This window comes from Mycobacterium arosiense ATCC BAA-1401 = DSM 45069, assembly GCF_002086125.1.
GTDB classification, from domain to species: domain Bacteria; phylum Actinomycetota; class Actinomycetes; order Mycobacteriales; family Mycobacteriaceae; genus Mycobacterium; species Mycobacterium arosiense.
The window spans coordinates 1-48,053 of sequence record NZ_MVHG01000031.1 but is presented as its reverse complement, the minus strand read 5'-3'; the positions used below and the strand labels follow the sequence as shown (position 1 = coordinate 48,053).

The window sequence follows — 48,053 nt, the reverse complement described above, 5'->3', positions numbered from 1 at the left end:
ACCCGGCGGGGCGATCTCTTTTCTGTCGACCCGAGGGTCTGACTCCAACACGCCGCGAGACGGCTCGAGACGCCCCGCCCCACAAACCCCTAATTCAGCAAGCTCCTAGAGGTCCAGCCGGTCTAGCCCGCTAGCTTGGCGCTGATGAAGATGATCTCGCCGAGCGGATCGTCGTTCTCCGGCGCGGGCGGCTCGATGCCGTTGCGCCCGAAGAGTTCCGTTCGGGTGACGCCCTCGGCCTTCCATCCGATGCCGGATAGATAGTCGATGACGTGGTTGCGTTCGCCGGCGTAAACCAGCGACGCCATGTCGATATCGACGCCGTGCTCGCGGAATGAACCCGACATCCCCCGCACCCGTTCGGCATCGAAATCCACAATGCCGGGCACGAATTCGGTGGCAATGGTGCTGCCGGGCGCGCTGAGCGCGGTGATGTTGTCGAACAGCCGGTCCTGGGCGTCGGGCGGCAGATAGATCAGCAGACCCTCGGCCAGCCAGGCCGTCGGCGCGGTGGTGTCGAATTCCGCCGCCTTCAGCGCGCGGGGCCAGTCCGCGCGCAGATCGATGGGAACGGTTCGCCGCGGCGCGGTCGGCTCGGCGCCGACATCGGCCAGGGTGCTACTCTTGAAGTCGATCACCCGCGGCTGGTCGATCTCGTAGACCACCGTGCCGGCCGGCCAGGGCAACCGGTAGGCGCGCGAGTCCAGCCCGGAGGCCAGGATCACCACCTGACGCACCCCGCCGCGTGTGGCGTCGACGAAGTAGTCGTCAAAGTACTTGGTACGCACGGCCATTCCGTCTACCATCGATTGGATGCGCACGGGCGTGGCGTTCTCGATCGCATCCAGATCGAGGTCGCCGTCCATCATCTTGGTGAAGAAATCCACCCCGACCGCGCGCACCAACGGTTCGGCGAACGGATCGTTGATCAGACCGCGGGGATCCTTGGACGCCATGGCGCGCCCGGCCGCGACCATGGTCGCGGTCGCGCCGACGCTGGAGGCCAGGTCCCACTCATCGTCGTGAGTGCGTGACATGGCGCAACCCTAACCGGTCCGTTGCACGAGGGTGGCGGCGACGTAGCTCATGTCACCGAAGGTCGCCGTCATCTCGTCCTCGGGGAACTGGAAACCGTTGCGGTCGTACAGGTCCCGGACGGGAAACGGCGTCACCTGCCAACCCTTGCCGGTCAGGTAGTCGACGACGACGCTGCGCTCGCCCCGGTAGAACAGGTCCGCCGCATTGAGGTTGAAGCTTAAGCGCTGCCAGCGCTCGGAGATGCGTGCCAGGCGTTCGTCGGAGAAGGCGTTGGCTTCGGGAACGTGTTCGGTCGCCAGCCGGCTGCCCGGCGCGCTGAGCTCGGTGATGTTGTCGAACAGTCGGTCCTGCGCCTGCGGCGGCAGGTAGGGCAGCAGCCCTTCGGCGCTCCAGGCGGTCGGTTGAGTGACGTCGAAGCCGCCGTCGCGCAAGGCCGCCGGCCAGTCGTCGCGCAGGTCGATGCTGATGGCTCGGCGCTCGGCGGTAGGCGCCGCACCAAAGTTGGCCAGCGTGTCGGTCTTGAAGGCGATGACTTCCGGCTGGTCGATCTCGTAGACGACGGTGCCCGCCGGCCAGGGCAGGCGGTAGGCCCGGGTATCCAGGCCGGAAGCCAGGATCACCGCTTGGCGCACACCGTCTTTGGTGGCGCCTTTGAAGAAGTCGTCGAAAAACCTGGTGCGCACCGTGATCTGCTCGGCGCGCGCCTTGCGGTTGAACAGCGGGTCGTCCTCGAAGTCGGTCTCGCCGTCGATGATGCGAATGAACGGATCCAGGCCGACGGCCCGCACCAGCGGGTCGGCCAGCGGATCGTCAAGCAGGGCATCGGGTCCCTTGGACGCCACGGCGCGAGAGGCGGCGACCATGGTGGCCGTCGCTCCCACGCTGTGTGCCGGACCCCAGCTGTCGCCGTCGGTGCGTCCCTCGATGGTCATCGCCGGTCGGCCCTATTTCTCGCCGAGCGTGCCGCTGGTGTACAGCATCTCGCCCATCCGCATGTCGTCGTCGGTGAGCGGGGCAAGTCCGTTGGCCGCGAACAGTTCTGCAATGCTGGCGCTGTTCAGCCGCCAGCCGCGGTCGGCCAGGTAGCCGGCCGCCTCGTGGCGGTCACCGAAGTAGACCAGTCCGGCCATGTCCAGCTCGAAACCGTGCGCACGCCAGCGCTCGGAGATCGTCTGCATGCGCTCCTTCATCTTCTCCTCGTCGCCGGGTTCGGGGTTGGGTGCGCTCTCGGTGGCGAGCCGGCTGCCCGGCGCGCTGAGCTCGGTGATGGTGTCCAGCAGGCGATCCTGCGCCTCGGGCGGCAGGTAGCCGAGCAGGCCCTCGGCGCTCCACGCGGTCGGCTGGGCCGGGTCGAACCCGGCGTTGCGCAGCGCGGTTGGCCAGTCGTCGCGCAGATCGACGGCCACCACCCGCCGCTCGGCGGTGGGCTTCGCGCCCAGCCCGGCCAGCGAGCGGGTTTTGAAGTCGATCACCTGCGGCTGGTCCACCTCGTAAACCACCGTACCGGCCGGCCACGCCAGCCGGTACGGGCGGGCGTCCAGCCCGGAGGCGAGGATCACCGCCTGCTTGATGCCGGCGTTCGTCGCGTCCAGGAAGAACTCGTCGAAGAACTTGGTGCGCACGGCCATGTTGTCGGCCATCCGCGACATCGCCCCGGCGGACCCCGCGGCGCCGTCGTGGACGTCGTTGAGCTCGGCGGGGTCCAGCTCGCCGTTGGCCAGTCGGGAGAGCAGGTCCACGCCGACCAGCTTGACCAGCGGCTCGGCGAAGGGATCGTCGATCAGCGGTCGCTCGGCACGGGTGGCCATGGCGCGGGCGGCCGCGACCATGGTCGCGGTCACGCCGACGCTGGACGCCAGGTCCCAGGTGTCGCCTTCGTACCTGGTGGAAGTCATGTTGTTTGCCCCTATCGGAGGTAGTGAATCTAATATTTAGCCGATATAACAAGCTGCACCCACTGTACGCTTCCCCGATTTCGCGGCAATCTTTACTGATGGCGGGCGCGACGGCTGGTAACCGGGTGCTCATCACGGGTGCCTCGTCGGGATTGGGCGCGGCCCTGGCTCGACGGCTGGCCGGGCGCGGCGCGGTGGTGGGGCTGATCGCGCGCCGCCGGGACCGGCTGGACGAGGTGCTGGCCGACTGCCCGCGGAGCTCGCCGGAATCGGCGATGTGGGTGGCCGACCTGGGCGACACGTCGGCGCTCGGTGACGTGGCGGCGCGGGCCTGGGATGCGCTCGGCGGCATCGACGTCCTCGTCAACAACGCCGCGGTGCCGAAGCGGCGCAGCGTCACCGCGCTGGACCCCGACGAGGCCGAAGCCGTCATGCGGGTCAACTTCTTCGCCCCCATGCGCCTGACGCTGGCGCTGTTGCCGCGGATGCTGGCACGCGGATCGGGGCTGATCGTCAACGTGTCCAGCGTCGGCGGACGGCTCGGAATAATCCACGAATCAGCCTACTGCGCAAGCAAATTCGCGCTGTGCGGCTGGAGCGAGGCGATGGCCGTAGACCTGTACGCCACACCGATTTCGGTGAAGCTGATCGAGCCGGGCCCGGTCGACACCGAGATCTGGGACCACCCGGACAGCGAGGAACCCCTCTACCGGGGGCCCAAGGTGCCCGCGGAGGTGGTGGCCGACGGCATCATCGCCGCGTTGAGCGATGAGCGCTTCGAGCACTACCTGCCAGGACAGCTGGCCTTGGACAAGATAGTCGACGCCAAAAACGCCGACGTGGATGCGTTCATCGCCGGGGCGGCGGGAATGGCGTCCCGGTGAAGGCGCTCGTCTACGGCGTGCCACCGGAGCCCTTCGAGGTTCCTGACGACGCCAATCCGCTGACCCAGAACTTCGCCCGCACGCCGACCGGCCTGCGCGACGTGCCGGATCCGGTACCGCCACACGAGGACTGGGTGATCACCCGACCGCGGCTCACGGGGATCTGCGGATCGGATTCCAAACAGATCCTGATGGACTTCGGCGAGGGCGACGCCGACAACGCCATGGCCGCGTTCTGCTCGTTCCCCCAAGTCATGGGTCACGAGGTGGTCGCCGACGTGGTGGCGCTGGGCCCACGGGCCCGCGGACTGCAGATGGGGCAGCGGGTGGTGCTCAACCCCTGGTTGTCCTGCGGGCCGCGCGGCATCCAACCACCCTGTCCCGCATGCGAAGCCGGCGACTACAGCCTGTGCTGGAGCTTCGCCGACGGCGACATCAAGCCCGGCATCCACACCGGGGTCTCGGCCGACGTGACCGGCGGCTACGCCGAACTGATGCCCGCCCACGACAGCATGCTGTTCGCCGTGCCGGACTCGATTCCCGACGAAATGGCCGTGTTCGCCGACCCGTTCTCGGTGTCGCTGCACGCGATCACCCGCCACCCGCCGCCGCGCTCGGGGTGCGCACTGGTCTACGGGGCCAGCTCGCTGGGGTTGTGTGCGGTCGCGATCCTGCGGGCGCTGTACCCCGACGTGGCCGTGGTGGCCCGCTTCACCGCGCAGGCCTCACTGGCCCGCCGGTTCGGCGCCGCGAAAATCCTTCCGCACGAGCCGCGTTCGGCCCTCATCGAGGAGCTCGTCGTTTGGGGCGGTGGCCGGCTGCGCCAGCCGCTGCGGGGCCTGCCGATGGTGCACTACCTCGACCTGGCCGCCGCCGGGCTGGTGGACCTGCGTCCCATGCTCACCCACACGTTCGGGCTGCGGCAGTGGCGCGACGCCTTTTACGCGCTGGCCAATCAGGGCGACAGCGGCGCTGTCAAGGTGGGGATCGACCAGCGCTAGCCGTTGGCGCGCAGATAGCCGTACACGGACGCGAAGTTGCGGTTGACGTCCTCGGGGATGGGCACCGGACCGCCGAGAGCCCTTGCACCCCAGACGATTTGAGCGGTCCGCTCGACCAGGGCGGTGATATGCAATACCTTGTCGGGGCGGGGTCCCACCGCCACCAGGCCATGGTTGGCGATCAGCGCGGCGCCGCGGCCGTCGAGCGCCTTCACCGCGTTGGCGCCCACGTCGGGCGTACCGGACGCCGCGTAGTCGGTGCACCGGACGTCGCCGCCGCAATACACCGCGAATTCGTCGATACAGGCCGGGATCGATTCGTGGGCGATGGCGAACATGGTGGCCCACACCGGATGGCTGTGGATGACGCTGCCGATGTCGTCGAAGGCCCGATAGCATGCCAGGTGCAGCTGCATCTCCGACGACGGCGCGCGGCCCTGCACCGCCTGCAGTACCGAGCCGTCCGCGTCGACGAGCACCAGGTCGTCGAGCTGCATGTCGCGGTAGTCCACCGAGGACGGGGTGATGACGATGTGGCCGTCGGCGCGGCGCGCGGAGATGTTGCCCGCAGTGCCCTCGACCAGGCCGCGCCGCAACATGTCCTTGGCGGCGTCCAGCACCGCGGTTTCCGGGTTGTCGACGAACTTCATGGCCCTAGCACCTCCGGGTTGACGATATGCGCGGGTGCGTTGCCGGCCAGCAGCGCGTCCAGGTCGTCGGCCACCATCTGCGCCTGCCGCGCCTCGGTGTCGAAGGTGGCGCCCCCGATGTGCGGGGTCAGCACGACGTTTCCCATGCCCACCAGCGGGTGATCGGCCGGCAGCCATTCGCCGGCGAAGTGGTCGAGCCCCGCGGCGCCCACCTTGCCCGCCATCAGGGCGTCGACCAGCGCATCGGTGTCGTGCAGCTGGGCTCGGGCGGTGTTGAGGAAGACCACACCGTCACGCATGGCCGCGAACTCGCGCGCGCCGATCATGCCGGCCGTGTCGTCGGTGACCGGGGCGTGCAGCGAGACCACATCGGCCTCGGCCAGCAACTCGTCGAGGCTGTGCCGGGCGTCGGGGTTGTAGGGGTCGTGGGCGATGACGCGCAGGCCGAGCCCGGACAGCCGCCACCGCGTCGCGCGGCCGACGGCGCCGAGGCCCACCAGGCCGGCGGTGCGCCCGGCGATCTCGGTGGCGCGGAAGCGTTGATACGGGATGCTGCCGTCGCGAAAGATGTTGCCGCTGCGCACATCCGCGTCCGCGGTCAGCACGTGCCGGGTCGCGGCCAGCAACAGCGCCACCGTCATCTCGGCGACGGCGTCGGCGTTGCGGGCCGGGGTATTGAGCACCGGGATGCCGGCCGCGGTGGCCCCGGCGATGTCGACGTTGTTGGGGTCGCCACGGGTGGACGCGATCACTCGCACGCCGAGGTCGAATACCGGACCGCTCACCGAATCGCCTTCCACCACCACGATTTCGGCACCTTCGCCGGTGATCCGCTCGGCCAGTTGCTCGGCGCTGTAGATGCGCAGCGGGGTCTGCTCGATCCAGGGGTCATAGACGACGTCGGCCAGCTCCCGCAGTTTGGCGAAGCCCGGCCCCCGCATCGGGGCGGTCACCAAGGCGCGCGGTTTAGACGTCACGAGTGCCAATGCTGGCGTACGGTGACGCCCGTGTCACGCAAAGACGTCACAATCGGCATCGACGTCGGCAGCACCGCGGTCAAGGCGATAGCCGCCGACGCCGACGGCAACGTGACGGCGCGGGTGCGTATCCCGCACGAGCTACGGGTGCCGGCAGCCGACCGATTGGAGCACGACGCCGAGGCGGCATGGCGGCGTGGGCCGTCGGCGGCCCTGGACGAACTGGTCGGGCAGCCCGGACTCGCGGCGGTGGCCGTCTCGGCGATGGTGCCGTCGATGACCGCCGTCGACGACACCGGCACGCCGATCACGCCGGGACTGCTCTACGGCGACGCGCGGGGCCGCACGCCCGGCAATGACGCGCAGCCGCTGCCCGCGCTGGGCGAGGCCGCCGAGTTCTTGCGCTGGACGGCCGCCCACGCGCCCGGCGTCGCCGGCTACTGGCCCGCCCCGGCGGTGGCCAACCACGCGCTGTCCGGCGAGGCGGTCATCGACATCGCCACCGCCGCCACGGCGTATCCCTTGTTCGACGGGACCGACTGGAATCCGCAGGCATGCGCCGAGCGGGGCGCGGACGTCGGGCAGCTGCCCCGGGTGGAAAGCATGGGCGCCGTCGTCGGGCGGGTGCACGGCAGCGAGGCCGCGCTGGCCACCGGCGCCATCGACGCGCTGTGCGAACAGATCGTCGCCGGTGCCGACCACGACGGCGACGTGCTGGTGATGTGCGGCACCACGCTGATCGTCTGGACGACGATCGCCGAGGCCCGCCAGATGCCCGGCCTGTGGACCATTCCGCACACCACGCCCGGCAAGAGCCAGATCGGCGGGGCCAGCAACGCCGGCGGGTTGTTCCTGGGTTGGGTGAATCGCGTTCTGGCACCGGCGGACCCGACGGCCGTCGAGCCCGGGCGCGTGCCGGTGTGGTCGCCGTATTTGCGGGGCGAGCGCACCCCGTTCCACGACCCGGACCGCCGGGGCGTGCTCGACGCCCTCGATCTGACCCACGACGCCGCCGCGCTACGGCGGGCCGCCTATGAGGCGTCCGGCTTCGTGGTCCGCCAGCTCATCGAGCTGTCCGGGGCGCCGGTGTCGCGCGTCGTGGCCACCGGCGGCGGCACCCGGGTGGGGCCGTGGCTGCAAGCCATCGCCGACGCCACCGGGCGCCCGGTCGAGGTGTCCGGAGTGGCGGAAGGGGCCGCGCTGGGGGCGGCCTTTTTGGCGCGCATGGCGGCGGGCCTGGAGACGACGATCGCCGACGCCGCCCGATGGGTGCGGACCGAGCGCATCGTCGAGCCTGACCCCGCCTGGGCGGACGCGGTCGGGGATCGCTACCAGCGCTTCCTCGAGTTGGGAAAGCGCAGATGTAGCGCGGTGGTAGCACCGGCGTTCTAGGCTGGGGCAATGACCGACCAGGACCGCAAAGCCGCCCGCCGCGAAATCGCCGACGCACTGTTGAAAGCCCTCGAACGACGGCACGAGATTGCCGACGCCGTGGTGGAATCGGAGAACAAGGCGGCCGCGGTGAAGGCGATCGTCCGGCTGCTCGACACCTCACAGGTCGCGGCCGAGGCGGTGATGGGCATGTCGTTCGACCAGCTCACCATCGACTCGCGCCGCAAGATCCTGGCCGAACTCGAGGACCTGAACAAGCAGCTGAGCTTCACCCTGGGCGAGCGTCCGGCGAGCCTGGGGGAGACGCTGGAGCTGCGGCCCTTCTCCGCCGCGACCGACCGGGACATCTTCGCCGTGCGCACCGAGGACATCGGCTTCGCCGGCGACGGTTCCGGTGGACCGGCCGGGAACGTGGACGACGAGATCAGCGCGGCGCTGGCCCGGGTCGACGACGAAGAGGCCGCCTGGTTCGTGGCCATCGACCACGGCGAGAAGGTCGGCATGGTGTTCGGTGAGCTGGTCCGCGGCGAGGTCGACGTGCGGATCTGGATTCACCCCGATCACCGCAAGCGGGGTTATGGCACTGCCGCGCTGCGCAAGTCGCGCTCGGAGATGGCGTGGTGTTTCCCGGCGGTGCCGATGGTCGTGCGGGCACCGGCGGCCAACCCCCACTGAGCCCTAGGGCGCAACGGCGTCGACCGCGATGCTGTGCCGCAGCGACTCCAGGCTGTCACCCGGTGGGAGGGGCAGCCCCGCCTCGGCGAACATGTCGGCGCGGGTGCGCGTCGACACCTGCCAGCCAAGGGCGCTCAGGTACTGCGCCGCGGGCGTGCGCTCGCCGTGGTAGACCAGCGTCGACACGTCGACATCGAAGCCGAATCTCCCCCATCGCCTGGCCATCGCCTTGGCGCGTCGTTCCAGCAGGTCCGGTGTGCCGCCGTCGTGGTATTCGGTTGCCAGCCGGCTGCCCGGCGCGCTGAGCGCGGTGATCGCGTCGAACAGGCTGTCCTGCGCCTGCGGTGGCAGATACATCAGCAGGCCCTCGGCGCTCCAGGCGCTGGGCCGCGATTCGTCGAATCCCTTGTCCCGCAACGCGCTGCTCCAGTCCTCGCGCAGGTCGACCGACACGGTGCGCCGCTGCGCGCTGGGCTGAGCACCCAACCTGGCCAGCGTCGTGGACTTGAACTCGATCACGGCGGGCTGGTCGACCTCGTACACCACGGTGCCCGCAGGCCAGGCCAGGCGATAGGGGCGTGAGTCTAGGCCGGAGGCCAGGATGACGGCCTGGCGGATGCCGGAAGCGGTTGCGTCAGTGAAGAAGTCGTCGAAATAGCGGGTGCGCACGGCCATCATGCTGACCATGCGCTGCAGGTTGAATTCCGCGTCCAGGTCGGCGTCGGCATCGAGACCGCCGGTCTCGTCGGTGATTTCGCCGTCAAGCACCCGGATGAAGAACTCGGCACCCACCGCGCGGACCAGCGGGTCGGCGAACGGATCGTCGATCAGCGCGTCGGCCCACTTTCCGGCCAGCGCCCGGCAGGCGGCGACCCAGGTCGCCGTGGCGCCCACGCTCGAGGCCAGGTCCCAGGTGTCTCGATCGGTGCGGGTCACAAATCCTCCTCTGCGGCCGCGCTCGGTACTAGCGCAGGGTGGCGGTCACGGCGACGATGTTGCGGAACTGCGCCATGGCCTCGTCGTCGCGAAATTCCAGGCCGTATTCGCCGAACAGTTCGCGGCGCGGCCGGGCGGTGACCTCCCAGCCCTTGGCGGTGAGGTAGTCGACGACGTTGCTGCGCTCGCCGTCGAAGAACAGCCCCGACAGGTCGATGTCACACCCGACTCTGGCCCACCTGTCGTTGAACTCCTGGGCGCGTTGCGACATCGTCGTGCCGGCGGTGTCGGGGTGGTATTCGGTGGCCAGCTTGCTGCCGGGGGCGCTGAGCTCGGTGATGTTGTCGAAAAGCCGGTCTTGGGCGTCGGGCGGCAGGTACATCAGCAGCCCCTCGGCGCTCCACGACGTCGGCTGCGTCACGTCAAATCCCCTGTCGCGCAACGCGGCCGGCCAGTCCTCGCGCAGATCGATGCTGACCGTGCGCCGCTGGGCGGCGGGCGCGGCACCCAGGTTGGCCATGGTCGTGCTCTTGAACTCGACGACGGCGGGCTGATCGACCTCGTAGACCACGCTCCCCGACGGCCAACTCAGCCGGTAAGCGCGGGAGTCCAGGCCGGCGGCCAGGATCACCGCCTGGCGGACCCCGTCCCGGGCGGCGTCGAGGAAGAAGTCGTCGAAGAAGCGGGTGCGTACCGCGATCGAGTCGGTCTCCAGCCCCAGGTCCTTGCCGCTGCCCTCGTAGCCCTCGGATTCGGTGACCTCACCGTCGACCAGGCGCCGGAAGAAATCCAGGCCGACCGCGCGCACCAGGGGCGCGGCGAAGCGGTCGTTGATGATCGGGTTGGAACCCTCGCTGGCCAGTGCGCGGGCCGCGGCGACCATGGTGGCCGTGGCGCCGACGCTCGAGGCCAAGTCCCAGCTGTCTTGGTCAGTGCGTGTCATGCTGCTCTCCCAAGTTACTTAGCAAATGCAACGAGTCAGGGGAACTCTACGCCTCACGGCTTACGGCTTCCTGTGATTTGTCTCCCGCGTGGCGGCGGGGCGCAAACGCCCGGTGAACCGCGTCGCGGGTGGTCTTCGAGAGGGGCGCAGTAAAGGCCCTGACCAGACCTGCCCGTACCAGCTGTTAGTCTCGTACACGGTTTGACGCGCGACGCCGTACGTCCTGGCCTGCGGGTGTTGGGCGCGTGATGCGAGAAACCCCCGGCTGCGCAGGAGGAAGAGTTGCTTTCCGCTTTCATCTCATCGCTGCGGACAGTCGACCTGAGACGGAAGATCCTCTTCACGCTTGGCATCGTCGTCTTGTATCGGGTCGGCGCCGCGCTACCGTCCCCTGGCGTCAACTACCCGAACGTCCAGCAGTGCATCAAAGAGGCCAGCGGTGGCGCGGCCGGGCAGATCTACTCGCTGATCAACCTGTTCTCCGGTGGTGCGCTGCTCAAACTCACCGTGTTCGCGGTGGGGGTGATGCCCTACATCACGGCCAGCATCATCGTGCAGCTGCTCACGGTCGTCATTCCACGGTTCGAGGAACTGCGCAAGGAGGGCCAATCCGGCCAGGCCAAGATGACGCAGTACACGCGTTACCTGGCCATCGCGCTGGCCATCCTGCAGGCCACCAGCATCGTGGCCCTGGCCGCCAACGGCGGGCTGCTGCAGGGCTGCTCGCTGGACATCATCGCCGATCAGAGCATCTTCACGCTGGTCGTCATCGTGCTGGTGATGACGGCCGGCGCGGCGCTGGTGATGTGGATGGGCGAGCTGATCACCGAGCGCGGCATCGGCAACGGCATGTCGCTGCTGATCTTCGTCGGCATCGCGGCGCGCATCCCCGCCGAGGGCAAGACCATCCTGGACAGCCGCGGCGCGATGATCTTCGCCGCCGTCCTGGTGGCGGCGCTGGTCATCATCGTCGGCGTGGTGTTCGTCGAGCAGGGCCAGCGCCGAATTCCGGTGCAATACGCCAAGCGCATGGTCGGTCGGCGCATGTACGGCGGAACCTCGACATATCTGCCTCTCAAGGTCAACCAGGCCGGTGTTATCCCGGTGATCTTCGCGTCCTCGCTGATCTACATCCCGCACCTGATCACCCAGCTGATCCGCAGCGGCAGCGGCGGCGTGGGCAACAGTTGGTGGGACAAGTTCGTCGGCAGCTACCTGTCCGACCCCAGCGATCCGGTGTACATCGCCATCTACTTCGGCCTCATCATCTTCTTCACGTACTTCTACGTGTCGATCACCTTCAATCCCGACGAACGTGCCGACGAGATGAAGAAGTTCGGCGGGTTCATCCCCGGCATCCGGCCGGGCAAGCCGACCGCCGACTACCTGCGATTCGTGCTGAGCCGGATCACCCTGCCGGGTTCGATCTATCTGGGCGCGATCTCGGTGCTGCCCAACTTGTTCTTGCAGATCGGCAATGGCGGAGCGGTGCAGAATCTGCCGTTCGGCGGTACCGCGGTGTTGATCATGATCGGCGTGGGCTTGGATACGGTCAAGCAGATCGAGAGTCAGCTCATGCAGCGCAACTATGAAGGGTTCCTCAAGTGAGAGTCGTTTTGCTCGGACCGCCGGGGGCGGGCAAGGGAACGCAGGCCCAGAAGCTCTCCGAAAAGCTGGGAATCCCGCACATCTCCACCGGTGAGCTGTTCCGCAGCAACATCGAGAACGGAACCAAACTGGGGCTGGAGGCCAAGCGCTACCTGGATGCCGGCGACCTGGTGCCCTCCGAATTGACCAACCAGCTCGTCGACGACCGCCTGAGCGATCCCGACGCGGCCAAGGGGTTCATCCTGGATGGTTTCCCGCGGTCGACCGAGCAGGCCAAAGCGCTGCACGACATGCTGGGACGTCGGGGCACCGACATCGACGCGGTGCTGGAATTCCGGGTCTCTCAGGAGGAGTTGCTGGAACGGCTGAAAGCGCGTGGCCGCGCCGACGACACCGACGACGTCATCCTGAACCGGATGAAGGTCTACCGCGACGAGACCGCACCGCTGCTGGAGTACTACAGCGAGCAGCTCAAGACGGTCGACGCCGTCGGCACCATGGACGAAGTGTTCGCCCGCGCGCTGCAGGCGCTGGGCAAGTAGGGATGAACCCGCTGGCGCGGCTGCGGAGCCGCAAGGTGGTGCCGCCGCGCAGCGCCGGTGAGCTCGACGCCATGGCCGCGGCGGGCGCGGTTGTCGCGGCGGCGCTGCAGGCAGTGCGGGCGGCCGCGGTTGCCGGTGTGTCGACGCTGAGCCTGGACGAGATCGCCGAATCGGTGATCCGGGACGCCGGCGCGGTGCCGTCGTTCCTGGGCTATCACGGCTATCCCGCGTCGATCTGTTCCTCGGTCAACGAGCGGGTCGTCCACGGTATACCCTCCGCCGCCGAGATCCTGGCGTCCGGTGACCTGGTGTCCATCGACTGCGGCGCGGTGCTCGACGGCTGGCACGGCGACGCCGCGATGACCTTCGGCATCGGGACGCTGGACACCGCCGACGTAGCGCTGTCGGAGGCGACCAGGGAATCGCTGGAGGCCGGGATCGCGGCGATGGTGCCCGGTAACCGCCTGACCGACGTATCGCATGCCATCGAGATGGGCACGCGCGACGCCGAGGTCCGCCATTCGCGCGCCTTCGGGATCGTCGAGGGCTACGGCGGCCACGGCATCGGCCGTCAGATGCACATGGACCCCTTTTTGCCCAACGAGGGTTCTCCGGCACGCGGGCCCCTGCTGGCCGCCGGGTCGGTCCTGGCCATCGAACCGATGCTGACGCTGGGAACCGGCAAGACGGTGGTGCTCGACGACCAGTGGACGGTCATCACCACCGACGGCTCGCGCGCGGCACACTGGGAACACACCGTCGCGGTCACCGACGCGGGGCCGCGCATCCTGACCCTCGGGTGAACTTGCCGCGATCGCAAGCGCGGCGAAGCCGGGCGCAGCGGGTCGGGGCCATTGAACCGAGCGCCTGCTCCGCTCGTTTCCCCGGCAGGAGGTGATCGAGTGGCTCGTGCGGCTGGCACCTGGCGGGCTTCCGGGGCTGGCGAAGCCGCTATGATGAGGGCGCTGTACGACGAACACGCCGCGGTGCTGTGGCGTTATGCGCTGCGCCTGACGGGGGACGCGAGCCAGTCCGAGGATGTGGTCCAGGAGACGTTGCTGCGGGCATGGCAGCACCCCGAGGTCGTCGGGGACACCGAGCGCTCGGCGCGGGCGTGGTTGTTCACCGTGGCCCGCAACATGATCATCGACGACCGGCGCAGCGCGCGGTTCCGCAACGTCGTCGGTTCCACCGACGTATCGGGTGCGCCCGAACAGTCCACGCCGGATGAGGTCAATGCGGCGCTGGACCGGTTGCTGATAGCGGACGGCATGGCCCAGCTGTCCGCGGAGCACCGAGCAGTAATCGAACGGTCCTACTACCGGGGATGGACCACCACGCAGATCGCTGCGGACCTCGGCATCGCCGAGGGAACAGTGAAGTCGCGACTACACTATGCGGTGCGGGCGTTGCGACTCACTCTGCAGGAACTTGGGGTTACCCGATGAGGGGCTCCGAAAGCTTGAGGGGTGACGGAGATGGATGAAATGAGGACGCCGGTGCGAGACGTCGGCCCTCCCGAAGACCGCTACGCGATGTGGGATGCCGCATACGTGTTGGGATCTTTGTCGGCCGCGGAACGCCGCGAATTCGAGACACACATGGCGCGCTGCCCGGCTTGCCGGGAGGCCGTCGCCGATCTCAGTGGCGTGCCGGCCCTGCTGTCCCAGCTTGACCGCGCCGAGGTGGCCGCGATCGACCAATCCGGTCCGGCCCCGGAGATGTCCGCACACTTGCTGCCGTCCCTGCTGGCGACGGTTCGCCGGCGCCGGCGCCGCACCCGGGTGGTGACCTGGGTGGCGTCGGCGGCCGCGGCCGCGGTGCTGGCGATCGGGGTGTTCGTCGGTGTCGAGGGGTGGTCGTCGACTCCGCCGGTGCAGGTGACCGCTTCGTCGGAGCCGATGGCGCAGGTGGGCACCACGCTGCTCACGTCGACGGTCGCGGTCAGCAGCCAGCATTGGGGGACCTCCATCAACCTGCGTTGCGTGTGCCTGGCGCCGCTTAACGCGCACCACGACACGCTCGCCATGGTCGTGGTGGGTCGCGACGGCAGCCGGGCCCGGTTGGCGACGTGGGTGGCCGTGCCCGGCCACACCGCGACACCCGCGGGCGCCATCTCGACCCCGGTCGACCAGATCGCCGCCGTGCAGGTGGTTGCCGCCGACAGCGGCCAAGTGCTCCTGCAACGCTCGCTATAAAGGTTGCAGCGGCTCGCGGCCTAAGTGCGGTAAGAAGGGGCGTGGCGCAATCACAACCGGACAAGCGTGATCCGATCGCCGCGGCGCGGGCCAACTGGGAGCGCGCCGGGTGGGGTGACGTCGCACCGGGCATGGTGGCGGTGACCTCGGTGATGCGCGCGCACCAGATCCTGCTGGCGCGGGTCGAAACAGCGCTGCGTCCGTACGACCTGAGCTTCTCCCGGTACGAACTGCTGCGGCTGTTGGCGTTCAGCCGGACCGGGGCGCTGCCCATCACCAAGGCTTCCGACCGGTTGCAGGTCCACGTCACCAGCGTGACCCACGCGATCCGGCGGCTGGAGGCCGACGGGCTGGTGCAGCGGGTGCCGCACCCCACCGACGGGCGCACCACGCTGGTACAGATCACCGACCTGGGCCGCTCGACGGTCGAGGACGCCACCGTCACCCTCAACAAGCAGGTGTTTGCCGACATCGGGATGAGCGACAGCGAATCGCAGGACCTGGCGGCGTGCATCGAGACGTTGCGGCGCAGCGCCGGCGACTTCTGAGCCCGGCGTGGAATTCTCAGCTGCCGCGCAGCATCTCGATGACCGCGCTGAAGTCCTTATCGGCGTGATCCGCGGCGAATTTCGCGTAGATCTCGGCGGCGTGGGTACCCAGCGGCGCCGCCGAACCGGTGGAGGACACCGCGTCCATCGCCAGGCCCAGGTCCTTGTTCATCAGCGCGGTGGCGAAGCCCGGCTTGAAGTCGTTGTTGGCCGGCGACGTCGGAACCGGGCCCGGCACAGGGCAATTGGTGTGCACTGCCCAGCAGTTGCCGGTCGCTCCGGTGATGACGTCGAACAGGGACTGCGCGGACAATCCGAGCTTCTCGGCCAGGACGAACGCCTCGCCGATGGCGATCTGCTGCACCGCCAGCACCATGTTGTTGCACACCTTGGCGGCCTGGCCGGCGCCGGCCGCGCCGCAGTGGATGATCTTGCCCGCCATGGGTTCCAGCACCGGCCGAGCGCGCTGCAGCGCGGCCGAGTCGCCGCCGACCATGAACGCGAGCGTCCCGGCGACGGCACCCTTCACCCCGCCCGACACGGGCGCGTCCAGCTGCGCGATGCCGTTGGATTCCGCCAGCGCGTGCACCTCGCGGGCATCGTTGACCGAGATCGTCGAGCTGTCAATGAACAGGGCGCCGGGACGCGCGGCCGGCAGGATCTCCGCGTAGCAGCGCTTGACCAGCTCCCCATTGGGCAGCATGGTGATGACCACGTCCGCCCCGGCCACCGCGTGGGCGGCGCTGCCGAACCCGGTGACGCCGGCCTCCGTCGCCGCGGACAGCGCCGCGGGCACCGGATCGAAGCCGCGCACGGCGTGTTTGGCCGCAACAAGATTCGTCGCCATCGGCCCACCCATGTGGCCCAGGCCCAAAAAGGCCACCGTCAGGTGCTCGGTCATTCAGAAAGACCCTTCTATGCGGTTGCGCGGACCCGTGCGGCTTCGGCCCGGCCGATGACCACCCGCATGATCTCGTTGGTCCCTTCCAGGATTCGGTGCACCCGCAGGTCGCGCACGATCTTTTCCAGACCATACTCGCGCAGGTAGCCGTAACCACCGTGCAGCTGCAGGGCTTTGTCGGCGACGTCGAAGCAGGTGTCGGTGACGTAGCGCTTGGCCATCGCGCACAATTCGACCTTGTCGGGATCGTCGTCGTCCAGCGCGTTGGCCGCCCGCCACAACATCATTCGCGATGTCTGAAGGCCGGTGGCCATGTCGGCCAGGGTGAACCGGATGGTCGGCTCGTCGAGGAGAGACGAGCCGAACGCCCGACGGTCGCGGACATAGGCGCCGGCCTTGTCGGCGGCGGCCTGGGCCCCGCCGAGCGAACACGCGGCGATGTTGAGCCGACCGCCATTCAGTCCGTTCATCGCGATGCCGAACCCGGCCCCCTCGCCGTCGGCGCCGCCCAGCATCGCGTCGGCCGGCACCCGGACCCCCTCCAGGACCACCTGGGCGGTGGGTTGGGCGTGCCAGCCCATCTTCTCCTCCGGCGAGCCGAAACTCAGCCCGGCAGCGCCTCTTTCGATGACGAACGCCGATATGCCACGCGGCCCCTCGCTGCCGGTGCGGGCCATCACCACGTAGACGTCCGAGGCGCCCGCGCCGGAGATGAACTGCTTGACGCCGTCCAGCACGTAGTCGCCGCCCTGCTTGACGGCCCGGGTGCTCAGCGCGCTGGCGTCGGAGCCCGCGCCGGGCTCGGTGAGGCAGTAGCTGGCGATGACGTCCATCGACGCCAGCCGCGGCACCCAATCCTTGCGCTGTTCGGCGGTGCCGAAGGTGTCGATCATCCACGCGCACATGTTGTGAATGGACAGGAACGCGGCGGTGGTCGGGTCGGCGGTGGCCAGCTGCTCGAAAATGCGGACCCCGTCGAGGCGGCGCAGCCCGCTGCCGCCGACGTCATCCCGACAGTAGATCGCCGCCATGCCCAGTTCGGCGGATTCTCGCAGCACGTCGACCGGAAAGTGTTTGGCCGCATCCCATTCCAGTGCGTGCGGGGCGAGGCGCTTGGCGGCGAACGCGGCGGCCGTCTCGGTGATCACCCGCTCGTCGTCGTTGAGGGTAAAGGAAGCCATGAGACAGCCCGGCCCTAATCCATTGTGGGAATGACGAATTCGGCGCCGTCCTTGATGCCGGACGGCCACCGCGACGTCACGGTCTTGGTCTTGGTGTAGAACATGATCGACGAGGGGCCGTGCTGGTTGAGGTCTCCGAAGCCGGAACGCTTCCAGCCGCCGAAGGTGTGGTAGGCCACCGGCACCGGGATCGGCACGTTGACACCGACCATGCCGACCTGCACGCGGGAGACAAAGTCGCGCGCGGCGTCGCCGTCGCGGGTGAAAATCGCCACGCCGTTGCCGTATTCGTGCTCGGACGGCAGCCGCAGCGCCTCCTCGTAGTCGTGCGCGCGCACGATGCACAGCACGGGCCCGAAGATCTCGTCGGTGTAGATCGACATGTCGGGGGTGACGTGGTCGAACAGGGTGGGGCCGATGAAGAAGCCGCCTTCGAGGTTGGCGTCATCGAAGGTCAGGTCGTCGCTGGCGCGTTCGCGGCCGTCGATCACCAGCTCGGCCCCCGCGTCGACGCCCTGGCCGATGTAGTCGCGGACCCGAGCCACGGCGGCTTCGGTCACCAGCGGGCCGTAGTCGGCCTTCGGGTCCAGGCTGTGCCCCACGCGCAGGTTGTTGATCCGCTCGATGAGCCTGGCGCGCAACCGGTCCGCGGTCTGCTCACCGACCGGCACCGCGACGCTGATGGCCATGCAGCGTTCGCCGGCGCTGCCGTACCCGGCGCCGATCAGCGCGTCGACGGCCTGGTCCAGGTCGGCATCGGGCATCACGATCATGTGGTTCTTGGCGCCACCGAAGCACTGCGAGCGCTTGCCGGTGGCCGCCGCCCCGGCGTAGATGTACTGGGCGATGTCGGAGCTGCCGACGAACCCGACGGCCTGGATGTCGGGGTGGTTCAGGATGGCGTCAACGGCCTCCTTGTCGCCGTGCACGACCTGGAACACGCCGGGCGGCAGGCCCGCCTCCACGAACAGCTCGGCGAGCCGCACCGGCACCGACGGGTCACGCTCGCTGGGCTTGAGCACGAAGGCGTTGCCGCACGCCAGCGCGGGGCCGGCCTTCCACAGCGGGATCATGGCCGGGAAGTTGAACGGGGTGATGCCGGCGACCACGCCCAGCGGCTGGCGCAGCGAGTAAACGTCGATGCCGGGTCCGGCGCCCTCGCTGTATTCACCCTTGAGCAGGTGGGGGATGCCGACGCAGAACTCGATGACCTCGATGCCGCGCTGGATGTCGCCCTTGGCGTCGGGCAGGGTCTTGCCGTGCTCGCGCGAGAGCAGCTCGGCCAGCTCGTCGTTGCGCTCGTTGACCAGCTCGATGAAGCGCATCAGCACCCGCGCGCGGCGCTGCGGATTAGTTGCGGCCCAACCCTTTTGAGCCTCGACGGCCGAAGCCACCGCGGCGTCGATGTCGGCCTGGCCGGCCAGCGGCACCGTCGCCTGGACGCTCCCGGTGCTCGGGTCGAAGACGTCAGCGCTGCGGACGGATTCGCCGGCGGTGCGCTGCCCATCGATGAAGTGCGGAATCTGCGTGGTCATGGGGCCCTCGGGTGTGGTTGACGGGCGTATAGGGATACTTGGATATCCTAGTAACTCCGTTCGGGTGTTGGCAAGCCGGCTACCTGGTGTCGGGGCGGGCGCCGAATACACCGTCCGCGTGGCGCGCCGTGTCGTCGACGCCACCGACGTCGCGGGTCGCCGTTCCGGCGATGCGCCCCCGTGTAATCCGAGGCAATATTCATCGGGTGAAGGAGGCATGTGGCGGCACGAAACGAACCCGTCGGCCCGCGACCCCTGCGCGCGGTGCCCGGGGACGCCCATGACGCCGGCTACCCGAGCAGGGAAGCCTTGTACTCGCACACGCGACCTGGGTGTACCGCACGCTGTTCGCGCGCGTGGCGAATCAGCCCGACGCCGAGGATCTCACCGCCGAGGTGCGTGCGTATGCGGGCGACGGCCAGGCTAAACAGGATCCGGGACGCCACGGGGCCCTTCAGCGATCACTTTGGGCTGGGCGGGTCCGACCTCATCGGGTACGCAAGTCGACCGTTTCCCAAGAACCGAAACTTGAGCGACATCGCCGGCTTCTCGATCAGGACCAGCTCAGCCCGGGCTTATCCGGCCCCGCTCGTCGTCCCCCACGCGCCCTTGCCGCGCCATAGTAACGCCACGTGTGCAGATGGGCGCGCTGTCCTCGAGCACCGATTCCCACTGTGCGTTTGCTGCAAGTGGACGGCGGTCTGGTCGGGGTGCGGCTGGCGCTAAGCGGTACCGGAGAGATTCGAGGGAAGCGCGGTATGCCGGATCTCCTGGGGCAGGGTGATGGCCTTTTGCTCTTGACGTGCGGGTGATTTCCGCTTGAGGCGACGCTTGAGAGACCGCGCCGGCTTTTCGACCAAAAACCAGCTTGCGGCGGCCAGCGGCAACGTGGCGGTCATCGAAAGGGCGGCGAAGGCAAAGGGATTCAGCCAGATAAGCCCGGAAATAGCCAACAACTGCTGGATTGGGCATGCATAGATGTAGACGCCGTAGGACAGATCCGTATGTAGTCTCAAGCGCCTATTCTGAACCAGCGCCCCCGAAACGATGACGGCATAGGCCAGCGGTATGGCGGCGACCACCCGGTAGTCAGGCAGCAGGCTTGACGCCGCGACGATGACTAGGCTGACCGCGACGAGCGACCACCGAGCGGGAATCACGTCACGCCACTGATACAAGAAGGCGCCCGCCGAAAACATGATGGCGGTGCGTGCGGCCAGAAACAGCAGGGGGATAAGAGTGCCGCTCTGCTGGTGGGCAGCCGTTACCTCGGGGAGCATGATTGGCGGTAATAACATCGCCCCAATTAGCGCGACGACGAATATCGCAGGGGAAATCCAACGGCGGTTGGCCAGTCCGATAACTCCGATAACGGCCACGGCGATATAGCACATCAGTTCCCATATGAGGGACCACAGAGAACCGTTCCAGGCGCCGTCGGCTGGGATCCCGCGCGGTGTTCCTCCGATATCAAATTTGACCAGCGCGACGGCACTGTTTTTCAGCACAAATTCAAGCGGCGCACCGGAAGTTATGAGCTTCATGGCCGAGCCGCCCTGTATCGCCACGCCGATCGGGGCGATGACGAAGGCCGTAACCACTAGGCAGACATAGAAACCGGGCAGGATACGAAGCGCCCGAGCGGCCACATACTCGCGAAGTTGTGGGTTGCTAAGCCAACTGGCGGTAATGAGAAATCCTGAGATCGCAAAGAACCCGTCGACGCCCACACAAAGAAGTAGCTGGTTAACCGGGCGTAACGACGGAACGCGCCCGGTAATCCCCCACGAGTGACATACGATCACCGAGGCCGCCAGCATCAGCCGCCATGCGTTTAGTGCATTGCTGTGCGGATCGAATGCGCGCCCTAGCTTCATTTGCCCCCGTCCGTAGCCCCCTGCCCGCACTATGGTATCGCCACGGAAGCCTAAATAGAGGAAAAATTGCAACCTCGGGAACCACTCGGCGAACAGTCCGGCGCCCAGGGCGTCGACTCAGAAGGCCTTGACCGGGCGGCGAGCCGGAAGTGCTGTTGCCAGCGGAGCCGGCCTACCAACACAGCTATTTGCCGCGCAGACCGTCGATGAACGCCTTCGTCTCTTCCCAGGTGGGTAGCAGGCCGGAGGCGCGCGCCTCTTCGAAGCTGGGCGCCGCGGCGTCGCGATCGGACAGATTGGGCGCCGCCCCGTCCACCAGCGGCCAGTCGATGGCCAACGCCGGATCGGTCGCGCAAATGGTGTGTTCGCGCTGCGGGTTGTATTCCGCCGAGCACAGGTACATCACCGTCGAATCGTCTTGCAGCGCAAGAAAGCCGTGGCCGAGGCCTTCGGAAATGTAGATGGTCCGGTGATCGGAGTCGCCGAGCAGAACGGAGTCCCATTGCCCGAAAGTCGGCGAGCCCTCCCGGATGTCGACGACCACGTCGAACACCGAACCACGAACGCAGGTCACGTACTTGGCCTGGCTCGGTGGTACCTGGGCGTAGTGCAAACCGCGCAACACGCCCGCCGAGGACACCGAGCAGTTGGCCTGCCGGACGTCCAGCCGATGACCGGCGAAGGAGCTGAATCCCTTGTCGGTGAGCCATTCGAAGAAATGACCGCGCGAATCGCCATGCACGGTGGGGGTGATCTCCCAGGCGCCGGGGACCTTCAGTTCGCGAACTTGCACGCTACTGACCACGTCCTTCGTAGCGGGCTTCCGAGGCGTCCTTCAACGGACGCCACCAGGATTCATTCGTGCGGTACCAGTCAATGGTGGCGCGCAGGCCCTCCTCGAAGTCGGTATGCTTTGGCGCCCAACATAATTCGTCGTACAGCGTGGACGGGTCGATGGCGTAACGCAGATCGTGGCCGGCGCGGTCGGTGACGTGGTCGAAGTCGTCGGGCTCGCGGCCCATCATCGCCAGCAGCGTGCGCAGCACGGTCAGGTTGTCGCGCTCGCCTTCGGAACTGATCAGGTAGGTGCGCCCGATCTCGCCGGAGTCCAGGATGCGGCGGACCGCGCTGTTGTGGTCGTCGACGTGGATCCAGTCGCGGACGTTGGCTCCGGCGCCGTACAGCTTGGGCCGCCGGCCGGTCAGCACGTTGGTGATCTGGCGTGGGATGAACTTCTCCACATGCTGATACGGGCCGTAATTGTTGGAACAGTTCGAGATCGTCGCGCGCACCCCGTAGGAGCGCACCCACGCGCGCACCAGCATGTCGGCGGCGGCTTTGGTCGCCGAATACGGGCTGGACGGGTTGTAGGGCGTCGCCTCGGTGAATCGCTGGGGGTCGTCGAGCTCCAAATCGCCGTAGACCTCGTCGGTCGAGATGTGGTGGAGCCGAACGCCGTAACGCCGTACGGCCTCGAGGATGGTGAAGGTGCCCACGACGTTGGTGTGCAGAAACGGCTCGGGGCCCGCCAGCGCGTTGTCGACGTGGCTCTCCGCGGCGAAGTGCACCACCGCATCGGATTCGGCGACCAACCGCGACACCAGCTCGGCGTCGGTGATGTCGCCGACCACCAGCTCGATGGAGTCCTCGACGTCGGCCAGTGATTCGCGCCGACCCGCGTAGGTCAGGGCGTCGAGCACCGTAACGGAATCCTCGGGGTGTTCGCGGACGGTGCTGTGCACGAAGTTGGCGCCGATGAATCCAGCGCCGCCGGTGACCAGTAACCGCATGCCCAAACCCTAACCGAGCCGATCGGTCAGCTTGCGCCGGTTAGCCCCAGAGCTGCGGCCAATTCGCTTAGCGCAGGTAGCAGCGTTTGCTCGTCATGGGCGCCGAGCACCTGGATGGCCACGTGGTCGGCGCCGGCCTGCAGGTGTTCACCCAGTCGCCCGGCGATGTTCTCGGGGGTCCCATAGGCGACCACCGCGTCGATCAGCCGGTCGCTGCCGGGCTTGCGCACGTCGGCGTCGGTGAACCCCAGCCGCAGCCAGTTGTTCACGTAATTGCTCAGGCCCAGGTAAAACTCGACCGTCTGGCGGCCGATCGCGCGCGCCTGCTCCGCGTCGGTGGTGAGCACCACCTTGTGTTCGGGCGCCAAATACACTGCCCCGCCGAGCAAGTCGCGCGCCTTGGCGGTGTGTTCGGGCGTCGTCAGATAGGGATGCGCACCGGCACTGCGCTGCGCCGCGAGCCGCAGCACCCGCGGGCCCAGCGCGGCGAGCACCCGCCGGCTGGTCGGCACCAGGGCGGCATCGAGTTCGTCGAGGTAGGAGACCAGGGCGTCGTGAGGCTTGACGTAGTCCTCGGTGTGCTCGGGGTGGCCCACGCCGATGCCCAGCAAAAACCTTCCCGGGTGGGCGCTTTCGATCCGCCGGAAGGACTGCGCGACGGCCCCGGCGGGCGCCGACCAGATGTTGACGATCCCGGAGGCCAGTTGCAGCGACGTCGTGCGCGCCAGGGCCGGCTCGACCCACGACAGCTCGGCATCCGGGGATCCACCGATCCAGGCGGCGCCGTACCCCAGCGATTCGATGCCCGCGGCCAATACGGGGGAGATGGAGCGGGTGGGCAGCCACACACCGAACCGGCCGAGCTCGGGCTTGAGTGAAACTCCCTCGGTCATCTGGCTCCCCCTACGCTCGTCAGGACGGCTTCAACCCCAGTGGCCCCGCCAGTTCGGCCAGCGCCGAGACCAGGTTTTCATCCTTTGTCAGGACCTGCACGGGGACGTGATCGGCGCCGGCGTCGAGGTGTTCGTGCAGGCGCGCCGCGATCTGGTCCACGGTGCCATACGCCACCACCGCGTCCACCAGGCGGTCGCTGCCCGGCCGGGTGACCTCCTCCTCGGTGAAACCCAGCCGCTTCCAGTTGTTTCGGTAGTTCGCGAGGTTGAAATAGACGTCGAGCGCCTTGCGGCCGACCGCCCGGGCCTTCTCGGCGTCGGTGGTCAGGATCGCCTTGTGCTCGGGCGCCAGGAAGGCCGACGGCCCGATGAGCTCGCGGGCCCGCGCGGTGTGTTCCGGGGTGGTCAGGTAGGGGTGCGCGCCGGCGGAGCGCTCCGCGGACAGCTTGAGGACGCGCGGGCCGAGCGCCGCCACCACCCGCCGGTTGGCGGGCACGCCGTACTCGTCGAGCTGCTTGAGGTAGTCGGATAGCGCGTCGTAGGGCTTGCGGTACTCGGCGTGCGCCTCGGGATGCCCGACGCCGATGCCCAGCAGGAACCGGCCGGGGTAGGCCGCCTCGATGCGGTGGAAGGATTCGGCCACCGGCTTGGCGGGCGCGGTCCAGATGTTGACGATGCCGGTGCCCACCTGCAACGTCGTGGTCGCTTCCAGGAGGGGTTCGACCCAGGCCAGCTCGGCGGGCGGTGAACCGCCGACCCAGACGGCGCCGTAGCCCAGCGCCTCGATGTCCCTGGCCTGCTCGGGGGTGACGCCGCGTCCGAACGATCCGAACCGGCCGAGATTGGGTTTGCTCGCTGCATCGGTCATGGTCGTTCCCAACCCGCACCCCGCGAAAGCTATTCCGAAACGGCCAGATCCTCGTCGAGATCGGTGGCCGCGACGTCGGCGGCGGGCGCCGTGAGCGGCAGCAGCACGATGAACCGGGTGTCGCCGGGCACCGACTCCACCCGCAAGTCCCCGCGATGCTTCTTCACGACGATGTTGAACGCCAGGTCCAGGCCCAGCCCGGTGCCCTCGCCGAAGGGTTTGGTGGTGAAGAACGGCTCGAAGATGTGCTCTCGCACGTCCTCGGGTATGCCCGGCCCGGTGTCGCAGATTTCGACGCGGGCCAGGTTGTCGCCTTCCCGGCAGGTGCGGATGGTCAGGGTGCCGCCGGTATCGCGCATGGCGGCGATCGCATTGTCGATGATGTTGGTCCACACCTGATTGAGATCGCCGGGGTAGCAAGGAATTTCGGGAAGGGTTTGGTCGAAGTCCTTGACCATGTTGATCGCCTTGGCGTCCTTGCCGCCGTCCTTGGCCGGGTCCTTGGTCAACCGGTCGGCGAACATCACCAGCGTGCTGCGCAGCAGATCGTGCACGTTGGTCACCTGGAACGGGGCGCGATCCATCTGCGAATACTGTTTGGCGTCGGCGACCAGCGCCGAAATCCGTTTGCTGGCTTCCAGAATCTGATTCATCAGCAGCTCGCTCTCGATGGTGTAGTGGATCCATCGGATCGCCTGCTCCAGCGATGTCGACGCGAGCTCCTCGGTGACCGCGGAGATCCGCTCCAGCCAATCGGTGTCCACGCCGCCCTCGACGAACGTCGGCGCGATGTCCCACCCGCCGTCGATGCCGTGCTCCTGTAGCCAGTCGCCGACGGCGTCCTCGCGGTCGGCGGTCTCGAGCGCGCTCAAGTGCTGCGACGCGGACTTGGCGACCTGCTCGGCGACCCTCTCCTGCAGCCGCACCAGGGCGCTGAGCGCCTCGGGGGTGATGGTGCCGTCGGCCAGCATCGCCAGCTTGTGGCGCATGTTGGCCACCCGCTCGCGCAGGTCTGCCGCGGACCGCGAGATCGCCGCCGCGGGGTTGTTCAGCTGGTGCGTCAGCCCGGCCGACAACCGGCCCAGCGCCAGCAGCTTCTCCCGGTTGTCGATGATCCGGCGGGTCCGGTCGGTGCCGACGGCGATGCCGTCGAGCAGATGCACCGCCATCGGGAACTGGTCCCGCATGAACTGGGCGAACACCGGCGCGTCCATCACGAAGAAGCGCGACGGCTTGGTCACGTGCACCGAGGCGTCGTAGCTCTTCTGCTTGCCGCCGGTGAACGCCCGCCAGGCCCCGCAATACACGCCGCGCTGCGAGGTGCGGTTGGTCTCGATGTCCTGGCCCCCGGAGAGCTTGGTCATGGTCAGCTCCCCGTCGATCAGCACGTAGAAGCACGTCGCCGGCTCGCCCTCGACGCAGATCGGACCGGGCTCGTAGTGCTGGATATGCCCGTTGGCGCACAGCACCGCGAGCTGCTCGTCGGTCAGCGCCTCGAACAGGAACAGGCTGCGCAGCTCGTCGGGCTGGCAGGGCACCTTCGTCGCTTCGGGGCCGGTCATGCTTCTCCTAGTTCTCGGCCAGGTAGCGGTGGACCAGCATGACCGCCATCGACCCTTCACCCACGGCAGCGGCGACCCGCTTGGCGGAGGTGGAGCGGACGTCACCGGTGGCGAACACCCCGGGCACACTGGTTTCCAGTTGATGCGGCGGGCGTTCCAGCGTCCAGCCGCACACGTTGCGCAGGTCCGGGCCGGTCAGGATGAAGCCGTGGTCGTCGCGGGCCACCACCCCGTCGAGCCAGTCGGTGCGCGGGGCGGCGCCGATGAAGATGAACATCCGCCCGCAGGTGACGTCCTCGATCTCGCCGGTGCGGTTGTTGACCAACCTCAGCTGCTCCAGGTGCCCGTCGCCGGTGGCGCGCTGCACCTCGGTGCAGGTCAGCACGTTGATCTTGGGGTTCGCCTCGATCTGCTGGATGAGGTAGTAGGACATCGACGCCTCCAGCGACGGGGCGCGCACCACGATGTTGACCGACTTGGCCGTCCGCGACAGGTACATGGCCGCCTGACCGGCCGAGTTGGCCCCGCCGATCACGTAGACCTCTTCGCCCTCGCACTCCGAGGCGACGGAGACGGCCGCGCCGTAGTAGACGCCGCAGCCGGTCAGCTCGGTGCAGCCCTCGGCCTGCAGCTGGCGATAGGCGACACCGGTGGCCAGGATGACCGCGTGCGCGTCGATGGAGCCGCCGTCGGCGAACCGCACGGTGCGCTTGGAGCCGTTCACCTCGAGGGCGGTGGCCTTACGCGCGGTGATCAGCTCGGCGCCGAACTTCTCCGCCTGCCGCCGCGCCCGCTCGGCCAGCTGACTGCCTGAGACCCCGTCCGGGAAGCCCAGGTAGTTCTCGATGCGTGAGCTCTGCCCGGCCTGACCGCCGGTGGCGGTGTGCTCGATGAGCACGGTGCGCAGCCCCTCAGAGGCGCCGTACACGGCGGCGGCCAGGCCCGCGGGTCCGCCGCCGACCACGATCAGGTCGTAGAACTCCTGCGACGGCGTTGTGGTCAGGCCCAGCTTGTCGGCCAGCTCGGCGTCGGTGGGTTCGACGAGGGGGTCGCCGCGCTCGGTGATGACGACCGGCAACCGCAGGCCGTCCGCGCTGGCCGCGGCGAGCAACCGTTCGCCGGCGGGCTCGTCGGCCATGAACCAGGTGTAGTAGAGGCCGTTGCGGGCCAGAAAGTCGCGGACCTGCCACGACCGCGCCGACCAGCGATGGCCGATCACCTTGGTGTGCGGGATGGGGCGCTCGGGTGCGGCCCGCCAGGCGTCCAGCAACCCGTCGATGACGGGGTAGAACTTCTCCTCGGGGGGGTCCCACGGCTTGAGCAGGTAATGGTCCAGGTCGACGACGTTGATCGCGTCGATGGCGGCGTGGGTGTCGGCGTAGGCGGTCAGCAGCACCCGGCGGGCCGCGGGATAAAGGTCCATCGCCTGCTCGAGGAACTCGATGCCGCTCATCTGCGGCATCCGGTAGTCGGCGATGAGCAGCGCGACGGTGTCGCCACGCAGTTTGAGCTCCTTGAGAGTGCCCAGGGCGTCGGGCCCGGATTCCGCCCGCACGATCCGGTGTTCCTCGCCATAGTGGCGGCGCAGGTCGCGGGCGACGGCCCGGGACACCGAGGGATCGTCATCGACGGTGAGCATGACGGGCTTGCGCTGTTGTGCGGCGTCTGCGGGGCTTGTCATTGGCGTTAAGTATGCGCTTGTCAGCGTGCAGGTGGGAGGTCGAGCGAGCGGCCCCGCGTTGGGACGACAGCGATTTTGGTGCAGCGGATTTACCAGGTATCGTGGAACAACGGTGCGGCATCCGCGCCGGCTTTTTGTGTGCCAAGTCCCTAGGAATTTCCTGTCACCGGCTCACGTTCCAAGTCGGTGCGATGTCGCGTCGATCAGGCGCAGACGAGAACGAAACTATACGACGAGGATTCTTTAGTAGTTATGGCCAAGAAGGACGGCGCCATCGAGGTGGAAGGCCGGGTGGTCGAGCCGCTGCCCAATGCGATGTTCCGCATTGAGCTGGAGAACGGTCACAAGGTGCTTGCCCACATCAGCGGCAAGATGCGACAGCACTACATTCGCATCCTGCCGGAGGACCGGGTGGTGGTGGAGTTGTCTCCCTACGACCTGTCCCGCGGCCGCATCGTGTACCGGTACAAGTGACAGCGCCTGATCTCCGACAACCTACGAATAGACAGAACAGGATCGAACAGCCGTGAAGGTGAACCCGAGCGTCAAGCCAATCTGTGACAAGTGCAGGGTGATCCGTCGGCATGGGCGGGTCATGGTGATCTGCTCCGATCCGCGCCACAAGCAGCGCCAGGGCTGACCTGGACGACTGCACAACTGAATGCAGACCTCCCAGCACCACTGAACGGCTGGCATATCTAGATATGGGCCAGTTCATCCACGCCCGGACGGAGGCCGGGCCCCGGTAACACCCACGTGGGACCGGGAACGGGCTGGGATCAGACCTCCGCCTAGAAAAAGAGGAAACGCCACCTATGGCTCGACTAGTCGGCGTCGACCTTCCGCGTGACAAGCGGATGGAGATCGCCCTGACCTACATTTTCGGCGTCGGCCGCACCCGCTCGAACGAGATTCTGGAAGCCACCGGCATCGACCGGAATTTGCGCACCCGGGACCTGACCGATGACCAGCTGACCCACCTGCGTGACTACATCGAAGCGAACCTGAAGGTGGAGGGTGACCTGCGCCGCGAGGTTCAGGCCGACATCCGGCGCAAGATCGAGATCGGTTGCTACCAGGGCCTGCGGCACCGCCGCGGCCTGCCGGTGCGCGGCCAGCGGACCAAGACCAACGCGCGCACCCGCAAGGGCCCCAAGCGCACCATCGCCGGCAAGAAGAAGGCCAGGTAACCCCCCATGCCACCAGCCAAGAAGGCAGCAGCCGCCAGCAAGAAGGGGCAGAAGGCCCGTCGCCGGGAAAAGAAGAACGTCCCGCACGGTGCCGCCCACATCAAGAGCACCTTCAACAACACGATCGTGACCATCACCGACCCGCAGGGCAACGTCATCGCCTGGGCGTCGTCGGGTCACGTCGGGTTCAAGGGCTCGCGCAAGTCCACGCCGTTCGCCGCGCAGCTGGCCGCCGAGAACGCGGCCCGCAAGGCGCAGGAGCACGGCGTGAAGAAGGTCGACGTGTTCGTGAAGGGCCCGGGCTCGGGCCGGGAGACGGCGATCCGGTCGCTGCAGGCGGCCGGTCTGGAGGTCGGCGCGATCGCCGACGTCACCCCCCAGCCGCACAACGGCGTTCGCCCTCCGAAGCGCAGAAGGGTCTAGGAGAAGATCAATGGCTCGTTACACCGGACCCGTCACCCGTAAGTCGCGCCGGCTGCGCACCGACCTCGTCGGCGGCGACCAGGCGTTCGAAAAGCGCCCCTACCCGCCCGGCCAGCACGGCCGCGCGCGGATCAAGGAGAGCGAATACCTGCTGCAGCTGCAGGAGAAGCAGAAGGCGCGCTTCACCTACGGCGTGATGGAAAAGCAGTTCCGTCGCTACTACGAAGAGGCCGTCCGCCAGCCCGGCAAGACGGGTGAAGAACTGCTGCGCATCCTGGAAAGCCGGCTGGACAACGTCGTGTACCGCGCCGGTTTGGCCCGCACCCGCCGGATGGCGCGTCAGCTGGTCAGCCACGGACACTTCAGCGTCAATGGCGTGCACGTCAACGTCCCCAGCTACCGGGTGTCGCAGTACGACATCATCGACGTGCGGGACGGCTCGCTGAACACCGTGCCGTTCCAGATCGCCCGGGAGACCGCGGGCGACCGCCCGATCCCCAGCTGGCTGCAGGTGGTGGGGGAGCGTCAGCGCATCCTGGTCCACCAGCTGCCCGAGCGGGCGCAGATCGACGTGCCGCTCACCGAGCAGCTCATCGTCGAGTTCTACTCGAAGTAACGGACTTTCGAGCCGCCCGGCTCGAAACCCCAACGGCATCAAATAGCGGGTGCCGAGAAGGAGAAGAAGAAACACCATGCTGATCTCTCAGCGACCCACATTGTCGGAGGAAGTCCTCACCGACAGCCGCTCCCAGTTCGTCATCGAGCCGCTGGAGCCGGGATTCGGTTACACCCTGGGCAATTCGTTGCGCCGGACGCTGCTGTCCTCGATTCCGGGTGCGGCCGTCACCAGCATCCGCATCGACGGCGTGCTGCACGAGTTCACCACCGTGCCGGGCGTCAAGGAAGACGTCACCGCGATCATCTTGAACCTCAAGAGCCTGGTGGTGTCCTCCGAGGAGGACGAGCCGGTCACCATGTACCTGCGCAAGCAGGGCCCGGGCGCGGTCACCGCGGGTGACATCGTGCCGCCGGCCGGTGTCACCGTGCACAACCCCGACCTGCACATCGCGACGCTGAACGACACGGGCAAGCTTGAGGTCGAGCTGGTCGTCGAGCGCGGCCGTGGCTACGTGCCGGCCGTGCAGAACCGCGCCTCGGGTGCCGAAATCGGCCGCATCCCGGTCGATTCCATTTACTCGCCGGTGCTCAAGGTCACCTACAAGGTGGACGCCACCCGCGTCGAGCAGCGCACCGACTTCGACAAGCTGATCCTCGACGTCGAGACCAAGAGCTCGATCAACCCGCGCGACGCGCTGGCGTCGGCGGGTAAGACCCTGGTCGAATTGTTCGGTCTGGCACGCGAACTCAACGTCGAGGCCGAGGGCATCGAGATCGGGCCGTCGCCGGCCGAGGCCGACCACATCGCGTCGTTCGCGCTGCCGATCGACGACCTGGATTTGACGGTGCGCTCCTACAACTGCCTCAAGCGCGAGGGTGTGCACACCGTCGGCGAGCTGGTCAGCCGCACCGAGTCCGACCTGCTCGACATCCGCAACTTCGGTCAGAAGTCCATCGACGAGGTGAAGGTCAAGCTGCACCAGCTGGGCCTGTCGCTCAAGGACAGCCCGCCGAGCTTCGACCCCTCGCAGGTCGCGGGCTACGACGTCGCCACCGGCACCTGGTCTTCCGAGGCGGCCTACGACGACCAGGATTACGCGGAAACCGAACAGCTGTAACAGACGTCCGGCGACGATGCGGCCGTGCAGCGGTCGCTGAGGAACCGGACACCGACAAGAGAAGTCCGTCCCGGCCCTACCTGATACGGGGGTCGGCCCCACTTAGGAGACAGTCGCAATGCCCAAGCCCACCAAGGGACCTCGCCTCGGCGGGTCGTCTTCGCACCAGAAGGCCCTGCTGGCCAACCTGGCCACCTCGCTGTTCGAGCACGGCCGGATCAAGACGACCGAGCCCAAGGCGCGGGCGTTGCGGCCATACGCGGAGAAGCTGATCACGCACGCGAAAAAGGGTGCGCTGCACAACCGTCGCGAGGTGCTCAAGAAGATCCGCGACAAGGACGTGGTGCACGCCCTGTTCGCGGAGATCGGCCCGTTCTACGCCGACCGCAACGGCGGCTACACCCGCATCATCAAGGTCGAGCCACGCAAGGGCGACAACGCCCCGATGGCCGTGATCGAGCTGGTGCGGGAGAAGACGGTCACCTCCGAGGCCGACCGGGCGCGACGGGTGAAGGCTTCCAAGAAGTCCGACGCTCCCGTCGCGGCGGCGGCGGCACCGCAGGCGTCCGTCGAGCCCGAGGAAGCGGTCGGCCCGACGGCCGAGGAGGCCACGGCCGAAGCCGAGGAGGCCACGACCGAGGCCCAGCCCACCAAGGCCCAGGCCGAAGCCGAGGACAAGGCCGAGCAGGCCGTGGCCGCGCGGGCGGAAGCCGAAGCCGCCGAGGCGAATGACGAGGCTGACGAGAGTTAGCGAGGACGTCCGTCTGCGGCTCGGTATCGCCTACGACGGAACAGGTTTCGCGGGCTGGGCCACCCAGGCCGGCCAGCGGACCGTGGCCGGGATTCTCGACGAGGCGCTGACGACGGTCTTTCGCACGCCGGTGCGCCTGCGCGCGGCGGGACGCACCGACGCCGGTGTGCATGCCACCGGGCAGGTGGCGCACGTCGACGTGCCGCTGGCCGCGCTGTCCAACGCCTATCCGCGCGCACCGCACGTCGGTGAGCCCGAGTTTCTGCCGCTGCTGCGCCGGCTGGGCCGGTTTTTGCCCACCGACGTCCGCGTCACCGACATCACCCGCGCGCCGGCGGGTTTCGACGCCCGGTTCTCGGCGCTGCGTCGTCACTACGTGTACCGGCTCTCGACGGCGCCATGGGGCGTGCCGCCGCTGCAGGCCCGCTACGTCACCGCGTGGCCGCGCCCCCTGGACGTCGACGCCATGGCGACCGCGTCGCGAGACCTGCTGGGGCTGCACGACTTTGCCGCGTTCTGCCGCCACCGCGACAATGCCACCACCATTCGCGACCTGCAGCGCCTTCAGTGGACCCGCGACGGCGACCTGATCACCGCGCAGGTCAGCGCCGACGCGTTCTGCTGGTCGATGGTGCGTTCACTGGTCGGGGCGCTGCTGGCCGTCGGCGAGCACCGCCGCCCGGTGTGCTATTGCCGCGAATTGCTTAGCGCCACCGAGCGTTCCAGCGACTTCGCCGTCGCGCCCGCCCACGGTTTGTCGCTGGTCGGCGTGGACTACCCGCCCGATGATCAGCTGGCGGCGCGCAACCTGATCACCCGCGACATACGCTCGCGCTAGACCCTGGCCGCGACGAATTTTGCTGCCTTGTTGGTCAATCCGGGCACGTAGCCCAGGTGCGAGCTCCACTGCATGCCCGACGAGCAGATCGGGTCGCCCGGGTTGCACAGGTCGATGGTCTTGCCCTCGAAATTGGGGGACAGGGCACTCATCAGTTGACCCGCGCGGCCGGACGGATTGCCGAACAGGGCGACCGCGGCGACGTGATCGGCGGCCGCGGGCGGCAGGGGCTGGCGATAGCCGAGGCCGGCCACCGGTGCGGCCGTGACGATGTCGACGACGGCGGCGCCCTGCGAGTACCCGCCCAGCACCAGTTTGGTGCCGGGGCAGTTGGCGGCCATTTGTTGGATGTGGGTGCTGGCGTCGTTGGCGCCGTTGGTGGCGGCGAGAAAATCCTTGTTTGCCGGGTAGTTCACCCCATATGCGCCAACGCTTTTGCGGGTCTGCTCGCGCAACGCGCTGACGAAGGCGCCGCCCACCTTGCCGACGCCGGGCGGCTCGTCGGTGCCGCGGGCAAATACCACCTCAACGCCGGGGCACGATGCCGAGGCATGCGGAACCAATTGGGGGGCAATCAATAACGCGCCCGTCGCGCCGATTCCGATGCCCAGCCCTAACGGGATAAGCCTCACACAGCGATGTTAAAGGGGGTTGATAACCCGGCGGTAACGATTCAGACGAGAGGTGCTTGCGGTGCGACCGTGGCGGGCGCGGGCAGCGACGGCGCGGGAGCCGGAGCGGTGCCGGTACCGCCGTGAATCGAGGGTACCGACCCGGGCGGATTCTGCCCGTAGACCGGCGACTGCTGAGGTCCGTAGCCGGGGATCTGAGGCCCGTAGCCGGGGGTCTGCGGTCCGTAGCCGGGGCCCAGCGGCGGACCGAACGCGGGCGCCTGCTGGCCGAGACCGGCGGCCGCGAGCTTTTGCGCGACGAACGCCGCGGCCTGGGTGGTGTAGACGGGGATGTAGCCCTCGGTGTGCCCGCTCCACTCGTTACCGGGTCCGGCGTGGCAGATCGGGTCGTTGGGGTTGCACAAATCGATGGCTTTGGAGCCCAGCAATTTGCTCTGGCTGGGCAGGGTCCCGCCGGCACGGTCGGCCACGTCGCCGAAGGTGGCGACGGCCGCGATGTTGTTGGCGTACTGCGCCGGCAGGGCGTTCCCCCAGTTGATGCCGCCGATCGGGACGCCGGCCACGATGTCCATCACCGAGGCGCCCTGCGAGTAGCCGCCCAGCACGATCTTGGTGTTGGGGCACTTCTCCACGCTCTTCTTGACGCGGTCGATGGTGTCGTTGGCGCCGTCACCGCCGTGCAACTGCAGCTTGCTGGCGGCGTAATTCACCCCGTAGGGCAAGATGTTCAGGCCGCCCGTCTGCTGGCGCAGCGAATCCACGAAGGCGTCGCCGACCCGGCCCAGGCCCGGGGGCTCGTTGGTGCCGCGGGCGAAGATGACCTCGACGTCCGGGCAGTCGTCGGCGGAGGCCTTGGGTGCCGCGGCGGGGGTTGCGAGCAGGCCGGACGCGATAACCAGGGCAGACGCACCCAGGCCGATCAAACGGCCCGCTAACCGCGCGGTGCCCGCCCGAGGGGTACGTGTGCGGTGAGTTTTCACCGGGCGATTCTACCCATTTTCTAGTACGGCGAAACTCCCGCGACCTGTGGATAACCGCTCCGCCGGCGCGAAACGGAGGTTTACCGTGGGCGTCGACGGATCCACCGGATGAGGAGATCTCGTGCCGCGTCGGCCGGCCGCCTGGCTGCACGTCAGCGCTTACCGATATTTGCTGCGGCGCGTCGAAAGCGCGTTGCTGGGCGAGGACATCGCGACGGCCTGGCCCGGCGCACGCGCGCGCCGGGCCTCGCTGCTGTTCGGCTGTGTCGTCACCGCCATCGCCGTGGCCGGCTGCGCTCTTCTCGCCGTCCTGCGACCGCATCCAGCGCTGGACCGCACTCGGATCGTGATGAGTCGTGAATCCGGTGCCCTCTTCGTCCGGGTGGGCGACGTCTGGCACCCGGTGCTCAACCTGGCCTCCGCCCGGCTCATCGCGGCGACGGCCGCCAACCCCCAGCCGGTCACCGAATCCGACCTGGGCGCCACCAAACGCGGCCCGTTGCTGGGCATTCCGGGTGCCCCGGAATTCCTTGGCAGGCCGCTGTCCCCGGACGAGACGGATTGGTCGATCTGCGCTCACACCGGCGCCAGCACCGCCACGGCCATCATCATCGGTCGACGCTCCGAGGCGCCACCGGCGCATCGGGTGCCCGGCGGGCAAGCGATCCTGGTGGCTCCCGCTCCGGGTTCGACGGCCTACTTGCTGTACGACGGCCACCGGGCGCTGGTGGACCTCGACGACGCTGCCGTTTTGCGCGCGCTGCGCCTAGAGCGCCGGGCGCCGTTGATCGTCTCGCAAGCGTTGCTGAACGCCGTCCCGGAAGCGCCGCCGATCGCGCCCCCGCGAATCCGCGGCAGCGGCGCCCGGACGCCGGTCCTGCCCGGGTTTGCGGTCGGCAGTGTGCTTCGCATCACGCGCGCCGACGGCGACGAGTTCTACGCGGTGCTGGCCGCCGGGCTGCAACGCATCGGTCAGGTGGCGGCCGACCTGCTGCGCTTGTCCAATCCACAGGGCACGACCAACGCCGTTACCATCGCCCCCGACGCGATCCGGGCCGCTCCCGTCGTCGCCGAGCTACCGGTCGCCCTCTTTCCCGACCGGGCGCCTGCGCTCTTTGCGCCCGCCGGCACGTTGTGCGCCAGCTGGGGGCCGGGGAGAACCGGCGTCGCCTTCGTGGCGGAGGTCGGGTTGCCCATCCCGACCGGCCGGGCGCCGGTGGCCCTGGCGCAAGCCGACGGCGACGGCCCCGCGTTGGACGCCGCGTATGTTCCGGTCGGCCGAAGCGCCTACGTGCGGGCGGGCGACGACGCCGGCACCCGCTACCTGATCACCGACACCGGAGTCCGATTCGCCGTTCACGACGACGACGCCGCGCGCGACCTCGGTCTCGCGGACGCGACCCCGGCGCCGTGGCCGCTGCTCACGCTGCTGCCGGCCGGGCCGGAGCTGAACCGACGGAACGCCTCAGTCGCCCGCGACGCGGTCGCCGGTTCGCCGTAGGCGGCCCCTAGCCGCCCCGGCGGACAGCGCGATCGTCAGCGCAACCAGACAGATCGCGGCGCCACGCAGCGCGGTATCCCGGGCGCGGGAATCGCGCGGCTGCACCGCCGGCGGTGCCGAGATCGGCACGGGCCGCGGCGATGGGCCGGGACCGTCGGCGGCAGCACCGGTGCCGGCGCTGACCGCGGCGAGCGGGTCGACGGTGCCGTTGCCGACGAGGGGATCCCACCCGGCGGGTGGATGACGCGCCGTCGTCTTGATGCGCTGCATCACCTGGCGGGCGCTCAGCGCCGGGAAGCGGGCGCGGATCAGCGCCGCCACCCCGCTGACCATCGGGGCGGCATAGCTGGTACCGGACACCGGCTCCGGCCCGAGTGACGTCACCGCCTCACCCGGTGCGGCGACATCCACCCAGGGACCGGCAAGGGTGAACGACGAGGGCGTTCCTTCGGCTTTCACCGATCCGACGGTCAGCACGTAGTCGTCGTACCAGGCTGGACTGACGGTGACCGTGAGCGTCTGCCAGGTGGCGTCGCCACGTTGCGGCGGGCACTGTCCGGCGCCGCCGGTGTTGCCCGCCGCGGCCACAACGACGGCGTTCTTGACGTCGACGGCATAAGCCAGTGCTGCACCCAGCGCGCGGTCATCGGGCGCCGAGGCCACCGGTGTGCACGCAACCGAGGAAATGTTGATCACCGAGGCACCCAGGTCGGCGGCCGTCCGGACGGCCTTCGCCATGGTGTCGACGTCGCCGACCCCGGTGCGGGATCGGTCGCTGGCCGGGGCGAATTTGGCACTGGACTGGCGAATGCTGATCAATGTGGCATCGGGTGCCACCCCGCTGAAATTGTCGGAATTGGAATCCGCTGTGGCCGCGATGATTCCGGCCACCAGCGTGCCGTGCGCATCGCAATCCTGCGTGCCGTCGCCGGTGGACACGTAGTCACCCCCGGGCACCACATCGGGCAGGCGACGATGTCGCGAGATTCCCGTGTCAATGACCGCGACCCGTTGTCCGGTGCCGCGGCTGAGTTGCCAGACCGCCGACAGGTCACCAAGATTTGCCGGTCGGTTGCGTCCCGGCCCCGAGTCGGCGGTCATCGTGGCGCAAACCTCGCGTTGCGCGGTCGGCCACGGCGACGTTGGCCGCGCCGGCTCGGGCAACCACCTGTCGTCGACGTCCGGGGGCGTGACGGCGTGCGCCGTCGGGGTTCCGAGCGCGATCGCCAGCGTCAGCGCCGACACGGCCAACAGCCGGCCGGCGCGGGAGTTCACCATGGCAGGCTCAAACCGCGGACCGCGCCGTAGATTCCACAAATCCAGCATGTCAACGGGACCATCGCGGCCAGCGCCAGCCATTCCAGCAGTCCGGTGCTGCGTCGCACGACGGGCGAGGCGGGCCGCGACGGGCCGACGAAGCCGACATACAGCGCCACGACGACCGACGCCGTCGTTGCGGCGGCAACCCAGGGTCCGTGCATCGCCGCGCGTGAGCTCGCCACGCCGAAAGTTGTTGCTGCGACCGCGATTCCGCTGACCGCGAATGTCAGCATCCTTCTGATGTCGGTGGACCGGGCGTGCGACAGCAACAGCGCGCCGGTGAGCGTGCCGAACGCGGTGCACGACGGGCGCGGCGCTCCGGTGAGCACGGTGATGACCGCTCCCACGGCGGCCGATATCGACAATCCGGCCAGCAGGCTCGTTAAAAAGCTGTCGGCGCGAGCCGCTCGGCGGCGCACCCTGGCGCCGCTCGGCTCGATCTCCGTAACCTGCGGTGTCCCCGGTAGCGGCGATAACCCCGCCAGTGCGATCGATACGCGCGGCGCCACCGGGAGCAGGCCAAGGGACACCAGCCCCGCCGCCGAAGCGATGGCGGACAACGGCATCCCGCCGATCACACCCGCCAACGCCGCCAGCGTGATCACCACGGCTGCGCACGAGACGGCCGTCAAAGTGACCACGCCGCAACCCGATACGCCCATCGCCACAACCGCGGCGACCCCGCTCGACGCCGCGGCCAGCAAGACGTGGGGAATGCCGACTGGACCCGGCACCGCCACGAAACCGGCGATCCCTGCAAACGCGGTCGCGATTGCGCTCAGCACTAGTCCGGCGGTCTGATCTTGATGGCCGCGCCGCGCGATGGCCGCCAGCCCCAGGGTGAGCACCCCGGACGACAGAAATGACCCGGTCGTGGCCGCATCCCGGCTTCCGTTGGTGTCCAGCGCATTACACAGGACCACCAGCCCTCCGACCCCCGCCGAGAGCATCGCCGCCGCCGCGCCGACCAACCGGACCGCGCGCCGGTGCGTGGGGCCGTCGCGCGATTCGGTGGCCGCGGCGACTGTGGCCGCGACGGCGTCCGCGACATCGAAGTAACGGGGGCCGGGCAACGGCGAGGTGCTCCGGCTCAGCACCAGGATCGTACCGTCACCGATGCCGTGCTCGCCCAGCGTCATCGACGGATCCAACCCGGACGCGCCGGGCATCGACAAGCGGTAGCGCACGGCGTGGCCGTCGGGGCAGTCGACACCGAGGATGTCGATGACCGACGGAAGCAGCACGGCGACAGGGATTGTGGCGGGTAGGACGATGTCGACGGCGACGGCGTCCCAGTGCACGCAGACGCGTCGCAACCCGGTATCGATGGCAGGCAACAGCGAACCCTTCGGTCGGATTGACGCAGAACATAGCCGGGTTCGAGCGGCTCCGGTGTACCGCTGTCCACAGGTGACTTGTCGCCGGTGTCCGTGCTACCTACCGTCGTCGCACCGGGAAGGGGACGAGGTGACCCAGAGTTTGCCGGCGGTGCCGGGGACGGGTGTTGCCGACATCGTTGTCGACGCACCGCCAAACCTCCCGTCCCCGGCGACGTCGGGCCTGTTAACGCGGCTGCTTCCGGTGATGCTCTCCCTGGCGTGCATGAGCGTGATGGCCGCGGTGTTCAGCGCCGGGAATGGCTCGGCCCGCAACCCCGTGTTTCTGGCATTCCCCGCCTTGATGCTGGTCTCGACCGTGGTGACCGCGCTGACCGGTGCCGCCCGCCGGGGCGGCGGTGGGATCGACGCCGACCGCGACCGCTACCTCGACTACCTGAAGGGGCTAAGCCGGTCCGTCGCCGAAATCGCTGTGGCACAGAACAGCTCGTCGATTCACGACCATCCCGATCCCGACACGCTGTGGACCTTGATCGGCGGTCCGCGGATGTGGGAAAGGCGAGCGGGCGGCACCGACTTCGGCCTGGTGCGGGTCGGCATGGGCCCGCAGCCACTGGCTCGCCGATTGGTCTCGCCCTCGCTTCCCCCGGAGGAGCGTCGCGATCCGGTCACCGCCCTGGCGCTACGGCGCTTCCTGGAGGCGCATGCGACGGTCCGCGCGCCGGTCACGATCGACCTGGGTGGCGAAACGCAGGTGCGGATCGACGGCGATCCGGCCGAGGTGCGCGGGCTCCTGCGAGCGATCCTTTGCCAGCTCGCGGTGCTGCATGCACCCGATCACGTGCTGATCGCCGCCGCCATCGACGATGAGAATCGTGAACACTGGGAATGGTTGAAATGGCTGCCACACAACCAGCATCCGGCCGATGTCGATGCGGCGGGCCCGGTGCGGATGGTCTATTCGGGCGCGGCGCAGGCGCGGCGCGCGCTCGCCGCGGTGCAAGGGCCCGACGTGGTGGTGGTCACCGATCTGGCCGACGGCATCGATCCGATCGCCGGCGCGACCACCATCGGGGCGGGCAACACCCGCGAGGGCGCACCGCTGATCATCGCGGCGCGCACCCGACCGGCACCGGAACTGAGCCCCGACCAGATGTCGCCCATCGACGCGCTGATTTGCGCCCGCCGGCTGGCCGGGTACCACCCGAGCACGGCCCGTCGGAGGGGTGCGGAGCCCAATTGGCCAGAGCTGGCCGGGCTGTCCGATCTTGACCGCTTCGACCCGGCCACGCTGTGGCCCCGCCAACGACACCGCGACCGCCTGCGCGTACCGATCGGAACCACCGCGCAGGGTTTTCCACTCTTGCTGGACATCAAGGAGCCGGCCGAAGGCGGGATGGGCCCACACGGGCTGTGCATCGGCGCCACCGGGTCGGGCAAGTCGGAGCTGTTGCGCACCATCGCGCTGGGCATGATGGCCCACAATTCGCCGGAGGCGCTCAACCTGCTGCTCGTCGACTTCAAAGGCGGCGCAACCTTTCTCGACTATGCAAACGCCCCCCACGTGTCCGCGGTGATCACCAACCTGGCCGACGACGCGCCGCTGGTGGCGCGGATGCGCGACGCCCTGGCGGGCGAGATGAACCGTCGCCAGCAATTGCTGCGGACGGCGGGCTGCGTCAGCGTCACGGCATACGAGCACGCGCGGGCGGCCAGGGCGGCGTGGGCCCCGCTGCCCACATTGTTCGTCATTGTCGACGAATTCTCCGAATTGCTCAGCCAACAACCCGATTTTGCCGAAATGTTCGTCGCGATCGGCCGCCTCGGGCGGTCGCTGGGCATGCACCTGCTGCTCGCCAGTCAGCGCCTCGACGAGGGCCGGCTACGCGGGCTGGACGCCCACCTGTCGTATCGACTGTGCTTGAAGACGCTGTCGACCAGTGAATCCCAAACATTGCTCGGCAATCTCGACGCATACCGACTGCCGAGCGCTCCGGGCGCCGGCCTCTTGCGGGTAAGCGGCGGCGATCCGATTCGCTTCCAGGCCGCGTCCGTTTCGGCGCCGCTGCCCACCGACACCGCGTCCCGTATTCCCGCCGCGGCGGCCGGTTCGGTGCGGGCGTTCAGCACCGGGGTCACCGGTACCGTCAGCCGGGCGGTCGAGGCGAGGGCGAAGCCCGAGCGCACCATCTCGCATGCCGTCCTGGACCGGTTGTCCGGCCGAGGTCCGCTCGCGCACCGGGTTTGGCTGCCCCCGCTCGGCCCGGCACCGCCGCTGGACACGGTGCTGGCCGGCGCCGAGTGCGTGCCGGGACGCCTGACGGTACCCATCGGCACCGTCGACCGCCCGTTCGATCAGTGCCGGACACCGCTGATGGTCGATTTGGCCGGGGCCGCAGGCCATGTGGCGGTCGTCGGCGGTCCCCAAGCGGGAAAATCGACGGCGTTGCGAACGCTCATCACCGCTTTGGCGGCCACGCACGATCCTGGGCAGGTGCAGTTCTACTGCCTGGATTTCGGTGGCGGAGGCCTGTCGACGGTGCACACGCTGCCGCATGTGGGAGCGGTTGCCGGGCGCGCGGACCCGCGTCTGGCCGGCCGAATCGTCGCGGAATGCGAGTCGGTCATTCGCCGCCGGGAAACGGTGTTTCGCGACGACGGCATCGCCTCGATCGCCCAATACCGCCAGGGGCGAATGAACGAAGACCGGTTCGGCGACGTGTTCCTCGTCATCGACGGCTGGGCGAGCGTACGCCAAGAATTCGAAGCGCTGGAGGAGTCGATCACCGCGCTGGCGGCCCACGGGCTTTCGTACGGCGTGCACCTGGTGTTGTCGGCGACGCGGTGGGCCGAGGTCCGGCCTTCGCTGCGGGACCAGATCGGCACCCGCATCGAGTTACGACTCGGCGATCCGGCGGACTCCGAAATCGATCGCAGGGCCGCGCAGCATGTGCCGCGCGACAGGCCGGGCCGTGGTCTTTCGGCGGAGGGCCTGCAGATGGTGATCGCCTCGCCCATCGCCGAGGTGCGTGCCGGTGAGTCGGTCGCCCCGCCCATACCGCTGCTGCCCCTGCGCGTGGATCGCGAAGATATGGTGCGCGGATCGAACCCCGAGCCGAAAGCGCAGCCGCTGCTCGGTCTGCGGGAGCGGGAATTAGACGCGGTGGTAATCGATTTCGCGCAACGGCCGCACCTCCTGGTGCTCGGCGACAACGAGTGCGGCAAGACCGCCACGCTCCGGACGTTGTGCCGAGAAATCGTCCGGACGAAGACGCCCATGCAAGCCCGGCTGTTGGTCGTCGACTTCCGCCGCGCCCTGCTTGGCGTCGTCGAGTCGGATCATCTCGGTGGCTATGCCATGTCCCCCGCCGCCCTGGCCGTATTGTTGCCCGGCCTGCTCGATTCGCTGCAGGAGCGCATGCGGCCGCCCGACGCCAGCCAGGCCCGATTGCGCGGCGGCCCCTGGTGGTCCGGACCGGAGCTCTATGTCGTCGTCGATGACTACGACCTGGTTGCCACCCCGACGGGCAACCCGCTGGGGCCGATCGTCGAATTCTTGCCGCACGCGCCGGATTTGGGGTTGCATCTGGTCATCGCCCGTCGCAGCGGTGGCGTCGAGCGCGCGATGTTCGAGCCGCTACTGGCGAGCCTGCGCGACCTCGGTTGCATGTCGCTGAAGATGAGCGGATGCCCAACTGAGGGCGGAACGTTCGGTTCCACCCAGCCGGTGATATTGCCGCCGGGCCGCGGCGTGCTGAGCACTCGGGCCGGCGACGAAGAACTTGTCCAGGTTGCCTGGAGTCCACCATGAGCGAGCACCCGGCGATCGTCGAGGCCGGCCCCGGAACGATCCGCCGATTGTGTTGCGCCACAGACACGGTCGCCGACGCCGGGCTGGCCGACACCGTGCGAGCCGCGCTGGATGCGATAGACGACCAGGTGGCGCTGGTCGAGGAGCGTCCGGTAGCCGTCGACGCGCTGTGGGAAACCGCGCTGCGATCGGTAACCCGCGGGCACCGCGGCGCGATGGTCGTCGTTCATCCGTCGTGGTGGCCGTCCGCGCGCGTAGGTGTGGTGCGCGCGGCCGGTGCCGCCGTGGCAGGCGAAGTGCGGACGCGGACGCGGGCGTCGCTGCTGATGCGGGCATCGGATGCCGCACCGGACGCGACCGTAGTGGTCGAAATCGCCGAGCGACTGGTGGCGATCATCGCAAACGAGGTCACCGCCGTACCGCGCAATGCCGACCCGCGGTCCGTCGCCCGCGACGTTGCGGGCATTGTCGCCGGGATGGCTCCCGCGGCAGTGCTGATCGACACCCCGAGCACGGTCACCGGCGCGCCGGGGCTCGCGACACTGATCGCCGACGCGGTGCGCGGAAGCGGACAGGGAAGCCCAAACACCCTCGAGATCAACGACATCCGGCTCGCCCGGCTCGCGCGGCCGGCCCGCCTCGCGCGTGCAGCCGGCGCGTCCGCTTGCGCCGTCCGATGGCGCGGACGGACGCTGAGCGCGCTCGGGGCGGCTGTGGTCGTCGTCGGCGCGGCGGCGCCGACGGCGCTCAGCGTGGGCCGGCCCGGCGTCGTGGCGCCCAAACCGGTCGAAACCGCGCCCACGACTTTTCTGGTGGAGGGCCGGGTAGCGCTGGCGGTCCCGGCGACCTGGTCGACGCAACGGGTGCTCAGCGGACCGGGCTCGGCGCGCGTACAGGTCACGTCCCCGACGGATCCCGAGGTCGCCCTGCACATCACCCAGTCCCCGGTGGCCGGCGAGACCCTGAGCGGCACCGCGGACCGGTTGAAGCGCGCGATCGACGCCGAGCCGCCCGGTGTTTTCGTCGACTTCAATCCGTCCGGAACCAGCGCCGGCCGGCCGGCGGTGACATATCGCGAGGTGCGCGCCGGCCATCACGTGCGCTGGACCGTGCTGCTGGACGGCCCGGTCCGGATCAGCATCGGTTGCCAGAGCCGCGCCGGCGACGAGGACACCGTCCGCGATGCCTGCGAGCGGGCGGTGCGATCGGCCCACGCAATCGGCTGAAATCCGGTGGAACCAAAGCACCGCCGTGCGGGTCGAAATTGGTATGTCCCCAAACGCACTGAGCACCGACTTCGACCTGATGCGCTCGGTGGCCGGTACCACCGACGCCCGCAACGAGGAAATGCGGGCGATGCTGCAGGCATTCGTCGGCCGCATGAACGGCGTGCCGCCATCGGCGTGGGGCGGGCTTGCGGCCGCGCGCTTCAAAGACGTGATGGATCGCTGGAACGCCGAGTCACTGAGGCTCTACCACGCGCTGAACACGATCGCGGACACCATTCGGCACAACGCCGCCACCCTGCAGGAGGCAGGCCAAAGCCATGCACACCACATCGCCGCCGCCGGCGCAAACCTGTGACGAGAGAGGACCCCGTGGACCCGGTGCTTTCCTATAACTTCGGCGAAATCGAACACTCGGTGCGCCAGGACATCCACGCCACGTCGGCCCGCTTCAACGCCGCGCTCGACGAGCTGAGCTCGCGGATCGCACCGCTGCGGCAGCTCTGGACCAGTGAAGCGGCCGCCGCCTACCAGGCGGAACAGCTGAAATGGCATCAGTCGGCGACCGCGCTCAACGAGATTTTGGCCGAGCTGGGAAACGCGGTACGCGACGGTGCCGAAGAGGTGGCCAACGCCGACCGCCGGGCCGCCGGCGTCTGGGCGCGATAGCGGCCGAAGGGACACCGCGCGGTCCGCACCGCGCCGTGAGACTGTGTGGTCCTGGCGGGGGAGAGCCGTCGGGACCACACAGTCATTTTGACCTGCGGGGATGGCGGTCGGTAAGCTGCTCCGTTGGCGTGCGGTACGCCGGGGCCTCGGGTCAATGTCGGTCGCCGAGACCAAGCCCTTACCGCGAACGCCTGACCGGCCCCCGGCTTCCACCGGGATCCACCCTCGAGAAGAAGAAGGTAAGCGCTGTGCCTACGTACACGCCAAAGGCGGGTGACACCACGCGGTCGTGGCACGTCATCGACGCCACGGACGTGGTGCTTGGCCGCCTTGCCGTCGCGGCAGCCACCCTGCTGCGCGGCAAGCACAAGCCGACGTTCACCCCCAATGTCGACGGCGGTGACTTCGTCATCGTCATCAACGCCGACAAGGTCGCCTTCAGCGGCCAAAAGCTGGACAAGAAGCTGGCTTACCGTCACTCGGGGTATCCCGGCGGTCTGAGCAGCCGAACCATCCGCGAGCTGATGGACAAGCACCCCGACCGTGTCGTGGAGGACGCGATCGTCGGCATGCTGCCCAAGAACAAGCTGGCCCGCCAGATCGCGCGCAAGCTGCACGTCTACGCCGGCCCGACGCACCCCCACGCCGCACAACAGCCCGTTCCGTACGAGATCAAGCAGGTGGCCCAGTGACCGAAACGACCGAGGCCCTGGAAAATCCCGAAAACCCGGACAACCCGCAAGCCGCGCAGGCCACGGAGGAAGCAGTGGCCGCCGAGGTGACCGAAGCCCCGGTTGAGACCGCCGCGGGCGCCGCGCCCGCCCAGTCGTTCGTCTTCGACCGGCCCATCCAGACCGTCGGCCGCCGCAAGGAGGCCGTGGTGCGGGTGCGCCTGGTGCCCGGCACCGGCAAGTTCAACCTGAACGGCCGCACCCTCGAGGGCTACTTCCCCAACAAGGTGCACCAGCAGCTCATCAAGGCCCCGCTGGTCACCGTCGACCGGGTGGACAGCTTCGACATCTATGCACTGCTGCACGGTGGCGGCCCGTCGGGGCAGGCCGGCGCGCTTCGCCTGGGCATCGCGCGGGCGCTGATCCTGGCGCAGCCCGAGGACCGGCCCTCGCTGAAGAAGGCCGGCTTCCTCACCCGTGACCCGCGGGCCACGGAGCGCAAGAAGTACGGCCTGAAGAAGGCCCGCAAGGCGCCTCAGTACAGCAAGCGCTGATCGAGCGATCGCTATCCGGCCACAACTTGGCATCGCGGTGCACAAGTTGTGGCCGGTTGCGGCGTGTCTGCGCCACGACGTGGCCGGTTTCATTCACAAAGGAACGGGCACGTTAGGTGCAAGCCCGACGACTGTGAGAGGTTTGTCCGCATGGGTCGACTATTCGGCACCGACGGTGTCCGTGGGGTCGCCAATCGCGAGTTGACCGCCGAGCTGGCGCTGGCGCTCGGTTCCGCGGCGGCGCGGCACCTGGCGAGCGCGGCGGCGCGGCACCTGGCGAGCGCGCCGGCACCGGGCCGGCGGGTCGCGGTGATCGGCCGCGATCCGCGGGCCAGCGGCGAGATGCTGGAGGCCGCGGTGATCGCCGGGCTGACCAGTCAGGGCGTCGACGCGCTGCGGGTCGGGGTGCTGCCCACCCCCGCGGTCGCCTACCTGACCGGGGCCTACGACGCCGACTTCGGGGTGATGATCTCCGCGTCGCACAACCCCATGCCCGACAACGGGATCAAGATCTTCGGCCCCGGCGGCCGCAAGCTCGACGACGGCACCGAGGACCAGATCGAGGGGTTGGTCGACGTCGATCCCGGGTTGCGTCCGGTCGGCGCCGGGATCGGCCGGGTGATCGACGCCGAGGACGCGGCCGACCGCTACCTGCGCCATCTGAGCAAGGCCAGCACGCTGCGCCTCGACGGGTTGACCGTGGTGGTGGACTGCGCCCACGGCGCGGCCTCCGCGGTGGGGCCGCGCGCCTACCGCGCGGCCGGCGCCCGGGTGATCGCGATCAATGCCGACCCCAACGGGCTCAACATCAACGACAACTGCGGGTCCACGCATCTGGATTCGCTGCGCGCGGCGGTCGTCGCGCACCGTGCCGACCTCGGGCTGGCGCATGACGGCGACGCCGACCGGTGCCTGGCCATCGACGCGGGGGGCAACCTGGTCGACGGCGACCACATCATGGTGGTGCTCGCGCTGGCGATGCACGAGGCCGGCGAGCTGGCATCCAGAACGCTGGTCACCACCGTGATGAGCAACCTGGGCCTGCATCTGGCCATGCGCTCGGCCGGAATCACGGTGCGCACCACCGGGGTTGGCGACCGCTACGTGGTCGAGGAGTTGCGGGCCGGCGACTACAGCCTGGGCGGCGAGCAGTCCGGACACATCGTCATGCCCGCGCTGGGCTCGACCGGTGACGGCATCGTCACGGGCCTGCGGCTGATGAACCGCATGGTGCAGACCGGCTCGTCGCTGGCCGAGTTGGCCTCGGCGATGCAGACGCTGCCGCAGGTGCTGATCAACGTCACCGTCGCCGACAAGGACATCGCCGCCAGCGCGCCCGCGGTGCGCAGCGCGGTCGGGCAGGCCGAGGCCGAGCTGGGCGATACCGGCCGAATACTGTTGCGCCCGTCGGGAACCGAACCGATGATCCGCGTCATGGTGGAAGCACCCGAGAAAGACGTCGCGGCGCGGATCGCCACCCGGGTCGCCGAAGCGGTCAGCGACGCGCTGTAGATCGCTGACCCCGCGGAACCGGGCCGCGTCGGCGGGCGTCGGATAAGACATGAAATCCGTTGGGGGAACACGACCTGTGGCCGTCGCCCGCACCCAGATCGACGGGCCGGTCACACAGCGGGTCGCTAATCGATTCGCCATTTCGGCCGACTTCATCGACCGCGCGGTGAGCGATCACCTGGCCAGGCTGGCGTTCGGTGGGGCCGCCGCCGGGCGCGCGCACGCCGCGCGCGGCGACGCCCTGCGCGTGGAAGTCGAGCGGCTGGTGGCGCAGGTGTCGCAGTGGGGGCGCACGTCGGCGGAGATCGCCGTCGCGCTGCGGTCCAGCGCCGAGCGCTACGCGGACGCCGAACTGTATGCCGCGGCACGGATCGCCTAGCCGATGGCGGACCGGTTGGATGTGGCCGCCCGGCTTGCCGAGGGCCGGGATTCGGTCGAGCACACCCAGGCCTACGTGCGGGCCTGCCAGGTTCTGGGTTACGAAAACGCCGATCTGACAAACAATCCCGCGCGGGTCCGCGAGTGGTATGCGGGTGAGGACGGCCTGGACCTGCACGCGCTGGACCGCGACTGTGCCGAACTGCGGGCGGCGGCCGCGGTGGCGGGCGAAGCGCTGCGGATGCAGCGCGCCCAGGTGGCCGAGCTGGCCGCGGCGTGGACCGGTCCGGGCGGAGACGCCGCCGTGCAGCTGTTGCAGCGGCACTGTGACGCCGCGGACGCGGTTACCACCGAGCTGCGCGCGGCGGCCCAACGGTTCGAGTCGCTGCGCGACAACCTGTGGTACCTGGTCGATTCGGAGGTGGCGACCGTCGTAGCCGTCGACGACCGCGTGGGCGCCCACCGGCCGGCATGGCTGGCCGCCGCTGCCGCCGTGCAGGCCGGGGACCGAGACGGCGCGGCGGACGTGATCCGCCAACAGGTGATGCCGTACGTGGACAACGACATTGGCAATGACTGGTTGACAGCGGTGCGGGCCGCCTCGGACGGGGTCGACACGTCCTACGCCATGGTCATCGACAAGATGGCCGCCGTCCCGACGGCGCGCTTCGAGTTTCCCGGCGACCTCGGGGCCGACGTTGCGCCGGTGCCGCTCGCCCCGCCGGCGCAACCGGCACCGACGTCGACGACCGCCGCGCCGGCCACCGCCGCGCCCGTACCGGTCACCGCCGCACCGGATCCGACGGTTTCGGCGCCCCCGCTCGTCGCCGCCGCACCGGCGAGTCCCGCGGACTGGGGCGCCGGGCTCGGCGATGCCCTGGGCGCCCCGGCGGGCGGACTGGGCGGACTGGGCGGCCTGGGGGGTGGGCTCGGTGGCGGCGATCTGGGT

49 protein-coding genes and 1 pseudogene are annotated in these 48,053 nt (G+C 68.7%); 29 read left to right on the top strand and 21 right to left on the bottom strand.

All coding sequences use genetic code 11. From position 1 onward, the window contains the following. Window positions 1-122 precede the first annotated feature (122 nt). From BST14_RS14370 to BST14_RS14360, 3 genes are read right to left on the bottom strand one after another with little or no spacing between them, the layout of a single operon-like run. On the bottom strand, window positions 123-1,037 hold the full coding sequence (locus BST14_RS14370; protein WP_083065024.1) for a class I SAM-dependent methyltransferase: 915 nt from the start codon (window positions 1,035-1,037) through the stop codon (window positions 123-125). 9 nt (window positions 1,038-1,046) lie between these two features. Further along, a complete protein-coding gene (locus tag BST14_RS14365; protein WP_083065023.1) occupies window positions 1,047-1,970 on the bottom strand; it encodes a class I SAM-dependent methyltransferase in 924 nt (307 codons plus the stop codon). Between the two features lie 12 nt (window positions 1,971-1,982). Continuing rightward, window positions 1,983-2,933, bottom strand: a complete 951-nt coding sequence (locus tag BST14_RS14360) for a class I SAM-dependent methyltransferase (RefSeq protein ID WP_083065022.1) — start codon at window positions 2,931-2,933, stop codon at window positions 1,983-1,985. 98 nt (window positions 2,934-3,031) lie between these two features. Between BST14_RS14360 and BST14_RS14355 the strand changes: the two genes are divergently transcribed. Beyond that, on the top strand, window positions 3,032-3,817 hold the full coding sequence (locus BST14_RS14355) for an SDR family NAD(P)-dependent oxidoreductase (RefSeq protein ID WP_083065028.1): 786 nt from the start codon (window positions 3,032-3,034) through the stop codon (window positions 3,815-3,817). Further along, window positions 3,814-4,818 (top strand): zinc-dependent alcohol dehydrogenase, encoded by a 1,005-nt coding sequence (locus BST14_RS14350; protein WP_083065021.1) that lies wholly within the window; start codon window positions 3,814-3,816, stop codon window positions 4,816-4,818. The genes BST14_RS14355 and BST14_RS14350 overlap by 4 nt, the downstream gene beginning before the upstream one ends. Here BST14_RS14350 and BST14_RS14345 read toward each other — a convergent pair. Then, window positions 4,815-5,468, bottom strand: coding sequence for an L-fuculose-phosphate aldolase (locus BST14_RS14345; RefSeq protein WP_083065020.1), 654 nt, complete (start codon window positions 5,466-5,468; stop codon window positions 4,815-4,817). The two genes, BST14_RS14350 and BST14_RS14345, sit on opposite strands and share 4 nt — an antisense overlap. Then, window positions 5,465-6,445: an NAD(P)-dependent oxidoreductase gene (locus BST14_RS14340; protein ID WP_083065019.1), complete on the bottom strand. Its 981-nt coding sequence runs from the start codon at window positions 6,443-6,445 to the stop codon at window positions 5,465-5,467. The genes BST14_RS14345 and BST14_RS14340 overlap by 4 nt, the downstream gene beginning before the upstream one ends. A gap of 30 nt (window positions 6,446-6,475) precedes the next feature. Between BST14_RS14340 and BST14_RS14335 the strand changes: the two genes are divergently transcribed. Beyond that, window positions 6,476-7,837 (top strand): xylulokinase, encoded by a 1,362-nt coding sequence (locus tag BST14_RS14335; protein ID WP_083065018.1) that lies wholly within the window; start codon window positions 6,476-6,478, stop codon window positions 7,835-7,837. Between the two features lie 9 nt (window positions 7,838-7,846). Then, window positions 7,847-8,512 (top strand): GNAT family N-acetyltransferase, encoded by a 666-nt coding sequence (locus tag BST14_RS14330; protein ID WP_083065017.1) that lies wholly within the window; start codon window positions 7,847-7,849, stop codon window positions 8,510-8,512. Window positions 8,513-8,515: 3 nt separating this feature from the next. Here the strand turns inward: BST14_RS14330 and BST14_RS14325 are convergent, their stop codons facing one another. Further along, on the bottom strand, window positions 8,516-9,448 hold the full coding sequence (locus BST14_RS14325; protein ID WP_083065016.1) for a class I SAM-dependent methyltransferase: 933 nt from the start codon (window positions 9,446-9,448) through the stop codon (window positions 8,516-8,518). Between the two features lie 28 nt (window positions 9,449-9,476). Beyond that, window positions 9,477-10,391, bottom strand: coding sequence for a class I SAM-dependent methyltransferase (locus tag BST14_RS14320; protein ID WP_083065015.1), 915 nt, complete (start codon window positions 10,389-10,391; stop codon window positions 9,477-9,479). A 282-nt stretch (window positions 10,392-10,673) separates the two neighbouring features. On the opposite strand from BST14_RS14320, the gene secY reads away from it, so the two are divergent. The 6 genes from secY (at window position 10,674) to BST14_RS14290 (ending at window position 15,287) form a co-directional block, all read left to right on the top strand. Next, on the top strand, window positions 10,674-11,999 hold the full coding sequence (gene secY / locus BST14_RS14315; protein ID WP_083065014.1) for a preprotein translocase subunit SecY: 1,326 nt from the start codon (window positions 10,674-10,676) through the stop codon (window positions 11,997-11,999). Continuing rightward, entirely contained in the window at window positions 11,996-12,541 is a 546-nt protein-coding gene (locus BST14_RS14310) for an adenylate kinase (protein WP_083065013.1), read from the top strand. The genes secY and BST14_RS14310 overlap by 4 nt, the downstream gene beginning before the upstream one ends. A 2-nt stretch (window positions 12,542-12,543) precedes the next feature. After that, window positions 12,544-13,344 carry a type I methionyl aminopeptidase gene (gene map, locus BST14_RS14305; protein WP_083065012.1) on the top strand — a complete coding sequence of 267 codons (801 nt, stop codon included), beginning with the start codon at window positions 12,544-12,546 and terminating at the stop codon, window positions 13,342-13,344. A 99-nt stretch (window positions 13,345-13,443) separates the two neighbouring features. Further along, window positions 13,444-13,989, top strand: coding sequence for a sigma-70 family RNA polymerase sigma factor (locus BST14_RS14300; RefSeq protein ID WP_083065011.1), 546 nt, complete (start codon window positions 13,444-13,446; stop codon window positions 13,987-13,989). 30 nt (window positions 13,990-14,019) lie between these two features. Next, window positions 14,020-14,739, top strand: coding sequence for an anti-sigma factor family protein (locus BST14_RS14295; protein WP_083065010.1), 720 nt, complete (start codon window positions 14,020-14,022; stop codon window positions 14,737-14,739). 41 nt (window positions 14,740-14,780) lie between these two features. Then, complete coding sequence (locus BST14_RS14290; RefSeq protein WP_083065009.1) at window positions 14,781-15,287, top strand: MarR family transcriptional regulator; 507 nt, start codon at window positions 14,781-14,783, stop codon at window positions 15,285-15,287. Between the two features lie 16 nt (window positions 15,288-15,303). Here the strand turns inward: BST14_RS14290 and mmsB are convergent, their stop codons facing one another. From mmsB to BST14_RS14275, 3 genes are read right to left on the bottom strand one after another with little or no spacing between them, the layout of a single operon-like run. Further along, complete coding sequence (gene mmsB, locus BST14_RS14285) at window positions 15,304-16,188, bottom strand: 3-hydroxyisobutyrate dehydrogenase (RefSeq protein ID WP_083065008.1); 885 nt, start codon at window positions 16,186-16,188, stop codon at window positions 15,304-15,306. Between the two features lie 14 nt (window positions 16,189-16,202). Further along, entirely contained in the window at window positions 16,203-17,369 is a 1,167-nt protein-coding gene (locus tag BST14_RS14280; RefSeq protein WP_083065007.1) for an acyl-CoA dehydrogenase family protein, read from the bottom strand. A gap of 14 nt (window positions 17,370-17,383) precedes the next feature. Continuing rightward, on the bottom strand, window positions 17,384-18,904 hold the full coding sequence (locus BST14_RS14275) for a CoA-acylating methylmalonate-semialdehyde dehydrogenase (RefSeq protein WP_083065006.1): 1,521 nt from the start codon (window positions 18,902-18,904) through the stop codon (window positions 17,384-17,386). A gap of 264 nt (window positions 18,905-19,168) precedes the next feature. On the opposite strand from BST14_RS14275, the pseudogene BST14_RS14270 reads away from it, so the two are divergent. Further along, window positions 19,169-19,302, top strand: a pseudogene (locus BST14_RS14270) (RNA polymerase subunit sigma); the annotation flags it as partial. 324 nt (window positions 19,303-19,626) lie between these two features. On the opposite strand, the gene BST14_RS14265 reads toward BST14_RS14270, so the two are convergent. The 7 genes from BST14_RS14265 to BST14_RS14235 form a co-directional block, all read right to left on the bottom strand. Beyond that, entirely contained in the window at window positions 19,627-20,781 is a 1,155-nt protein-coding gene (locus BST14_RS14265; protein ID WP_083065027.1) for an acyltransferase family protein, read from the bottom strand. A 184-nt stretch (window positions 20,782-20,965) separates the two neighbouring features. Further along, entirely contained in the window at window positions 20,966-21,574 is a 609-nt protein-coding gene (gene rfbC, locus BST14_RS14260) for a dTDP-4-dehydrorhamnose 3,5-epimerase (protein ID WP_083065005.1), read from the bottom strand. A gap of 1 nt (window position 21,575) precedes the next feature. Beyond that, window positions 21,576-22,571: a dTDP-glucose 4,6-dehydratase gene (gene rfbB / locus BST14_RS14255; RefSeq protein WP_083065004.1), complete on the bottom strand. Its 996-nt coding sequence runs from the start codon at window positions 22,569-22,571 to the stop codon at window positions 21,576-21,578. Between the two features lie 26 nt (window positions 22,572-22,597). Then, complete coding sequence (locus BST14_RS14250; RefSeq protein WP_083065003.1) at window positions 22,598-23,464, bottom strand: LLM class F420-dependent oxidoreductase; 867 nt, start codon at window positions 23,462-23,464, stop codon at window positions 22,598-22,600. A gap of 19 nt (window positions 23,465-23,483) precedes the next feature. Beyond that, a complete protein-coding gene (locus tag BST14_RS14245) occupies window positions 23,484-24,332 on the bottom strand; it encodes an LLM class F420-dependent oxidoreductase (protein ID WP_083065002.1) in 849 nt (282 codons plus the stop codon). 29 nt (window positions 24,333-24,361) lie between these two features. Further along, window positions 24,362-25,894 carry an ATP-binding protein gene (locus BST14_RS14240; protein WP_083065001.1) on the bottom strand — a complete coding sequence of 511 codons (1,533 nt, stop codon included), beginning with the start codon at window positions 25,892-25,894 and terminating at the stop codon, window positions 24,362-24,364. A 7-nt stretch (window positions 25,895-25,901) separates the two neighbouring features. Then, complete coding sequence (locus BST14_RS14235; protein ID WP_083065000.1) at window positions 25,902-27,575, bottom strand: NAD(P)/FAD-dependent oxidoreductase; 1,674 nt, start codon at window positions 27,573-27,575, stop codon at window positions 25,902-25,904. Window positions 27,576-27,827: 252 nt separating this feature from the next. Here BST14_RS14235 and infA point away from each other — a divergent pair, with 252 nt between their 5' ends. The 8 genes from infA (at window position 27,828) to truA (ending at window position 32,513) form a co-directional block, all read left to right on the top strand. Beyond that, on the top strand, window positions 27,828-28,049 hold the full coding sequence (infA, locus tag BST14_RS14230) for a translation initiation factor IF-1 (protein ID WP_003418601.1): 222 nt from the start codon (window positions 27,828-27,830) through the stop codon (window positions 28,047-28,049). 52 nt (window positions 28,050-28,101) lie between these two features. After that, window positions 28,102-28,215: a 50S ribosomal protein L36 gene (rpmJ, locus tag BST14_RS14225; protein WP_003879483.1), complete on the top strand. Its 114-nt coding sequence runs from the start codon at window positions 28,102-28,104 to the stop codon at window positions 28,213-28,215. 175 nt (window positions 28,216-28,390) lie between these two features. Then, entirely contained in the window at window positions 28,391-28,765 is a 375-nt protein-coding gene (rpsM, locus tag BST14_RS14220; protein WP_066880444.1) for a 30S ribosomal protein S13, read from the top strand. Between the two features lie 6 nt (window positions 28,766-28,771). After that, a complete protein-coding gene (rpsK, locus tag BST14_RS14215) occupies window positions 28,772-29,188 on the top strand; it encodes a 30S ribosomal protein S11 (protein WP_083064999.1) in 417 nt (138 codons plus the stop codon). A 10-nt stretch (window positions 29,189-29,198) separates the two neighbouring features. Next, window positions 29,199-29,804, top strand: a complete 606-nt coding sequence (rpsD, locus tag BST14_RS14210; RefSeq protein WP_008260255.1) for a 30S ribosomal protein S4 — start codon at window positions 29,199-29,201, stop codon at window positions 29,802-29,804. Between the two features lie 76 nt (window positions 29,805-29,880). Then, window positions 29,881-30,924, top strand: a complete 1,044-nt coding sequence (locus BST14_RS14205; RefSeq protein ID WP_083064998.1) for a DNA-directed RNA polymerase subunit alpha — start codon at window positions 29,881-29,883, stop codon at window positions 30,922-30,924. 118 nt (window positions 30,925-31,042) lie between these two features. Beyond that, a complete protein-coding gene (rplQ, locus tag BST14_RS14200; protein ID WP_083064997.1) occupies window positions 31,043-31,675 on the top strand; it encodes a 50S ribosomal protein L17 in 633 nt (210 codons plus the stop codon). Then, window positions 31,653-32,513: a tRNA pseudouridine(38-40) synthase TruA gene (gene truA, locus BST14_RS14195; RefSeq protein ID WP_083064996.1), complete on the top strand. Its 861-nt coding sequence runs from the start codon at window positions 31,653-31,655 to the stop codon at window positions 32,511-32,513. The genes rplQ and truA overlap by 23 nt, the downstream gene beginning before the upstream one ends. Here the strand turns inward: truA and BST14_RS14190 are convergent. Further along, entirely contained in the window at window positions 32,510-33,145 is a 636-nt protein-coding gene (locus BST14_RS14190) for a cutinase family protein (protein ID WP_083064995.1), read from the bottom strand. The genes truA and BST14_RS14190 overlap by 4 nt on opposite strands. 41 nt (window positions 33,146-33,186) lie before the next feature. Beyond that, on the bottom strand, window positions 33,187-34,125 hold the full coding sequence (locus BST14_RS14185) for a cutinase family protein (RefSeq protein ID WP_438502162.1): 939 nt from the start codon (window positions 34,123-34,125) through the stop codon (window positions 33,187-33,189). A 121-nt stretch (window positions 34,126-34,246) separates the two neighbouring features. Here BST14_RS14185 and eccB point away from each other — a divergent pair, with 121 nt between their 5' ends. Further along, window positions 34,247-35,626 carry a type VII secretion protein EccB gene (gene eccB, locus BST14_RS14180; protein WP_083064994.1) on the top strand — a complete coding sequence of 460 codons (1,380 nt, stop codon included), beginning with the start codon at window positions 34,247-34,249 and terminating at the stop codon, window positions 35,624-35,626. Here the strand turns inward: eccB and mycP are convergent. Beyond that, the gene (mycP, locus tag BST14_RS14175; RefSeq protein ID WP_083064993.1) at window positions 35,591-36,904 is read right to left on the bottom strand and encodes a type VII secretion-associated serine protease mycosin; all 1,314 of its coding nucleotides are present in this window, start codon (window positions 36,902-36,904) and stop codon (window positions 35,591-35,593) included. The genes eccB and mycP overlap by 36 nt on opposite strands. After that, the gene (gene eccD / locus BST14_RS14170; RefSeq protein WP_245845402.1) at window positions 36,898-38,283 is read right to left on the bottom strand and encodes a type VII secretion integral membrane protein EccD; all 1,386 of its coding nucleotides are present in this window, start codon (window positions 38,281-38,283) and stop codon (window positions 36,898-36,900) included. The genes mycP and eccD overlap by 7 nt, the downstream gene beginning before the upstream one ends. A gap of 130 nt (window positions 38,284-38,413) precedes the next feature. Here eccD and eccCa point away from each other — a divergent pair, with 130 nt between their 5' ends. From eccCa to BST14_RS14125, 9 genes are all read left to right on the top strand, one after another. Further along, window positions 38,414-42,094 carry a type VII secretion protein EccCa gene (gene eccCa / locus BST14_RS14165; protein ID WP_083064991.1) on the top strand — a complete coding sequence of 1,227 codons (3,681 nt, stop codon included), beginning with the start codon at window positions 38,414-38,416 and terminating at the stop codon, window positions 42,092-42,094. Continuing rightward, window positions 42,091-43,320, top strand: a complete 1,230-nt coding sequence (locus tag BST14_RS14160; protein WP_083064990.1) for a type VII secretion-associated protein — start codon at window positions 42,091-42,093, stop codon at window positions 43,318-43,320. Before eccCa ends, BST14_RS14160 begins: the two co-directional genes overlap by 4 nt. Window positions 43,321-43,363: 43 nt before the next feature. Next, complete coding sequence (locus tag BST14_RS14155; RefSeq protein ID WP_083064989.1) at window positions 43,364-43,678, top strand: WXG100 family type VII secretion target; 315 nt, start codon at window positions 43,364-43,366, stop codon at window positions 43,676-43,678. Between the two features lie 14 nt (window positions 43,679-43,692). Next, on the top strand, window positions 43,693-43,989 hold the full coding sequence (locus BST14_RS14150) for a WXG100 family type VII secretion target (protein ID WP_083065025.1): 297 nt from the start codon (window positions 43,693-43,695) through the stop codon (window positions 43,987-43,989). Between the two features lie 248 nt (window positions 43,990-44,237). Then, window positions 44,238-44,681 carry a 50S ribosomal protein L13 gene (gene rplM / locus BST14_RS14145; RefSeq protein ID WP_007773455.1) on the top strand — a complete coding sequence of 148 codons (444 nt, stop codon included), beginning with the start codon at window positions 44,238-44,240 and terminating at the stop codon, window positions 44,679-44,681. A gap of 74 nt (window positions 44,682-44,755) precedes the next feature. Further along, on the top strand, window positions 44,756-45,214 hold the full coding sequence (gene rpsI, locus BST14_RS14140) for a 30S ribosomal protein S9 (RefSeq protein ID WP_438502163.1): 459 nt from the start codon (window positions 44,756-44,758) through the stop codon (window positions 45,212-45,214). A gap of 150 nt (window positions 45,215-45,364) precedes the next feature. Then, complete coding sequence (gene glmM, locus BST14_RS14135; protein WP_083064987.1) at window positions 45,365-46,726, top strand: phosphoglucosamine mutase; 1,362 nt, start codon at window positions 45,365-45,367, stop codon at window positions 46,724-46,726. A gap of 49 nt (window positions 46,727-46,775) precedes the next feature. Continuing rightward, window positions 46,776-47,105, top strand: a complete 330-nt coding sequence (locus BST14_RS14130; RefSeq protein ID WP_083064986.1) for a hypothetical protein — start codon at window positions 46,776-46,778, stop codon at window positions 47,103-47,105. 3 nt (window positions 47,106-47,108) lie between these two features. Beyond that, the coding region (locus BST14_RS14125; RefSeq protein ID WP_083064985.1) for a hypothetical protein at window positions 47,109-48,053 on the top strand (945 nt) is incomplete at its 3' end.

What these genes read in the sequence shown, in the direction of transcription:
- BST14_RS14345 (WP_083065020.1), bottom strand. Translation starts at nt 5,468, where the DNA reads ATGAAGTTCGTCGACAACCCGGAAACCGCGGTGCTGGACGCCGCCAAG.
- BST14_RS14320 (WP_083065015.1), bottom strand. Translation starts at nt 10,391, where the DNA reads ATGACACGCACTGACCAAGACAGCTGGGACTTGGCCTCGAGCGTCGGC.
- rpsD (WP_008260255.1), top strand. Translation starts at nt 29,199, where the DNA reads ATGGCTCGTTACACCGGACCCGTCACCCGTAAGTCGCGCCGGCTGCGC.
- BST14_RS14370 (WP_083065024.1), bottom strand. Translation starts at nt 1,037, where the DNA reads ATGTCACGCACTCACGACGATGAGTGGGACCTGGCCTCCAGCGTCGGC.
- mycP (WP_083064993.1), bottom strand. Translation starts at nt 36,904, where the DNA reads ATGGTGAACTCCCGCGCCGGCCGGCTGTTGGCCGTGTCGGCGCTGACG.
- rplQ (WP_083064997.1), top strand. Translation starts at nt 31,043, where the DNA reads ATGCCCAAGCCCACCAAGGGACCTCGCCTCGGCGGGTCGTCTTCGCAC.
- BST14_RS14265 (WP_083065027.1), bottom strand. Translation starts at nt 20,781, where the DNA reads ATGAAGCTAGGGCGCGCATTCGATCCGCACAGCAATGCACTAAACGCA.
- BST14_RS14160 (WP_083064990.1), top strand. Translation starts at nt 42,091, where the DNA reads ATGAGCGAGCACCCGGCGATCGTCGAGGCCGGCCCCGGAACGATCCGC.
- BST14_RS14355 (WP_083065028.1), top strand. Translation starts at nt 3,032, where the DNA reads ATGGCGGGCGCGACGGCTGGTAACCGGGTGCTCATCACGGGTGCCTCG.
- BST14_RS14235 (WP_083065000.1), bottom strand. Translation starts at nt 27,575, where the DNA reads ATGACAAGCCCCGCAGACGCCGCACAACAGCGCAAGCCCGTCATGCTC.
- BST14_RS14250 (WP_083065003.1), bottom strand. Translation starts at nt 23,464, where the DNA reads ATGACCGAGGGAGTTTCACTCAAGCCCGAGCTCGGCCGGTTCGGTGTG.
- BST14_RS14240 (WP_083065001.1), bottom strand. Translation starts at nt 25,894, where the DNA reads ATGACCGGCCCCGAAGCGACGAAGGTGCCCTGCCAGCCCGACGAGCTG.
- rpsK (WP_083064999.1), top strand. Translation starts at nt 28,772, where the DNA reads ATGCCACCAGCCAAGAAGGCAGCAGCCGCCAGCAAGAAGGGGCAGAAG.
- BST14_RS14245 (WP_083065002.1), bottom strand. Translation starts at nt 24,332, where the DNA reads ATGACCGATGCAGCGAGCAAACCCAATCTCGGCCGGTTCGGATCGTTC.
- map (WP_083065012.1), top strand. Translation starts at nt 12,544, where the DNA reads ATGAACCCGCTGGCGCGGCTGCGGAGCCGCAAGGTGGTGCCGCCGCGC.
- rfbB (WP_083065004.1), bottom strand. Translation starts at nt 22,571, where the DNA reads ATGCGGTTACTGGTCACCGGCGGCGCTGGATTCATCGGCGCCAACTTC.
- BST14_RS14330 (WP_083065017.1), top strand. Translation starts at nt 7,847, where the DNA reads ATGACCGACCAGGACCGCAAAGCCGCCCGCCGCGAAATCGCCGACGCA.
- BST14_RS14360 (WP_083065022.1), bottom strand. Translation starts at nt 2,933, where the DNA reads ATGACTTCCACCAGGTACGAAGGCGACACCTGGGACCTGGCGTCCAGC.
- mmsB (WP_083065008.1), bottom strand. Translation starts at nt 16,188, where the DNA reads ATGACCGAGCACCTGACGGTGGCCTTTTTGGGCCTGGGCCACATGGGT.
- BST14_RS14155 (WP_083064989.1), top strand. Translation starts at nt 43,364, where the DNA reads ATGTCCCCAAACGCACTGAGCACCGACTTCGACCTGATGCGCTCGGTG.
- BST14_RS14130 (WP_083064986.1), top strand. Translation starts at nt 46,776, where the DNA reads ATGAAATCCGTTGGGGGAACACGACCTGTGGCCGTCGCCCGCACCCAG.
- BST14_RS14280 (WP_083065007.1), bottom strand. Translation starts at nt 17,369, where the DNA reads ATGGCTTCCTTTACCCTCAACGACGACGAGCGGGTGATCACCGAGACG.
- BST14_RS14205 (WP_083064998.1), top strand. Translation starts at nt 29,881, where the DNA reads ATGCTGATCTCTCAGCGACCCACATTGTCGGAGGAAGTCCTCACCGAC.
- truA (WP_083064996.1), top strand. Translation starts at nt 31,653, where the DNA reads ATGACGAGGCTGACGAGAGTTAGCGAGGACGTCCGTCTGCGGCTCGGT.
- glmM (WP_083064987.1), top strand. Translation starts at nt 45,365, where the DNA reads ATGGGTCGACTATTCGGCACCGACGGTGTCCGTGGGGTCGCCAATCGC.
- infA (WP_003418601.1), top strand. Translation starts at nt 27,828, where the DNA reads ATGGCCAAGAAGGACGGCGCCATCGAGGTGGAAGGCCGGGTGGTCGAG.
- rpsM (WP_066880444.1), top strand. Translation starts at nt 28,391, where the DNA reads ATGGCTCGACTAGTCGGCGTCGACCTTCCGCGTGACAAGCGGATGGAG.
- BST14_RS14295 (WP_083065010.1), top strand. Translation starts at nt 14,020, where the DNA reads ATGGATGAAATGAGGACGCCGGTGCGAGACGTCGGCCCTCCCGAAGAC.
- BST14_RS14275 (WP_083065006.1), bottom strand. Translation starts at nt 18,904, where the DNA reads ATGACCACGCAGATTCCGCACTTCATCGATGGGCAGCGCACCGCCGGC.
- BST14_RS14365 (WP_083065023.1), bottom strand. Translation starts at nt 1,970, where the DNA reads ATGACCATCGAGGGACGCACCGACGGCGACAGCTGGGGTCCGGCACAC.